The sequence below is a fragment of the Pseudomonas sp. AM8 genome, assembly GCF_036346475.1.
GTDB lineage: Bacteria > Pseudomonadota > Gammaproteobacteria > Pseudomonadales > Pseudomonadaceae > Aquipseudomonas > Aquipseudomonas marginalis.
In genome coordinates, this window is the sequence record NZ_JAOTNX010000007.1 from 228,828 (window position 1) to 286,498 (window position 57,671).

Here is a 57,671-nt window from a genome sequence, read left to right on the forward strand (position 1 = left end):
GATGGATGCCAATTGCCCCAGCTTCGGGCGGTTGATCAGGAACGTGCAATGGCCGAGCCAATGCTCGGGAATCGCCAGGCGTACCGCGTCATCGCCAGAGTCTTCGGTAATGAAGACTTCGCGGATGGCCGCTGTATTGAACAGATCGAAGCTCGCGAGCGTGCGCTTCAGCAAATCGAAGCGACCACAACTGGTCACGACGAGCGTTATATCGCTTTGAGCGGAGAATTGCATTCAAGCCTCGATAATATCATAAGGCCACCAAGCGCGGCCACCTGGCAGATATCAAACGCCTAGTTTCAAGCGCAGCGTTTCCAGCAAACTCAACGGTGCCCGGGGCCGCAGCGGCGGCTTCAGCGCCTCGACAATGCGCTGGCCGATGCGCGCAAAGCTGAACTGGCTGACCGCGAGGTCCTGCCCGTTGCGCGCAATCTCGGCCGCCAGTTGAGGATTGGATCGCAATGCAGCGAGTTTTTCCTGCAACTGGGGAATGTCTTTATAGAACACCACATTGACCATGTCCTTGAAGCCAAGGGCCTGGTTTTCCCCGGCTCCCTGGTCAAACGCCAGCAGCACACAACCACAGGCCATGGCTTCGAAGTTCTTGATCATATACTCGCCCATGCCCACGTCGGCACTGACGAAAAAACGAATCCGGTTGAGGGTTGCGCAGTATTCCTCACCGGATTTGGTGCGCGTAACCACCAAAGGTTCAACGCGGGCCAACTCATCGAGCAATGCCTTGCGACCACTGTAGGCCACGCTGTTGGTGCTGCCGACAAATGCCAGCTCAATGTCGCGCTCCAATCCCTGGGCCTGCAACAGCGCCTGATCGTAGCCCTTGGGCACGAACACCGCATCGAAGCCTTCGGCGCGCAGGCGCTCGGTCACCATATGCCCCGAACTGATGACCCGCACCCACGGCAAGCGACGGTAATGGGCACTGAACTTGCCCGTGTACTTGCAGGGAATGTAGTTCTGGTAGGCATCGTGTTCGAGGATCACCAGGTTCGGGATCGTACGGATAAAGCCGGCCTGGCGAATCTCCTGCTTGAACCGCAGGAAGAACACGATGCGGTCATAACGGCTCACGTCGACTTCACGCTTGAAGTAACCGCGCAGGTTGCGCTGCTCAGCACTGCTCAGCCAGCGGGTATCACACTCGCAGTGCTCGGCAATGCCTTCGTACAGGCGATCGAGAATCGCGCGCTGTTCTTTCTGTACCAGAAACAAAACTTTCATGACCTTCCCTTTCACAACTGCCGTCACAAACGCCAGAACAACTCATGCCGTCGTACGGCCTTGCGGAAAAACTCGTTCTCACCATAAGGCGACCGCGCCCGTCCCGCCAAGACCCGTTGCAGCCAGCGCCGCACACGACGCTTGAACGGCGGGGCGGGTTGCAGGTCATGCATCATGCCCAGCGCCATGGCCTTGTCGCGCTGCCGGGCCGGCGACAGCGACAGGCTGCACGGCCACAGTTCCAGCGCGTCATCGAACAGCGGCGGCAAGGCAATACCGGTGCCCGCGTCGCCCATGGGCCAGCGGTCGTTGTCATGCAGGTGGTTGGCGTAGCCGAGCACGGTGGTCGGCTGCCACTCCAAACCTTGCAAGGCTTCGATCACCGCTTGCTGCGCACAGATGTGGTCCGGATGAGGATCCAGGACCGGATGGGGCAAGACGATCACTTCAGGGCGTGCGGTCAGCAGCAACTGACGCAGATCGGCGAGCAGGTTTTGCCAGGTCGGCAGGCCATCGGCATCCGCCGGCAACGGGAAAGGATTGAATTGGCGGAACAGGCGGGTATCCGACAGGTCGGCCTCGCGCGAAGCGATCGGCTGATCAGGCGCAGCGCGCATCGCCGGCAGTTGCAGGCAGAAGTAACCCAGCTGCACGCAGTGCGCCTGTGGCACACCGGCCCAAAGCGGCACGGCAATGCTGTCCCAGGCGCGCAAACGCCCTTTGGTCCGCGCGGCCTCGACCGGATCCAGGCCCATGCGTTGATAGTGCTCGGCTTCGATTTCACCGGCGGTGAGGGTCACGATCCATGGCTTGTCGGCCTGGCTGTAAAGACCGAAGGCAGCCAATTCGGCATCGTCGGCATGAGGCGCGATAACCATGACCCGCTGCGCCGAATAATCCGGCGTACCCCAGGCCCACAGCCGAGGAGCGCCCTGCAGGCTGCAAAAGCGCCCGCGTAAACGCAACTCACCGGACATCAGGGCCGGCGCCCAGCCACTGAGGTTCAGGTAGCGAACGCCATTCACCCCGCGCTCGAAGGCCTGGCGGTCAGTGCTCTCTCCGCCCAGAATCTCAATGGCCGGATCCAGGAAACGTCCCAACCAACCACTCTTGACCTTGATAGCCAATACCAGGGTCGCCTCGGCTTGCAGCGGCGAATCCACCCGCAGCCGGTCACCGTCGAAGCGAACCCCGGCCACCTCGGCATCCGTCGAAAACCGGTATCGGTAGTCTTCGTTGGGCGCATAAAACAGATGGTCGGCAAACCATGCCTCGTGGGCGATCCAGGCCAGCACACCGAGCGCCAACGGCAGCCACCACGCCACCCAGATACCAATCACCACCAGCAGCAGCAAGCCGATCAGCAAGCCGACCCGTTTGTTGCGCCGATGGCGCTTGAGCAATTGCTGTTTGCGGCTCATACGGTCAGCACCGGCACAGGGTTGCACCAACGGTCCTTGTACTCGCGGTCGGCACGCCCGAAGGAGAAACGCAGCGGCTTGCCGACTTCACGTGCCTGTTCCCAGGCGCCCTGGGTATTGAGGAAGCTCAGGACACTCCCCGGGCTGAACGCCCGGGTTTCAGGGTCGACGCCACCGTTGACGTACTCCACGCTGATCCACTCCGGCGACTCGACCCGGTACACCAACTGGACCGCGATGGGCGCATCATTGAGGAAGATCACCGAACCGATCAGCCATTCGCGCAGCAGCTCGATCACCTCGGCCATGCGTTCGGCGCCGGTGGCGACAAAGCCCCAGCGGCGCAGGAACAGGTCGCAGTAGATCGCCGCCAGCTCCTCGCTGGAAAACTCGCTCACCGGTCGCACCACCCCACCGGCCTCTTCGAGCAAGCGCAGTTCGCGACGCTGGTTGTAGCGAAACTTCTTCGACAGTTCTTCCGGGGTGCGGGCCATGGCCAACTGTTCGGCCTGGGGCTTGAGGCCGCTGAAACGGCCTTCATTCAGGGCCGACAAATAGCGTGCACGGTGCCGCAAGGGCGCCTGGGCTGCAGGCGCGGCGGGCAGGATCAACTCGGCGTTGCCCAGGTCGAACAGGCCTTTTTTGCCGCGCTGCTTGAGCACATCCTTGGACAAGGCCAGGTCGCGCCCCCAGGTCGCGATGCAGGCTTGAAGCTCGCCGCCCTGCTCCCAGGCCAGGTAACGCACCGGGATGTCGGCCAGCCCGGCCAGACGTTCGATCACTTGTGGGTGGGTCGCGACACTGCCGCCAAAACGCTGCCAGGCATCGCTGTAGACCGGCGCATCGACGACGGACCAGCCACGCTCGCGCCAGCCTTGGAATCGATTGAGCATCAAGCCCCCGCGGTCAGTTCAATAACGTGTGGCAATTGCCAGAAGGTATCGCGTACCGCCTGATCCGAGAAACGCTCGCGCAGGCGCTCCAGCATCATTTCGGCGCACTGCCGTTGCTGGTGTTGATCCATTGCTGCCAGATGCCGCAGCCCCTGGGCAAGGTGTTCGGCATCGCCGAAGGGAAACAGGATACCCACGCCCTCGACCACCTCCTTCGCACCGCCACAGGCCGTGGCCAGCAACGGGACGCCGGCCGCCATGGCTTCCAGCAGCACCATGCCAAAGGGTTCATGGTCGGAGCTCAGGGCAAACACATCGAATGCCCGGAAGTACCGACGCGCATCCGGCACCTGGCCGAGGAACAGCACCTTGTCGGCAATGCCCAGCTCCCGTGCGAGGGCCTTGAGGTCCCGCTCCAGGCGCCCGCTGCCGAGGATCGCCAGGCGGCTTTCGGCCGGCAAGTGCGCCAGCGCCTGGGCAAAGCCCTTGAGCAGTGTGGCCTGGTCCTTGTCCGGGTGCAGGCGGCCGACATTGCCGACCACCCATTCGTCCGGCGACAACCCCAACGCGTCGCGCGCCTCATGTGCAGGCACCTGTGTGGCCTGCAAGGCGTCGACGTCGATGCGGTTGTACAACGTCTGGATGCGTGCCGCCGGCCAGGTCGGCAGGCAACGGCGCATATCGTCACGCACCGCGTCGGAAACCCCCAGCAGGCTCAGGCGCTTGCGGAAGATCCCGGCAAACAGCCTGCGACTGCGACGCTGGTAATCCCCAAAGGCGTGATGCACGCCAATCACCGGCAGCCGTGTGCCGAGCAAGGCGATGTAGATCGGCTTGAAACGGTGCGCGATACAAAAACTGAAGTTGCGCGACGCGGCGATCTTGCGCAGTTCACGAATGGCACCCAGCTTCAGGCCACGAATGGCCTTGGAGCTGAATTCCATGAACAACACTTCATCGGACGCACAACCGGCGGCCACGTGCGGGTCGGCGACCCCGGTGAGAAACACCGTGGTCACCTTGTAGCCGGAGCCTGCGAACAAACTGGCGTACTGCCGCGCGCAGTCCAGGAATGGCCCGTCATAGCCATGGCAGAACTGCAGGACGTGGCGTTCAGCCGAGCGCGTCATAAGGGTCCACGCCGTCCTTGACGACCAGGATGTCTTCCATGATCAGGTACTGCAGGTCAGAGCCGAAGAACATGTTCAGCGCGTCGGTCGGCGAGCAGATCATCGCTTCGCCACGACGGTTGAGCGAGGTGTTCAGGGACACGCCGTTGCCGGTCAGTACTTCCAGCTCTTTCATCATGTCGTAGTAGCGCGGGTTGTATTCGCGCTTGAGCACCTGGGCGCGGGAGGTGCCGTCTTCATGCACCACTTCCGGCACGCGGGTCTTCCACTCTTCCGACACTTCAAAGGTGAAGGTCATGAACGGCGCCGGGTGATCGACCTTGATCATCTGCGGGGCCACGGTGTCGAGCATCGACGGGCAGAAAGGCCTCCAGCGCTCGCGGAACTTGATCTGGTGGTTGATACGGTCGGCCACGCCGGTCGCACTTGGGCAACCGATGATCGAACGACCGCCCAAGGCACGCGGGCCAAACTCCATGCGGCCCTGGAACCAGGCCACCGGGTTGCCGTCGACCATGATCCTGGCAATGCGCTTGGGCATGTTCTCGATCTTGCGCCAGTTCGGCTTGCTCTCGTGCTTGGCGCAGGCGGCGATCACGTCTTCGTTGCTGTAGGACGGGCCGAGGTAGACGTGTTCCATCTTCTCCACCGGTACACCACGGGCGTGGGACACGTAGGCGGCGGCACCGACGGCGGTGCCGGCATCGCCGGACGCCGGCTGCACGAACAGCTCTTTCACGTCGTCACGGGCAATGATCTTCTGGTTCAGCTTGACGTTCAGCGCGCAGCCGCCGGCGAAGGCCAGCTTGCCGGTGTCCTTGAGGATATCGCCCAGGTAATGGTCGATCATCTGCAAGGCCAGCTTTTCAAACAGCGCCTGCATGCTGGCGGCGTAGTGAATGTACGGCTCGTCGGCGATGTCGCCTTCGCGCTTGGGGCCCAGCCACTCGATCAGTTTCGGCGAGAAGTAGAAGCCCTTGCCCTTCTCTTTATAACGGCGCAGGCCAATGACGTTGGCGTAGTCGGTGTTGATCATCAGCTCGCCGTTTTCAAACGAGGCCAGGCGCGAGAAGTCGTACTTGCTGGCATCGCCGTACGGCGCCATGCCCATGACCTTGAACTCGCCGTCGAGCATCTCGAAACCGAGGAACTCGGTGATCGCGCCGTACAGGCCGCCGAGGGAGTCCGGATCGTAGAATTCCTTGATCTTGTGGATCTTGCCGTTTTCGCCGTAGCCGAAGAACGTGGTGGCGTACTCACCCTTGCCGTCGATGCCGAGGATCGCGGTCTTCTCCTGGAAGCCGGAGCAGTGGTAGGCGCTGGACGCGTGGGCCAGGTGGTGTTCAACCGGTTCGATCTTGATTTTCTTCGGGTCGAAGCCCAGTTGCTCCAGGCACCAGACGATCTTGTTGCGATAGCGCTTGTAGCGACGGTTGCCCATCAGGATCGCGTCAAGTGCGCGGTCCGGGGCGTACCAGTAACGCTTGGCGTAGTGCCAGCGCGCCTCGCCGAACAGGCTGATCGGGGCGAACGGGATCGCCACCACATCAACGTCGGAAGGCTTGATGCCGGCCTGTTCCAGGCAAAACTTCGCCGACTCGTAGGGCATGCGGTTCTTTGCATGTTTGTCGCGTACGAAGCGCTCTTCTTCGGCGGCCGCGATCAGCTTGCCGTCGATATACAAGGCTGCGGAAGGATCATGGCTAAGGGCGCCGGACAGGCCAAGAATCGTCAATGCCACAGGGGTCTAGCCTCTTTTAGTCTGCATGCAGGCGGGTTGCGCCTGAAAAAAGTGTGCTTCCCGCCTGGGCAGGAAACAGCTAAAGGGCGGGATTATAGCTCAAAAGCAGTGGGAAGCTGTTAGCGGCAAGAGTCGCCTGCACCATCGCCATGTGTGCAGTGCGAGCGCGCTGATGGGTCGCGTAGCCGAATTCCTGAATGATAAAAATCTTCCCAGTCACTAAACTCGCGCCCTTTTGCGCGTTTACACCCTAAGCGCCACGGATTCCGGCTGACTCATGACCCCTCTCGCTCGCTTCAACCTGTTGCTGCCCGGCCTGCTCGCCCTGTGCGGCGTCGCCCAGGCTGATGACCCCGCGCTGATCCTCGACCCCAGCGTCGTCACCGGCTCGCGCAGCGCCAGCCCGACCTTCGACCTGCCCTACTCGGTGGGCGGCATCAGTCGCGAGCAGATCAGCGACGGCCAATTGGGCATCAACGCCTCCGAAGCCCTGGCCCGCGTGCCCGGCCTGGTGGTGCAGAACCGCCAGAACTATGCCCAGGACCTGCAGATTTCCTCTCGCGGCTTCGGCGCCCGCTCGGCCTTCGGTGTGCGCGGCATCAAGCTGATCGCCGACGGCATCCCCGCCAGCACCCCGGATGGCCAGGGCCAGGCCGCCACGTTCAACCTCGACACCGCCGAGCGTATCGAAGTGCTGCGCGGCCCGGCCGCCACCCTGTATGGCAGCAATGCTGGCGGCGTGATCCAGATGTTTTCCCGCGATGGCGAAGGCCCGCCACGCATCGGCGCCGAAACCCTGGTGGGCAGCGACGGCCTGAACAAGAACCACCTGAGCGCCGAAGGCGCGGCAAACGGCGCAGGCTTTGTACTCGACGCCTCGCGCATGGATACCAACGGCTACCGCGACCACAGCAGCGCCCGTCGCGACCAGACCTTCGCCAAGCTCAATGTCCAACCGGATGACGACAGCAAGCTGGCGCTGATCTACAGCAGCCTGGAGCAGAACGGTACCCAGGATCCACTGGGGCAAACCTGGGACGCCTACAAGGCCGACCCGCGTTCGGTGAGCAGCAATGCGCTGACGTACAACACACGCAAAAGTATCGATCATCAGCAATTGGGCATGAATTATGAACGGTACTTCGGCGATGCGACGCTGCAGGTGAACGGGTATACCGGGCGGCGTAGTGTGGTTCAGTATCTGTCGATCCCGGACAGGTTCGGCAGTGGCGCCGCCAATCCGGCTAACGCTCGCGGCGGTGTGGTAGCTTTCGACCGCAAGTTCTATGGCGGCTCCCTCCATTGGTTGCAACCTATCACCAGCGCACCCGGCGAGCTGACCCTGATCACCGGCCTCGACTACGACCGCAGCCAGGATGATCGCCAAGGTTACTCCAACACCGTCAATGGGGTGCATGGTGTCAAAGGGGCCTTGGGCCGCGATGAAATCGATACCGCCACCAGCCTCGACCCGTTCGTGCAAGCCAACTGGCTGCTGGGTGACTGGACCCTGCAAGCCGGCCTGCGCCACAGCACCATGGAAATGGACGTAGACGATCACTTCCTCAGCGACGGCAACGACAGCGGCAGCAAGACCTACCAGAAGAACACGCCGTCGATCAGCGTCATGTACGCCTTCACACCTGACTTGCACGGTTATGTAAGCGCGGGCAAAGGTTTCGAAACCCCAACCCAGGCCGAGTCCGCGTATTCCAGCACGGCGAACGGCTTCAACTTTGCGCTCAAGCCATCGGTCAGCCAACAGTATGAAGTTGGCCTGAAAGCTCGCATTGGCCAGGACACCCGCGTGAATGCGGCCCTCTTTCAGATCACCACCGAGGACGAACTGGTAGTGCAGCAATCCAGCGGAGGGCGCACCACTTACCAAAACGCCGGCCGCACCCTGCGTCGCGGCTTCGAACTGGGCATCGAAAGCCAACTCGCCGAACACTGGAGCACTAACCTCGCCTACACGCGCCTGCAAGCCACCTATGACAGCGACTTCACCAGCGGCACAACTGCCGTCGACAAAGGCAACTACCTCCCCGGAGTGCCGCAAACCACGCTGTTCGCCGAGCTGAACTGGAAACCCCGGGACTGGGTCAGTACCGCAGTCGAAGGCCTGTACCGCAGCAAGGTCTACGTCGAAGACACCAACAGCCAACACGCCGCGCCGGGCTACAGCGTGTTCAACTGGCGCGCACGGTTCGAGCAGAAGGTCGAACACTGGACCTTCCACCAGACCCTGCGCCTGGATAACCTGCTGGACCGCCAGTACGTCGGTTCGGTGATCGTCGGCGACGGCAATGGCCGCTACTACGAAGCGGCGCCTGGGCGCTCCTGGTATGCCGGGGCGGGTGCCGAGTATCAATTCTGAACGCACCACACCTTCAATGTGGGAGGCCCCGCGCTGTCGCGCAGCAAACCGGAACCCCTGTGGCGAGCGGGCTTGCCCCGCGTCGGGCTGCGCAGCAGCCCCAAAACCGGGCGCAGAGGAGTACCTGATACCCCGCATTCGTCTTCATCAGGGGGCGCTTCGCACCCGACGCGGGACAAGCCCGCTCACCACCGGAATGCGGTCGCCTGAAATTGTTTATGCCCTAAGGGGAGTTTGCTCATGCCCCCAAGCGTCGGATGGAGTCCAGCTTTGGGGTGCAACACTAGACGCGCTCCAGCATCCGCCGACTGGCGAAACTGAAGCTCAGCACGATAAAGATCAGCACCCCGGTCGCCACCTGCTGCCAGTAGAAATTCCAGCCGATCAGCAGCAGCCCGTTGGCGATCACGTTGATAAACAACACGCCCAGCAGGGTCCCCGGAACATTCGCCCGTCCCTGTCGACTCAAGGTGGTGCCGATAAACACCGCGCCAATCGCATTGAGCAAAAACGCGTTACCGGACAGCGGCACATAGGCGCTGACTGTCGAGCTGAGCAACACGCCGGCCACCCCACAGGCCAGGGCGGTTGCCAGGGCCACGATGGTGACGATGCGCCGCACCGATAACCCCGAGTAATACGCCAGCAGCGGCTGGGTGCCCTGGGCCAGCAACTCACGGCCCAGGCGTCCGCGCGCCAGGGCCAGGCCGTAGAACAGCGCCAGCCCCACTACCACCAGCAGCGGTGTCAGCCCCATGAGTTCAGGCTTCAAGCCTTGGCTGATATAGATCGGCTGGCCGCCGTCCGAGAGCAGTTGCTGGGCGCTGGTGCCGATAAACAACGTGCCAAGGGTGGCCAGGAACGGACTGATGCGCAGCCCGGCAATCAGGCCGGCATTGACCAGCCCCACCAGCAGCGCCGCCGCCAGCGCGCCCGTGGCCGCCACCGCCCAGCCATGGCCGCCATTGAGCAGCACCACAAAGCTGAAACTGGCAAAGTCCAGCGCCGTGCCCACCGACAGGTCGATGCCACCGGCCGCCACCGCGTAGGTCATGCCGATGGCGACAATCGCCAGCAGCACGAAGTTGTTCAGCACCAGGCTTTGCAGGTTGCCAGCACTGAGGAAGCCCGGCGCTTGCAGCGCAAACACCACGACAATCAGGGTGAACACCAGTGGCAATGTCAGCGGCAATACTGCGCGTGCGTTCATGCCGTCGCCCCTTGGTTCACTGCACTGGAGGCTGCGACGACCAGCAGGATCAACACGCCCTGCACACCATTGACCCAGAAGCTGGAGAGGTTAAGCAGTTGAAAGCCATTGATCAGAAAACCGATCAACAGCGCTGCCAGCAAAGTCCCCGGAATGCTCGCCACCAACCGGCGGGAAAACACCACACCGAGAAAGGCGATCGCCACCACCGACAGCAGCATGTCGCCGGAACCGGTGGTGCTGCCGCTGAAGAACGCCGCCGAACACAGCGCAGCCACCGCGGCACATAGACCGGACAGCAGATAGCTCGACAACACGTAGACGGGCACTCCAATGCCCGCCGCTTCGGCCGCCTGGGGGTATTCGCCCACCGCATGCAGGCGCAGCCCATAGGCCGAGTGCTGAATCAGCAGCGTCAGCACGCCCGCCGTCACCAGCAGCACCCAGGCCAGGGCCGGTACGCCCAACCAGGCGCCGCCACTGAGCAGGTCCAACAGCGGCGAGTCCGTGGAGACCACCGTGTTCTCCGTCAGCACCAACTCCAGCCCGGCCAGTACATTCATGCTCGCCAGGGTCGCCAGCAACGGCGGCAAACGCAGCACCACCACGGCCAGCCCATTCAGCAAGCCGACCGCCAAACCGCAGCCCAGGGTCAGCAGCAACGTCAACCCGAGATCCAGGCCGGCATTATTGAGGCGGCTGAATACCGCCGCGCACAAGCCCAGGTTGGCCGCCAGCGACAGGTCCAGCCCTCCAGCCACCACGTTCGAACCGCCGCCGATAATCACGCAGGTGAGCCCGAAGGCCAGCACGCCGAGAATCGCCGACTGACTGAACACGTTGACCAGATTACCCACCGACAGAAAATTCGGCGCAGCCACGGCAAACCCCATCAGGATCGCCATAAAAACCCCCACCGACCCACGGCGCAGCACCAGCACCCATAACCGCTGCGATAACCCAGGCGTCGCCGCTTCAAGCATGTTCCACCTCTCGAGCGCTTAAAGCCGCCGCAACCACGGCCCCCGTCGCACAGGCCAGCAACTGATCGCTGTCCGCCTCCCCGGCACGGAATTCACCGGCGATCTCACCCCGATGCAGCACCAGGATTCGGTCACTGATCCCCAACAACTCCGGCAAATCCGACGACAACACCAGCACCGCCGCGCCCTCTTCCACCAAGCGTCCGATCAAGCGATATATCTCTACTTTGGCACCCACATCCACGCCCACACAGGGCTCATCCAACAGGTACACCGCCGAGCGGCGGCTCAGCCATTTCCCCAGGGCGACCTTCTGCTGGTTGCCACCACTGAGCTGGCTGACCGCCACTTGGGGCCCAGGCGCCTTGATCGCCAATTCGTCGATCAGCCGCAGGCTTTCCGCCTGCTCCTTGCGGCGGCTCAACAAGCCCCAGCGGCTGAACCGCCCGAGCCCCGCCAGCGTCAGGTTTTCCAGCACCGAAAGCACTGGCGAAATCCCCTGGCTGCGCCGCTCTTCCGGCACCAGCGCAATGCCCTCGGCAATCGCCTGGGCCGGCGAACGCAGGCGCAGCAAACGCCCGTCCAGATGCACACTGCCGCTGTCGGCGCGCTCGACACCAAAAAGTGTCTTGAACAACTCCTTGGCTCCCGAGCCGACCAGCCCGGTCAGGCCGACGATTTCTCCGCGCCGCACGTCCAGATCGATCTGCCGATAGCGCCGCGCCAGGCTCAACCCGCGTACCTGCAACAGCGGCGCTCCCAGTGCGACCTTGGCCTTGGGGTACATCTCCTGCACCTCGCGATTGACCATCAGCCGCGCAATCTCGGCGCTGGACGTATGCCGGGGCTGCACCACCGCCACGTCCCGACCATTGCGCAGCACCGTGACTTCATCGCACAGACTGTCGATTTCCTGCAGGTAATGGGAGATGTACAGGATGGATAAACCCTGGTCGCGCAGGCGCTTGACGATGCGCAGCAACTGGTCGACCTCGCGCTTGACCAACGCCACGCTGGGCTCGTCGAACACCAGGATCTTCGGCTGGCGAATCAACGCCCGGGTGATTTGCAGCACCTGGCGTTCGGCGCTGTTCAGCTCGCTCACCAGCGCACCTGCGGGCAATTGCAGATCAAAATATTCCGCCAGCAAGCGCTCGGCTTCACGTTGCTGCCGACGTCGATCCACAAAGGGCCCGCGCCGCAATTCATGCCCGAAAAACAGCGCCTCGCCCACGGTAAAACTGGCGGGCAACAGACGCTCCTGATGGATGAACTGCACGCCCAGCGCATCCACCTGACGCGGTGACAAGGCGGCGTACGACTGGCCATCGATACTCACCTGCCCCGCGTCCGCCTTGTGGATGCCGGCCAGGATCTTGATCAAGGTCGACTTGCCCGCACCGTTCTCCCCCACCAGGCCGTGGATGCTGCCGCGTTCGACTTTAAGGCTTGCGTCATCCAGCGCCAGGGTGGCGCCAAAGCGTTTATGCAAGTGTTGCAGGACCAATGCCGGCATCAGTCACCCCGCAGTTGCTGAACCTGGTCCAGGTTGGCCGCGGTGGTCAGCAGCGTGGCCACATGGGTTTCCTTGGGCAGGTCTCGTTGCCCGGCAAGGTAGCGCGCCACGTTCTGCACAGCGGTCTTGCCGATCAACGCCGGTTGCTGCGCCACCACCGCCCCCACCGGCGAATTTGCCTGGCCGAGCAGCGCCAGCACTTCCGGCGTACCGTCGACGCCGTAAGTCTTGATCTCGGTGCGCCTGGCATCGATCAGCGCCTTGCTCGCGCCCAACTGCGGAATGTCCCACGCCGACCAGATCGCCGAGACGCTGCCCGCCGGGTACTTGTTGAGCAGCGCCGAGACTTGGGAATAAGCATCCTGCACGGTGTTGGGGATCACGTCGCGAAGTTCCGGCTGGATGATTTCCAGCTGGGGGTAATCCTTGAGCGCCAGCTTCAACTGGTCATAACGGATCGCACACACCGGCACGCCGTAGAAACCGTTGAACACCAGGATCTTGCCTTTGCCGCCGGCGTCCTTGATCAATTGTTCGGCCAACGCCTTGCCGGTGGCGACGTTGTCGGAGGTGGTGTTGTTGAGGCTGTACTGGGACGGTGCATCGATGGTGAACAGCGGGATGCCGGCCTTGCTGATGCGCTTGAGCCAGGGGTCGATCACGCTGAGGGTGCCGAGGGTCTGGATCACGGCGTCGGGTTTCTGGGTGACCACCGTTTGCAGCTGGGTCACCAGGTTCTTGTCGTTACGCCCGGCATCGAGGGTGATCGGCGTGCCGCCCAGGCGCTTGATTTCATCGACCTGGGCCTGGAACGCCTTGATATCGAAATAGTGACTGGTGCCGGTCATGCTCACGGCAATGCGCTTGCCGGCCAGGGACGGCACGGCCTCATCGCCCTCGGCAGCCTGGACACTGACGACATGGCCCAGCAACAGCGCGGCGCCAAGGCAGATCAAACGGGAAAGCGAGGAAAGGCTGGAAGGCATACAGGGCTCCGCTGCGACCGGTGAAAGGGTTCACCAGGAGGCATTGCAGAGCCCGTGCCAGGATTTTTATTACGTAAAATCAATGGGATAACGTTTTCACATGAAGGCGGACTGTCGTTCTGAGGCAACAACTGCCTGATAACTGTTGCTCAGGCAACAGTTCTTAATCGTTCACCCTGGGAGGAAACGATCAGGTCGATTGCTTCGGCAAACGCTGATCGATCAGCTGATACAACGCACTACTCTCAGGCCAATTCCGCATAAACCGCGCACGGTCCCTGGCATACGCCGGGGCGAAGCTGGCGGCAGAGCTGTGTTGGCACATCGCGTCGAGGTCGATCAGCGACCAGCGATCCTTATCCCAGAACAGGTTATGGCCCTTGAAGTCGCCATGGCTGATGCGCTCGCGAATCAGCTCGGCGAACAACTGGTCCAGCGCCAACAGTTCGTTTTCCGGCGCGTCACCGTGTTCGATATAGGGCGCGAACCGCTCGATGATGTCCGGGCCCGGCAGGTATTCGGTGACCAGGTAAGCGCGGCTGCGCAGCCAGAAAAAACGCTTTTCCAGGACGGCCAGCGGCTTGGGCGTGGCGATGCCGAGGAAGGCCAGGCGATTGCCTTCGCGCCAGGAATGCCAGGCGCGGCTCGGGCGCCAGAAGCGCTTGAGCCAATGGGCAACGCCCTTGATGTTGTAGCGCTTGATCACCAAGGGCCGGCCGGCTACGTCGACCTTGGCCACGCTGGCCGCACCACCGGTCTTGTACAGGTGGCCCTGGTCGAGCAACGCATCCGCCTGCTCCAGCACCGGCAGCATCGCCGGTTCTTCCTCGCGACGGATCGCGCGCAAGGCAAAGGCGCCACGCACCACGCTGAACAGCGTGCAGTCGCGGCCCACCTTGTTCAACAAGTCCTTCAGGCGCCAGGCGCTGACCTTGCGCACCTGTTTTTCCAGGGCTTGCAGGGGCAAGGCGTGCTCGCCGTTGCCCAGTAGGTAGTACACCAGCAGTTCTTCGGTAAACGGCTCGAGGTTTTTCGGCAACTGGGCAAAAAACACCCCGAGGTTTTCCAGCACGCGGTTACGCGACAGTGGCTTGCCGGCCTCTTCGACGCGAATACCGGCGCCATCGATCAGGTACAGCTTGCCGTCCTGACGCAGCAGGTTGTCCAGGTGCAGGTCTTCCTGCCACAGGCCCTTGGCATGCATCTGCCCGATCGCACCCAGCGCCTCGGCCAGCACGGCGGTTTGCTCGTCGGCCAGTGGCGGTAGCGCTTCAACGGCGTGCCAGGCATCGGCCAGGCTCTCGGCACCTTCGATAAACTCGAACAGCAGCCAGCCGCCCTCGCCGTCCTGCAAGCCATCGGCGAGCAACAGCGGGGTGGTCAGGCCTTGCTCGGCCAGCAGGCGTACGCCGCTGAGTTCACGCTGGAAATGCCGCGCGGCCTTGCCGCCCACCAATAACTTGGCCAGCACCGGACGCCCGCGCCATACCGCCGCGCCCACGTAACGATCGCCCGGCAACACCCGCAACAGGCTCAACAGTTGCAGTTGCCCCGGGCCGGCGGCATCCGCCAGGTCGACAGTGAGGGGCAGGCTCGGCCTGCGGCCGGCGTTTTTCAACTCGGACAGGCGCATCAACGGTTCTCCTTGTGGCTACGCCGCTTCGTCAGGCGTTGCAGCCAGGTGGTGACGAGTGCGCTGCCTTCCGGCTGATCGAGGTAAGCCGCCAGCAGTTGACGCACCTGGGCGTCGGACCACTGTGGCGCACGGCGCAACAAAGGTTCCAGGTCCTTGACCCGGTCACGCCAGCCGAACAGCAGCGGGCGGGTTTTCTCCAGGTCGATCAACTGCGCGGCGTAGCCGTCACCAGTAGCCTGCAGGAAAATATGCTTGGGGTAGAAACAGCCATGCACCTGGCCGACGCTGTGCAACCGGCGCGCCAGTTGACCGCAGGCCAGCAGGATCGCGCAGTGCTGGGCATCGCTGAGTTGCGCCCATTGTTCCAGCAATGAATCCAGGTCATTCCAACCGTCCAGGGCACGGGTCAGCAGCATCGCGCGGTGCTCACCGGCGACTTTGCGCTCGCCGTAGAACGCCGCCTGCAGCGCCGGGATCCCGAGCTTGCGGTAACGGCTGATGTTGCGGAACTCGCGGGAAAAACTCGGCTCGCCCAAGGGCCGGTGCAAGCTGCGCGTGAGGTAGTTGCTCTGGCGCTTGAGGTAATAGCCGTGGCCGTCGAGCTCCAGGCGAAACACGCTGCTCCAGCCGCCACGGCTGGTGTTCGGCTCGTCCACCGCGTCCAGTTGCCGGGCCCACAGGGCGTCGAAGGTCGCAAGGCCGTGGCGCTCCAGCAGGGCGCGATCTTCAGCCGCCAGGAAATCACTCATTCACGTCCCTCGAAAAACTTCACTACGTGGCGAATCCGCCGTTTGTCCGACTCACTCAGGTGCCGACACCCACGGTACTGCATGTAGAAGCGCAGGCGCTGAGTGGCCGACAAGTGATACTTGGCCACCTTGTCCAGGCAGGCCAGGTCCTTGGTGATGCGGTACTTGAGCCAGAAACCGCGCCAGAAATCGCCGTTGGGGCAATCGATCAGGTACAGGGTGGCCTGATCGTCGATCAGCAGGTTGCGCCACTTCAAGTCGTTATGGGTAAAGCGATGATCGTGCATGGTGCGCGTGTATTCGGCGAGCTGGCGGCTGACCGCGTTGACCCACTTGGGGTCGCGCAGGCGCGCATCCTTACGTTCGGCCAGGACCGAGAGGTCTTCGGTCCTCGGCAACTCGCGGGTGATCATTGCGCCACGATCATAGGCCAGGCCGCTGCGCTCAAGGCCCCAGGCGACCACATCGGCGGTGGGAATGCCCCACTTGGCGAAGCGCTTGAGGTTCTGCCATTCGGACTTGACCCGCGGCTTGCCCAGGTAACGCCGCAGGCCCTTGCCGGCACCGGTATAGCGCTTGACGTAGTAGTTGACCCCACCACGCTCCACCCGGATCACTTCCGACAGCGGGTCGCGGGTCAGCCGCTCGCCTTGCAGGGCAAATACCGCTTCGAGGCTTCCAAAATCATCCGCCAGGGCGGCGTAGGCAGGCTCCAGGTTCCAACCCGCCATCAGATCGCATCCCCATAACGTTGCTTGCGCGCGTAGAGCTTGTCGGCCTTGCGCTGCATCAGGCTCAGGGACGCCGATTGCTCGGCCAGGATCTGACGCAGCGGCTGGCGGAAGTAGCCCTTGAGGAAGCGCAATTTATCGCGCCGGGTCAGGCCGATGTCCAACGCCGAGTAATACAGCGCGGAGAGGTCCTTGTCGCGCCAGCGCAGCGGCAGATGGGCGCGCATTTGCGCCCGGTGCAGGTCGATCACCGAGAGCTTGATGTTGCGTGCGTCGATCGGCTTGGACGTGTCCAGCAGGAAGTGGCACAGGTAGCAGTCGCGGTGATTCACGCCGCCACGGTGCATGTCGCCAACCATGCGCGCCAACTCGGCCGTGAGCGCATGGCGCAACGCGGGCGCGGGCGGCTCGGCGACCCAGTTGACGCTCAGGTCTTCAAGGCTGATGGTCGGCGCCAACTCTTCGGTGATGATGAACGAGTGCTGGTCCGCCGGGTTGCTGCCTTTTTCGCCGAAGGCCACGCCGGTCATGGTCGGCACACCGAGTTCCTGCAAGCGGTGAATGGCATCCCATTCCAGGCCGGCGCCGAGCACCGGCAGCTTGGCGGTGATCAGGTTCTTGAAGATTTCCGCCCAGCCGATGCCGCGGTGGATTTTGACGAAATACGGGCGGCCATCCACCTCGGTGCGCAGCGTGCGTCGCGCCGCCAGTTCACGGAATACCTGGCCTTGCAGTTGCTCGACTTCGGCAAAGGCATCACGCCCGGCCCATAACGTCTTGAACGGTTCGGCAAGAATCAATTTCATCGTTTTGGCTCCGCCAGAATCACATCCGCAGCGTGCTGCGGCATGCTGTAGAGGTCGGCCGTCTCGGCGAAGGCCAACCCATTGCGGCCCCAGGCCGCGCGCTGTGCAGAATCGGTCAACATCTGCGTCAGGTACTGGTTCAACTGAGCCTGTTCAAACGGCTCGTCCAGCACCAGGCCGCTGTCGGCTTCGGCGATGTAATGGGCATAACCACACACCGCCGAGACCAGCACCGGCAACCCGGCCACCAGGGCTTCGAGCAACACGGTGCCGGTGTTTTCGTTGTACGCCGGGTGGATCAGCAGGTCGGCGCCCAGCAGGAAACGCGGAATATCGCTGCGCCCCTTGAGGAACTGCACGTTATCGCCCAGCCCGAGGGTGGCGCTTTGCAGTTGGAATACCTTGGGGTCGTCCTGGCCGATGACAAACAGGCGCGTGCGTTTTTTCAGCTCAGCGGGCAACGCCGCCACGGCCTTGAGGCTGCGGTCGACGCCCTTGGTCTTGAAGCCGGAACCGATCTGCACCAGCAGCAGGTCGTCATCGCCCAGGTTGAACTCCTTGCGGAAGCCTTCACGAATCTCGGCCGCATTCGGCGGCGCGCGGCGGTCCTGGGCAATGCCCGGTGGCAGCAGGTGGAAACGCTCCAGCGGCGTGTCGTAATGCTTGATGAACAGCGGCTGCTGCACTTCGGAAATCATCAAGACTTCGGTCTTGGCGTCCTTGGCAAACACCGCGCGCTCGTACTCGGCAAAGTGGCGATAGCGGCCAAAACTGCGGTACAGCGAATGGCGCAGGTTTTGTGCCTTGTCTTCGAAGCAGCCGTCGGCAGCGTAGTACACGTCCAGGCCGGGCATCTTGTTGAAGCCGATCAGGCGGTCCACCGGGCGCTTGGCCAGGTCGGCCTGCATCCAGGCGCTGAGCTTCTCGTTGCGCCGATGGTTGAAGAACGCCTTGACCGGCGCCACCAGCACTTCGAAGCCGGGCGGGATGTCACCTTCCCAGATCAGCGTGTAGACACGAATCTGATGACCGCGCTGCTGGCACTCCAGGGCGATGCGCATGAAGTCGCGCTGCAGGCCGCCGAAGGGGAAATATTTGTACAGAACAAAAGCCAGTTGCATCAGTGCAGCTCCTCAGCCAATAACAACGTGCTCAGCCGGGTTGCCACACGCTCAGGGTTCAGGCGCGTGAAACACAGGGGCGACTCGCGCTTGATGTCGAACCGACGCTGGTCGTCGGCCGTCGGTTGATAGGTACATTGTTTTTGCAGGCACGGCGCACAGGCAAAGTCGCTGGCCAGGTGAACCTGGCCCTTGCCGTACGCGCCGGTCAGGCCGGGGTTGGTGGGGCCGAACAGGGAAATGGTCGGCACATCCAGCGCCGCCGCCAAATGCCCCAGCCCGGTGTCCACCGCCACACAGGCGCGGGCGCCGGCCAATACCCGGGCCACGCCGGCCAGGTTCAGCTTGGGCAGCACTTCGGCGTTGTTCAGGCCTTGGGCCAGGCGCTCCGCACGGGCCTTTTCGGCGGCGTTGCCCCAGGGCAACTTCACGTCCACGCCCAGGCGGCCCATACGTTCAGCCAACTCGCGCCAGTAGGCCTCGGGCCAATGCTTGGTGTCCCAGGTAGTACCGTGCAGCAGCAGGACGAAGGGCTTTTTCGGCGGCAGGCCGAGCAGTTTTTCGGTGCTGAGGCCGTAGTCGCCCAGGCCTTTGGGCAAGTCATAGCCGAGGGCCACGGCGAACAGTTGGCGCAAACGCTCCACCGCATGCTGCCCACGGGCCACGGCCAGGCGCCGCGAGTAGAAGCGCGCCGCAATCGGCTCACGGGCCGAGTGTTTGTCGAATCCGGCCACCGGAGCGCGCACGTAGCGGGTCAGCCAGGCGCTTTTGAACAGGCCCTGGGCATCGATCACCAGATCGTACTTGGTCGACTGGACTTGCTGCTTGAAGCGCCGCCACTCGCCGCTCTTGAAGGTTTGCCAGAGGTTCTTGCGCCAGCGGCGGATCGCCACCGGGATGACCTTGTCCACCGCCGGGTGCCAGGTGGGGATTTCAGCAAAGCCTTCTTCCACCACCCAGTCGAAGCGAATGCCGGGGATCGCCCGTGCCGCGTCAGTCAGTGCCGGCAAGGCATGGATCACGTCGCCCAGGGATGAGGTCTTGATTACCAGTACCCGCAACTCAGTGAACCTCGACCACGTCGCCCTGCAATCGCTGCAAGGCATCGGTTACCGGCTGCGGCAGCAATTGGCGCAGGCAGTTGTAATGGCCGAAGCGGCAGGTGCGATCAAAGCACGGGCTGCACTCCAGCCCCAGACGCACCACTTCGACCTGGTCGGCCAGCGGCGGGGTAAAGCCCGGCGAGGTGGAGCCGTACACCGCCACCAACGGGCGGTTCAGCGCAGCGGCCACATGCATCAGGCCGGAGTCGTTGGACACCACGGCGTCAGCACAGGAGAGCAAGTCGATGGCCTCGGCCAGGGACGTGTCGCCACTGAGGTTGACGGCCTCTTCGCGCAGGCCCGGGATCAGGCGCTGGCGAATGTCTTCACCCACCGAGTGATCGTTTTTCGAACCGAACAACCACACCTGCCAGCCTTCGCGAATCTTCATCTCGGCGACTTTGGCGTAGTGGTCCGACGGCCAGCGCTTGGACTCGCCAAACTCCGCACCGGGGCACAGGGCCAACACCGGACGATCCAGGACCAGGCCGAACTTGGCGAGTGCCGCATCGCGGGTGACCGGGTCGATCTGCAGGCTGGGCCGCGGGTACGGCTTGGGCAACTCGACGCCCGGCGCATAGGCCAGGGCCATGAAGCGTTCGATCATCAGCGGGTAACGCGCCTTGTCCAGCGTGCGTACATCATTAAGCAGCACATAACGAAACTCGCCGCGCCAGCCGGTGCGCTTGGGGATACCGGCAAAATACGGCACCAGCGCCGACTTCAGCGAGTTGGGCAGCAGGATCGCCTGGTCGTACTGGCCCGCCAGGGATTTGCCGATGCGGCGGCGGGTCGCCAGTTCCAGGGCACCGTGGCCGAGCGGAAAGCTCAAGGCCTTGCGCACTTCGGGCATGCGCTCGAGGATCGGCCGGCTCCACTCGGGGGCAAGCACGTCGATCTGGCAGTCCGGGTAGCGCATACGCAGGCTCTGGAACAGAGTCTGCGCCATCACCATGTCACCGACCCAACTGGGCCCAACGATCAGAATATTCATGTAGTTTCCACAAACGATGCGGGGAGGCTTATGCCTCCCCGCCCTAATAGTGTTTCAACCCAACCCCAGCGCCTGCCAGATTCGCATCACCTGGCGCCGTTCGTCAGCGAACTGATCACCGGGTACCGTACCGGCCTCGTTCTGCAAGGCCTGGCGATGCGCGGCGGAACGGTAGGCCTTATACACCTCGCGCAGCAGATGGGCATCGGCGGCGGGCATCAAACCCACCTGCTCCAGGCCTTCCAGAATGCGGATATTGTCGGTATAGCGCAGCAACGATGGATGTTGCGCAGACCACGCCAAAGCCGCGTATTGCACCATAAATTCAATATCGACGATACCTCCGGCGTCCTGCTTGAGGTCGAACAGCACCGTGGCGTCGAAGGCATTGGCGCCGGTGCCGGCCGCCGTGGCCTTGGTACCCAGGTTGTCACGCATCTTGGCGCGCATCTCGCTGACCTCCTGGCGCAACTTCGCCAAGTCGCGCTCACGCCCCAGCACCTTAGCCCGTACCCGCTCGAATGCCTGGCCCACATCCTGGCTGCCTACCAGCACCCGCGCGCGGATCAGGGCCTGATGTTCCCAGGTCCATGCTTCATTTTGTTGATAGCGGTCAAACGCCCCGAGGGAACTGACCAGCAACCCGGATGCGCCGGATGGGCGCAGGCGCATGTCCACTTCATACAACTGGCCGGAGTTGGTCTGGGTGGTCAGCAGATGGATGATCCGCTGGCCCAGGCGCGTGAAGAACTGCGCGCCGTCGATCGGCTTGGCGCCGTCGGTCTCGGCCTGCGGGTCGCCATCGTGGATAAACACCAGGTCCAGGTCCGAACCATGCCCCAGTTCGATGCCGCCGACTTTCCCATAACCGACAATGATGAACCCAGGATCGCACAAGGTGCCGTCCAAACGCTGCGGCGAGCCGTGGCGGGCCACCGTCTGGCGCCAGGCCAGGGCCAGCACTTGTTCGAGGATGGCTTCGGCGAGCCAGGTCAGGTAGTCGCTGACTTTCATCAACGGCAGGCTGCCGGCGATTTCCGAAGCGGCCACGCGCAGGCGGTGGGCCAGCTTGAAGTGCCGCAGGGCTTCCATCTGCTGTTCAAGATCATCCTCGGGGATGCGCGTAAGGCGCTCGCGCAACTCGGCGGCAAGTTCCGGCGCCAGCGGTGGCTTGAACAGGCGGCCTTCGTTGAGCAACTCATCCAGCAGCAGCGGGAAGCGCGTGATCTGCTCGGCGATCCACGGGCTGGCGGCGCACAGGGTCAGCAGGCGGCGCAGGGCGTCGGGATTTTCCGTCAGCAGCACCAGATAGGCGGAACGCCGGGCGACGGCCTCCACCAGCGGCAGTACACGCTCCAGCACCAGGTCCGGGTTGGCGTGCTCGACGGCCTGGGCCAGCAAGCGCGGGATAAAGGCATCCAGGCGTTCACGCCCCAGGCGCTGCATGGCCCGCAGTTGCGGGCTGTTGCGCAGGCTGGCCAAGGCTTTAAGGGCCTTGGTGGCGTCGGTGAAGCCGCCTTCAGCCAATTGACGGCAGGCGGCCTCTTCATCCTGGGACTCTTCCCACAGCGGCAGCCATTCTCCGCCCACGACCAACTCGCTTTCCGCCCCTTCTTCTTCATCAGGATCCGCAATCACCTGGCGGAAGTGCCAGTCCACACGGCCACGCCAATGCATCAGGCGCTCATGAAAGGCCGCCCAGTCGGCAAACCCGAGCATAAAGGCAATGCGCGCTTGGTCTTCAGGGCTGTCCGGAAGCATTTGGGTCTGGCGGTCGGCAATCGCCTGGATCGCATGTTCGGTGTAACGCAGGAATTCATAGCCATTACGCAACTCGGCGATCACCGCCGGCGGCAGGTAGCCCTGGCCTTCCAGGGTGCCGAGCACCTTGAGCAGCGGCCGCTGCTGCAGGCTGAGGTCGCGGCCGCCATGGATCAGCTGGAACGCCTGGGCGATAAATTCCACTTCGCGGATGCCGCCCGAGCCCAGCTTGATATTGTCGGCCATGCCTTTGCGCCGGACTTCCTGCTGGATCAGCTGCTTCATGGTGCGCAGCGCCTCGATGGCGGAAAAGTCCAGGTAACGGCGGTACACGAACGGCCGCAGCATATCGAGCAGCTGCGCACCGGCCATTTGGTCACCGGCGACCACGCGCGCCTTGATCATGGCATAGCGTTCCCAGTCGCGACCCTGGTCCTGGTAGTACTGCTCCAGCGCGTTGAAGCTGAGCACCAGGGCGCCGGCCGAACCGTAGGGACGCAGGCGCATGTCGACACGGAACACAAAGCCGTCGACGGTCATCGGGTCGAGGGCCTTGATCAATTTTTGACCAAGACGAATAAAGAACTCCTGGTTATCCAGGGAGCGCTTCACGCCCACGGTTTCGCCGCCCTCGGGGTAGGCGAAGATCAGGTCTATATCCGACGACAGGTTCAGCTCCACCGCACCGAGCTTGCCCATGCCGAGGATGACCATATGCTGCGGCTCGCCGCTGCGCCGCCCGGTCGGTGTGCCGAACTGCACGCAGTGGCGCTGGTACAGCCATTGGTAGGCCTGGTCGATGCTGGCGTCGGCCATGTCGGAGAGGTCACGACAGGTTTGCACCAGGTCGGCCTGACGGGTCAGGTCGCGCCAGATGATGCGCACTTGCTGGCGCGTACGCTGACGACGCAGTACGCGGCCCAGCTCATCTTCTGTTTCGGCCTGTTGCACGGCACCGGCAATCTGCCCGCACAGCTCGCCCGGCGCAAAGCCGCGGTCCAGCTCGCCCCAGGCCGCCAGCTCGAGCAACATCAAAGGGTCACGAACACTCTGTTCAATGACGAAATCACTGGCGGCGCACACCCGGGCGAAGTCGGCCCACCGTTGCGGCGTCCACGAAGAAAGGCCATGATCGTCGTCCAGCGCGGCCACGGCGTCACGAAATGACTGCTCGGCCCGCTGGGCCTTTGGCAACAGAATGGCCGGCAGTTCGGCCAGCGTTGGAAGGCTCATGGTCTATCCTTGGTCGGCGTGTAAATGGCCTGCTGCTGTGAAGGCAAGCACCGCGCTCGATGAAGGACTGTCGAACAAAGGTGATAAATAGCTGAAAATATGTAATTTTTGGCAGGCAACATTAAACTTCTACCTTTTCTTGTTCGCAAAAGATCAACAATAACGATTATGCTCACCAGCCAGACCGAGCAATCCGCTCGGTCTTGTGTAGTTTTACTACTCGTATATACATTCGAAAGGCTGAAATGGCCGACGATTTGTAGTAAAACTACAGGACGCCGAAGCAACCTTCGGCCATCCAAGAATTTATGTCGTCTGCCCACAAGGCCAGTCGCAAACTTCAGGCAACCGATTCTGGTAGCCTTTCCGCCCTGGAGCAAGCCATGCAAGACCTCGATCCCGTCGAAACCCAGGAATGGCTGGACGCCCTGGAATCGGTTCTCGACAAAGAAGGCGAAGACCGTGCTCACTACCTGATGACCCGTATGGGCGAACTCGCGACCCGCAGCGGCTCGCAACTGCCCTACGCCATCACCACGCCATACCGCAACACCATCCCCGTTACCCACGAAGCACGCATGCCTGGCGACCTGTTCATGGAACGCCGCATTCGCTCGCTGGTACGTTGGAACGCCATGGCGATGGTAATGCGCACGAACTTGAAAGATTCTGACCTGGGCGGTCACATCTCCAGCTTCGCTTCCAGCGCAACCCTGTATGACATCGGCTTCAACTACTTCTTCCAGGCCCCGACCGAAGAACACGGCGGCGACCTGATCTACTTCCAGGGCCACACCTCGCCAGGCGTCTACGCCCGTGCGTTCATGGAAGGTCGCATCAGCGAAGAGCAAATGAACAACTTCCGCCAGGAAGTCGACGGCCAAGGCCTGTCGTCCTACCCGCACCCTTGGCTGATGCCTGATTTCTGGCAGTTCCCGACGGTATCCATGGGCCTGGGCCCGATCCAGGCGATCTACCAGGCACGCTTCATGAAGTACCTGGAAGCCCGTGGCTTCATCCCGGAAGGCAAGCAGAAAGTCTGGTGCTTCCTGGGCGACGGCGAGTGCGACGAGCCGGAATCCCTGGGTGCCATCTCCCTGGCCGGCCGCGAGAAGCTGGACAACCTGATCTTCGTCATCAACTGCAACCTGCAGCGCCTCGACGGCCCGGTTCGCGGCAACGGCAAGATCATCCAGGAACTCGAAGGCGTGTTCCGCGGTGCCCAGTGGAACGTGACCAAGGTCATCTGGGGCCGTTTCTGGGACCCACTGCTGGCCAAGGACGTCGACGGTATCCTGCAACGTCGCATGGACGAAGTCATCGACGGCGAGTACCAGAACTACAAGGCCAAAGACGGCGCGTTCGTGCGTGAACATTTCTTCAACACGCCTGAACTCAAGGCGATGGTTGCCGACCTGTCCGACGACGAGATCTGGAAACTCAACCGTGGCGGCCACGACCCGTACAAGGTCTATGCGGCGTACCACGAAGCGGTCAACCACAAAGAACAACCGACCGTCATCCTGGCCAAGACCATCAAGGGTTATGGCACCGGTGCCGGCGAAGCGAAAAACACTGCGCACAACACCAAGAAGGTTGATGTTGAAAGCCTGAAGCTGTTCCGCGACCGCTTCGACATCCCGGTCAAGGACGAAGAGCTGGAGAACCTGCCGTTCTTCAAGCCGGAGGCGAACAGCGCCGAAGCCCGCTACCTGAGCGAGCGTCGTACTGCACTGGGCGGTTTCGTGCCACAGCGCCGCGCCAAGAGCTTCAACATCCCGACACCACCGCTGGATACCCTCAAGGCAATCCTGGACGGCTCGGGCGACCGTGAAATCTCCACCACCATGGCCTTCGTGCGGATCCTCGCGCAGCTGGTCAAGGACAAGGAAATCGGCTCGCGTATCGTGCCGATCATCCCGGACGAAGCCCGTACCTTCGGTATGGAAGGCATGTTCCGCCAGTTGGGCATCTACTCCTCCGTCGGCCAGCTCTACGAGCCAGTCGATAAAGACCAGGTGATGTTCTACAAGGAAGACAAGAAGGGCCAGATCCTCGAAGAAGGCATCAACGAAGCGGGCGCCATGAGCTCCTTCATCGCTGCCGGTACTTCGTACTCCAGCCACAACCAGCCGATGCTGCCGTTCTACATCTTCTACTCGATGTTCGGTTTCCAGCGTATCGGCGACCTGGCTTGGGCAGCGGGCGACAGCCGTACCCGTGGTTTCCTGATCGGCGGTACCGCCGGCCGTACCACACTGAACGGCGAAGGCCTGCAACACGAAGACGGTCACAGCCACATCCTGGCTGCCACCATCCCGAACTGCCGCACCTTTGATCCAACCTACGGCTATGAGCTGGCGGTGATCATCCAGGACGGCATGAAGAAGATGACCGAAGAGCAGCAGGACGTTTTCTACTACATCACCGTGATGAACGAGTCCTACCAGCAGCCAGCCATGCCGGCCGGCGTGGAAGAAGGCATCATCAAGGGCATGTACCTGCTCGAGGAAGACACCAAGGAAGCGGCGCACCACGTGCAGCTGATGGGCTCCGGCACCATCCTGCGTGAAGTCCGTGAAGCGGCGAAGATCCTGCGTGAAGAGTTCAACGTCGGCGCCGACGTATGGAGCGTTACCAGCTTCAACGAACTGCGTCGCGACGGCCTGGCCGTAGAGCGCAACAACCGCCTGCACCCGGGCCAGAAGCCTGCGCAGAGCTATGTCGAAGAGTGCCTGGCCGGCCGTAAAGGTCCAGTCATTGCCTCCACCGACTACATGAAACTGTTTGCTGAACAAATTCGCCAGTGGGTCCCGTCCAAGGAATTCAAAGTCCTGGGCACCGACGGTTTCGGTCGCAGTGACAGCCGCAAGAAGCTGCGTCACTTCTTCGAAGTCGACCGTCACTTCGTGGTGTTGGCAGCCCTGGAAGCCTTGGCTGACCGCGGTGAGATCGAACCCAAGGTGGTAGCTGACGCTATCGTCAAGTTCGGGATCAACCCGGAAAAACGCAACCCACTGGACTGCTGAGGAGATTTTTTGTGAGCGAACTCATTCGCGTACCTGACATCGGCAGCGGTGAAGGTGAAGTAATCGAGCTGTTTGTGAAGGTCGGCGACACCGTCGAAGCCGACCAGAGCATCCTGACCCTGGAATCGGACAAGGCGAGCATGGAAATCCCTGCTCCCAAGGCCGGCGTGGTCAAGAGCCTGAAAGTGAAGCTGGGCGACCGCCTGAAAGAAGGCGACGAACTGCTGGAACTGGAAATCGAAGGTGCCGCTGATGCGGCCCCAGCGGCGGCACCTGCTGCCGCTGCTGCACCGGCGCCTGCCGCGGAAAAACCTGCCGCTGCTGCCGAGGCTCCTGCAGCCCCGGCTGCTGCTCCAGCCGCAGCGACTGTCCAGGACATTCATGTTCCGGACATCGGTTCGTCGGGCAAGGCCAAGATCATCGAGCTGCTGGTCAAGGTCGGCGACACCGTCGAAGCCGACCAGTCGCTGATCACCCTGGAGTCCGACAAGGCCTCCATGGAAATCCCATCGCCGGCTGCCGGCATCGTGGAAAGCATCGCGGTCAAGCTGGAAGACGAAGTCGGCACTGGCGACTTCATCCTCAAGCTGAAAGTACAAGGCGCTGCACCTGCTGCTGCTCCAGCACCGGCTGCTGCTCCGGCGGCCAAGGCTGAAGCCGCTCCGGCCGCTGCCGCCCCTGCGCCTGCTGCAAAAGCCGAAGCCGCTCCGGCCCCTGCGGCTGCCGCACCTGCGCCAAGCGGTGCCAAGGTTCACGCTGGCCCGGCGGTACGTCAACTGGCCCGTGAGTTCGGCGTCGAGCTGAACGCTGTGTCGGCCACTGGCCCACACGGTCGCGTGCTGAAGGAAGACGTGCAGGTCTACGTCAAAGCCATGATGCACAAAGCCAAGGAAGCTCCGGCTGCCGGCACTGCTACTGGCGGCGCGGGCATTCCACCGATCCCGGTGGTGGACTTCAGCCGCTTCGGCGAGACCGAAGAAGTGCCGATGACCCGCCTGATGCAAATCGGCGCGTCGAGCCTGCATCGCAGCTGGCTGAACATTCCGCACGTGACCCAGTTCGACCAGGCCGACATCACCGACCTGGAAGCTTTCCGCGTTGCGCAGAAAGCCGTGGCCGAGAAGGCCGGCGTGAAACTGACCGTGCTGCCGCTGCTGCTCAAGGCCTGTGCGCACCTGCTCAAGGAGCTGCCGGACTTCAACAGTTCGCTGGCGCCAAGCGGCAAGGCGATCATTCGCAAGAAGTACGTGCACATTGGTTTTGCCGTCGACACGCCGGATGGCCTGCTGGTACCGGTCATCAAGAACGTCGACCAGAAGAGCCTGCTGCAACTCGCGGCCGAAGCGGCTGCACTGGCTGCCAAGGCCCGTGACAAGAAGCTCACCGCAGACGACATGCAAGGCGCGTGCTTCACCATCTCCAGCCTCGGTCACATTGGCGGTACGGGCTTCACGCCAATCGTCAACGCGCCGGAAGTGGCGATCCTGGGTGTTTCCAAGGCCACCATCCAGCCAGTCTGGGACGGTAAAGCGTTCCAGCCGAAGCTGATGCTGCCACTGTCGTTGTCCTACGATCACCGTGTGATCAACGGCGCGGCTGCTGCACGCTTCACCCAGCGCCTGAGCCAGTTGCTGAACGACATCCGCACCATCCTGCTGTAAGCCACAGCGGCCTCCCTTTCATCGGGGAGGCCTGGTTGCAACGATTTCCGAGCGCCACGCTCGTACCTCAACCCCGTCAATTTGGCGGGGCTTTTTTTGCTTTTCTCTACAGACAAAACAGGGTTGTACACCTTCTGTCATCCTGACTGAAGAATTCCTCCGCCTGGCCGATAACCCCCTTATAGCACTTAGCCTTCATCCTCTCTTGTCAGCCCGCGCCGCATGATGCAACCTTGCCGCAGGCAACAGTAAAGAGGGCGTGAGCCCGGCGCCGTGCGCGTTATTTGAAGTGAGTTCCCCCCATGAAAAGCCAACCCGATGTCGCCCGTATGGCGGCCGAGGTAGTGACGCAGTTACCGGTGCCTTCGCGCCTCGGTATGCTGCGTTTCGAGCGGCTTAATGAGGCAAGCTGGGCCCTTCTGTACCTCGACCCTAACTGCGAGCGCCAATTCGGCCTGTCGGCGGTCGAGCTGTGTGCGCTGCTCGGCACCCCCTTCGCCAGCCTGATGGAGCCTCAGGCGCGCTATCAACTGCACGACACCATCCAACAGCAACTGAGCGACAGCCCTCACTATCTGGTGCGCTACACCCTGCACACCAACGATGGCCCCCTGAGCCTGCTGGAAATGGGCGAAGCCTACAAACAACACAATCGCCATCTGCTGCGCGGCTACCTGATGGTGGTCGACGGCCTGTTCAACGAAGTCTCCCTGCCCGCCCCGACGGAGGACCTGGAAAGCCAGAACAGCCGCCTGCAGATCGCCCTGGAGCTCAACCAGCGCGCCCAGCAGGAACAACTGCAGCACCTGGAGCGGGTGCGCGCCCAGCAGGAGCTGATCCTGTTGCTGGCCCGCCAGCGCTACACCGCCAACAATTCGCTGCAGGAAGCCGCAGAGCTGATCACCCGCAGCGCCTGTGACATCTACCAGATCGACTGCGCAAGCATCTGGAACCTCGAAGGCCAGCGCCTGGTACCGATCTCGGCCTACCACCGCGATGACCAGCAGCACCACCTGCCTGAGCCCATCGACGCCAGTTGCTTTCCGGATTACCTGGAAGCCCTGCACACCAGCCGGGCAATCGACGCAACCAACGCGATGCGCGACCCGCGCACCCGGGAAATGGTCGAAAACCTGCGCGCCAGGGACGTCCACGCCATGCTCGATGCGAGTATCCGCGTCGACGGACAGGTGGTGGGCGTATTGTGCCTGGAACAGGGAGGCAGCCCGCGTGCCTGGCAGGCCGATGAGATTGCCTTTGCCGGCGAACTGGCCGACCAGTTCGCGCAAGTGATCAACAACCACAACCGCCGTACCGCCACCAGCGCCCTGCACCTGTTCCAGCGTGCCGTGGAGCAAAGTGCCAATGCCTTTTTGCTGGTCAACTGCGACGGCGTGGTGGAGTACGTCAACCCAAGCTTTACCGCGATTACCCAATACAGCGCCGAAGAAGTCCACGGCCACCGCCTGGCCCAGCTGCCGGCCCTGGAAAACCTCAGCGAACTGCTGTTCGACGCACCGTCGAGCCTGGCCAAGAGCAACAGCTGGCAGGGCGAGTTCAAGAGCCGACGTAAAAACCTCGAACCCTACTGGGGCCAGCTGTCGATTTCCAAGGTGTATGGCGACAACCGTGAGCTGACCCACTACATCGGCATCTACGAAGACATCACCCAGAACAAGCTGGCCCAGCAGCGCATCGAACGCCTGGCCTACACCGATAACCTGACCAACCTGGGCAACCGTCCGGCATTTATCCGCAACCTTGATGAGCGCTTTGCCCGCGACAGCGACAGCCCGATCAGCCTGTTGCTGGTGGACATCGACAACTTCAAGCGCATCAACGACAGCCTCGGCCACCAGACCGGCGACAAGCTGCTGATCAGCCTGGCCCGCCGCCTGCGCAACAGCCTGAGTGCCGGAGGCAGCCTGGCGCGTTTTGCCAGTAACGAATTCGCGGTGCTGCTGGACGACACTGACCTGGAAAGCGGCCAACAGGTGGCCAGCCAACTGCTGGCGACCCTCGACAAACCGATGTTCGTCGACAACCAACTGATCAGCGTCACCGGCTCCGTGGGCCTGGCCTGTGCACCGCTGCATGGCCGTGACCCGCAGACCCTGATGCGCAACGCCGGCTTGGCCCTGCACAAGGCCAAGGCCAACGGCAAACACCAGGTACAGGTGTTCACCGAAGCCTTGAACGCCGAGGCCAGCTACAAGCTGTTCGTGGAGAACAACCTGCGTCGTGCCCTGACCCAGAACGAACTGGACGTGTTCTACCAGCCCAAGCTGTGCCTGCGCAGCGGCCGCTTGCTGGGCATGGAAGCGCTGCTGCGCTGGAACCATCCGGAAAAGGGCATGATCCGCCCCGATCAGTTCATCAGCGTCGCCGAAGAGACCGGTTTGATCATCCCGATCGGCAAATGGATCGCGCGCCAGGCCTGCCGCATGAGCAGGCAACTGAGCGCCGCTGGCATGGGCAATTTGCAGGTAGCAATCAACCTGTCGCCCAAACAGTTTTCCGACCCGGACCTGGTCGCCTCGATCGCCACGATCCTCAAGGAAGAACAGCTGCCGGCCAACCTGCTGGAACTGGAGCTGACCGAAGGCCTGCTGCTGGAAGCGACCGAAGACACACGCCTGCAACTGGACCAGCTCAAGAGCTTCGGCCTGACCCTGGCCATGGACGACTTCGGCACCGGTTACTCGTCGCTGAGCTACCTGAAAAAATTTCCCATCGACATCATCAAGATCGACCGCAGCTTTATCCACGAAATCCCGGACAACCAGGACGACATGGAAATCACCTCGGCCGTGATCGCCATGGCCCACAACCTCAAGCTCAAGGTAGTGGCCGAAGGCATCGAGACCCCCGAGCAACTGGCGTTCCTGCGTCGGCACCGTTGCGACGTTGGCCAGGGCTACCTGTTCGACCGGCCGATCCCCGGTGCAGAGCTGCTCGAGAAGCTTAGACGCTATCCGCGCGGGCCAATCGCCTGACAGCGCTGTAACACTCGGGCACACTGGCTGTCTGAAATTTACCGCTAACTCAACCTGACGAGAGGACTGCTCATGGTCTTGCGCTCGGAAATTCTGGTGAACAAAAACGTGCTGCCTACTCAAGAACAAGCGTTGCCTGGTCGTGAAACCCCGATGAACCTGCCGCAGACGCACTTCGTCAACGGCAACCCGCTGCTGGGCCCATTCGTCGACGACGTCGGCTTCGCGATCTTCGGCCTGGGTTGTTTCTGGGGCGCCGAGCGCAAGTTCTGGCAGCGCGATGGCGTGGTCAGCACCGTGGTCGGCTATGCCGGTGGTTTCACGCCTAACCCGACGTATGAAGAAGTCTGCTCGGGCCTGACCGGCCACAGCGAAGTGGTGCTGGTGGTGTATGACCAAGCCAAGGTGAACTACGAAGACCTGCTGAAGATGTTCTGGGAACTGCACAACCCGACCCAGGGCATGCGCCAGGGCAACGACATCGGCACCCAGTACCGCTCGGTGATCTATGCGACCACGCCTGAGCAACTGGCGGCGGCAAAGGCCAGTGCCGATGCCTATCAAGCAGAATTGACCAAGGCCGGCCTGGGCACCATCACCACCGAAATCGAAGAGGCGCCGACGGTGTACTTCGCCGAGGCGTATCACCAGCAGTACCTGGCGAAGAACCCGCAGGGCTACTGTGGGATCGGCGGTACCGGCGTGACTTGCCCGATCTGAAGATCGGAGCTGCAAGTTTCAAGCTGCAAGTGGTGTTTTCTGCTCTCACTTGCAGCTTGAAGCTTGAAGCTTGCAACTTACAACTACTCAGCTATGAGCCAATCCATCTGCCACCCACCCTGGGTCTGGCCAAGCTTCTTGGACAGCCACGGCAGCAGCTCACGCAACTCCTCTTCCAGGCCCCACGGCGGGTTGGCAATCGCCAGGCCCGAGCCGGTCAGGGTGTTGGGCGTGTCCAGCGGATGCACCAGCAATTCCACGCGTAGCAACTTCGGCGCACCGGTGCCGGCCAGGTCCTGGTAGAAGCGACGCAGCATGCGCTGGTCCTTCACCGGGTACCAGATCGCCGCGACGGTCTGGCGCATACGGCTGACGGCTTCCTTGAGGGCGGCGGCGCAGCGCTGCATTTCGTCGAGCTGTTCAAACGGCGGATCAATCAGCATCAACGCACGTTTTTCCGGCACCGGTAACAGGGCGCGCGGCACATGCCAGCCTTCGCCCAAATGAACCTTGACCCGACGATCGCCCTTCATGTTGTCCTTGAGCAACACGCCGTCTTCCGGGTGTTTTTCATTGAGCAGCACGCGGTCCTGGGGGCGCGTAAGGCGGCGCGCCAGCTCCGGCGAGCCCGGGTAGTAGCGCAACTGGCCATCGGGGTTCATCTCGTGCAGCACGCGCATGTAGTCGGCGGTCAACGGCGGTAGATCGTCGGCGCCCCACAAACGCGCGATACCTTCCAGGTACTCACCCGTGCGATTGGCCTGATCACCTTGCAGGTCGTACAGACCAATCCCGGCATGGGTGTCGAGGTAGGCGAACGGCTGCTCCTTGCGCGACATCAGGGCGATGAGGCGGGTCAAGGTCAGGTGTTTGAAGACATCGGCGTGGTTGCCGGCGTGAAAGGCGTGACGATAATTCATGGTTGCTCCTGCGCAGGGGGCGAAGTTTACCTTCTAAGGGCGCAAAGGTGCAGGGCCGCATGCCGGGCGGTGCTTATGCCGCAAAGGCAGGCAGCCCGTTGAAAAAAATCTAAATGCCGACGGCAAGGCGGATTTATTGTGGCCTTCCACCACTCCAGGGAGGTCAATAACAACCATGAAAGACGCCACCATCGCGCTGCACCACGGTTTCAAGTCGGACCCGACCACCAAGGCCGTCGCCGTGCCGATCTACCAGAACGTCGCCTTCGAATTCGATAACGCCCAACACGGCGCCGACCTGTTCAACCTGGACGTACCCGGCAATATCTACACGCGCATCATGAACCCCACCAACGATGTGCTGGAGCAGCGCATCGCCGCCCTTGAAGGCGGTATCGCAGCGCTGGCAGTCTCGGCCGGCAGCGCGGCGATCCACTACGCAATCCAGACCTTGACCCGTGCGGGTGACAATATCGTCACCACTCCGCAGCTTTATGGTGGCACCTACACCCTCTTCGCCCACCTGCTGCCGAGCTTTGGCGTGGAGGTGCGTTTCGCCCGGGACGATTCCGCTGCAGCCATCGCCGAACTGATCGATGACAACACCAAGCTGGTGTACTGCGAAAGTATCGGCAACCCCGCGGGCAATATCATCGACATCGAAGCCCTGGCCGACGTTGCCCATGCCCGTGGCGTGCCGCTGGTGGTGGACAACACCGTGGCCACGCCGATCCTGTGCAAGCCGATCCAGTTCGGCGCCGACATCGTGGTGCACTCGGTGACCAAATACGTCGGCGGCCATGGCAACTCCCTGGGCGGTGTAATTGTCGACAGTGGCACGTTCCCGTGGACGAAATACGCGGATAAATTCCCCGGCCTCAACCAGCCCGAGCCGGCCTATCACGGCGTGGTCTATACCGAAAAATTCGGCCCCGCCGCCTTCATCGCCCGTGCTCGTACCGTGCCACTGCGCAACACCGGTGCAGCGTTGGCGCCGATGAATGCCTTCCTGTTGCTTCAAGGTCTGGAAACACTGGCATTGCGCATGGAGCGCCACACCGAAAACGCCCTGAAAATCGCGCAATTCCTGCAAGGCCATGCCCAGGTGGAATGGGTCAGCTACGCCGGCCTGCCGGACCACCCGCACCACGCATTGGCGCAGAAATACATGCAGGGCAAACCGTCGGCGATCCTGTCCTTCGGCTTGAAGGGCGGCTTTGATGCCGGTGTGCGCTTCTACGACGCCCTGCAAATCTTCAAGCGCTTGGTCAACATCGGCGACGCCAAGTCCCTGGCCTGCCACCCGGCTTCCACCACTCACCGACAGATGAACGAGCAGGAACAGGCCAAGGCCGGCGTAAAACCGGAAATGATTCGCCTGTCGGTGGGTATCGAAGCGGTCGAAGACCTGATCGACGACCTGCAACAGGCGCTGGCCTCAACTCAACTCTGAGTCCAGGTAGCCCGCCAGCGCTTCAGCGCTGATGTCCGTACTGCGCGCGAAGTAGGCGACCTTGTGCTGCAAGGTCGCCGGTGTGAACGCGGCATACAGGTCGGGACGCTGCTCTTCAAGCCACTGCAGCAGGTTGTCGATCAGGGTCTGTGGCGACTGCGCGGCCAAGTGTTCCAATAACGATTCAGGCACTCGCCACCAAGGGCTGGCTTTGGCCGCCGTTACCGACGCCGTCGCAACGCCCAGCGACTGGCCATTGATCAGATACCGCTGGAACACCGGCAACACCGCGCCGATTTCATCGCCCAGCTTCTGCACGATCGGCAGGAACTGAGCGCCATCCCAGAAGCGCAGGAACACACTCCGCTCATCGGGAAGCACTATCTTGGTCAGGCTTTGCAGGTGAGCAACGACGACTTCCAGCGGACTGGACGATACCGCCAGCCAACCCCAGTCCGAGGCTTCAGTGGTTGCGATCCAATCGAGGAAGGCACTGTCGGGCTCGACAACCCCTGCGTAGGGCATCACCTCATCCCACCCGGCATAGGCCGTACCTGCCCAGAGCGCTTGAGGCAACATCCCGCCGGTCGAGACTTGCCACGCAGCCAGCGGCTTCGCGTCGCTGGCACTGCTCAGTACCACGTAAAGCCGCTCATTGGGGAGTAGAGGGCATTGTGCCAGCCAGTCATCGGGGCTCAAGGGTTGGGACATCAGGATAAATTCCTTTTAAGGTTGAATGGAATGGGAGAGCGCACTGCCCGTCACTGCAGCGTTGGCACTCTTCACAAAACGGCGCGCTCCGTTTCAGGCTGGCGACCTGTATCCGGCTCAGCGGTGCAGGTATAACCGCCAGCAACGCCGCTTTCACCCCAGGCATCAATGGCGAAGCCGCCGGAGCAGGCGCGCCTCCCAGCTGAATCGGCGCGCTGCTGAAGATCCCGTCTGCCGACAGCGTAATCGACTGCCCACCGGCCTGAATTGTCACGCTTGCGCCCGCCTCTATAACGACGCTCTGCCCGGCGCCAATCTGGATGGCCCGCCCGGCCCGCATCTGCTGCGAACCACCGACCACCAGATGATCGTCCTGCTTGAGTTCGGTCAAACGATTGCCATGGGTGATGCGCTGCTCTTCGCCATGCAGTTCATGGTACGACTCACCGCCCACCCTGATGCGGCATTGATTGTCGATCTGCACCTGCTGGTCGTGCAGCACATGTTGGGTCCAGTCCCGCTGGGCGCGCAGGTAGATCTCCTCGGCGCCCTTGCGGTCTTCGATGCGCAGTTCGTTGTAGCCACCGCCACCGGGGCTGCTTTGGCTACGGAAGATGCTGCGGGTCTTGTCTGCCGGCAGGTCGAGGGGAACCGGCGTCGCCGCGTTGGGCAGGCAGCCCATCACCAGCGGCATGTCCATATCTCCATTGACGAACCCCACCAGCACTTCCATGCCCACGCGCGGGATAAGCACCGAACCATAGCGGTCATGGGCCCAACCGCTGGCCACCCGCAGCCAGCAACTGGAATGATCGTTATGCTCGCCAACGCGATCCCAGGCCAGTTGCACCTTGACCCGGCCGTATTCGTCGCAATGGATTTCACTGTCGACGGGGCCGGTGACCACGGCGTTCTGGTAACCCGACAAAGTCGGCCTCGAGTGCTCAGGTGAGGGCGGACGGAAGATCACGTCCCACGGAGTCGCCACACATTCATTGCGATACCCCTGAAGAAAATCTCCACCGCCAACCTCGGTGACAGCCTCCTCCAGAACCTGGGGCTGCCTGCCTTCGTGGGTAACTTGCGTCACCAGCCACACGTCATTCCATTCGTCCCGCGGATGCCCAGTCAACTTGAGGAACCGGCCGCTGCTCAATGCAGGGTCATCGCCGCTGGCACGAGCTATTCGATAGTCGCTACGGTGCCGCTCCAGGCCACGTTGCGCGAGGTATTTGCCGTGGGGGCGATCGGAAAAATGACCGGGGTAGGCCTGCGCCTCAAACCGTGGAAGCTGTTCGCCGACCACGCCACTCTCCAGCACCAGGCTCGGCTTGAGAAAGTCGTAGTCACGCAGGTTGACCGCGGTGGTGCGGGTTTCCAACCGCAGCGCAAAGCGCTTGATGGCCGGCGTATCCGCCACCATCCCGGAGCCCGGCATGTAGGGCGTAGGCTGATCGGGCGGGGCGAAAACGGTCTGGTCATCGCCAAACACCAGCAGGTGTCCTTCGGGCGAATGCTGGAAGTGATAGTGAATCCCCTGTTCGGCACACAGGCGCTGAATGAAGGCCAGGTCGCTCTCGCCAAACTGCACGCAATACTCGCGCTCGGGATAGGCGCCACTGAGGTGAAATTCGAATTGGTCCGCATGGAGCCGCTGCTCCGCCAGCACCTGCGCAATGATCTGCGGCACCGTCTTGTGCTGGAAGATCCGCTGGTGACTGCTGTGCGCGAGATAGGCCAACTGCGGCACAAGGCTGATCTGGTAACGCGTCAGCCGCCGCCCGGAATCGCCCTGCGCGACCCGATAAACCAGGCCATGGATACCACGGCCGTGAGCGTCGAAACCCAGGTATGCCGGGCGATGCAGCAGGCTTTCCAGGTCCAGGTCGGGCTGTTCGCTGACCAGTTCAAGATCAAAACGATACGGCTGGCTGATGGCTTCGCGACCCCGGAACTCAAACACCTTGAGTTCACTCGACACACCGTCAAGAGTCAGGGTAAAGGCACTTTGATTGGCAGGAGCGAACATCCGGTGTTTCTCTGCGAGGGGTAGGCGGGAGATTCTGCACCACTGCCTCACCCTGCCGGGCACAGCCCAAATAAATCAGTAAAACCCTACATGTGTACGTAGGAGTCCTACTCAGTCCAGCTCGAATCGCACGCAAAAAAAGACCCGCCATCCGTAGGACGCGGGCCTTCTTTTAATTCATCGAGCGCTCAGCGCCCGGCAAATCACTTGTTGAGGTTGTAGTCTTTTTCCGCCGCATCAAAGCGCTCGACCATACCGGCTGTCGGTGCGCCCAGCTTGCTCACGACGTAGATCGCCAGGCTGGCGAAGATGAAGCCTGGGATGATTTCGTACAGACCCAGCAGTTCGAAGTGCTTCCACACGATCACGGTGATCGCGCCGACCAGGATCCCGGCCAGTGCGCCGTTGCGGGTCATGTTTTTCCAGATCACCGAGATCAGCACCACAGGGCCGAACGCAGCACCGAAACCGGCCCAGGCGTAGCTCACCAGCCCCAGGACGCGGTTGTTCGGGTTGGCGGCCATGGCGATGGCGATCAAGGCCACCAGCAGTACCATCAAGCGGCCGACCCACACCAGTTCAAGCTGGGAAGCGCTTTTGCGCAGGAAGGTCTTGTAGAAGTCTTCGGTCAGGGCGCTGGAGCACACCAGCAACTGGCAGCTCAGGGTGCTCATGACCGCAGCCAGGATGGCCGACAGCAGCACGCCCGCGATCCATGGGTTGAACAGCAACTTGGCCAGTTCGATAAACACGCGCTCGTGGTTCTCGTTGACCGGGCCCGCCACTTCCGGGTGCGCCGAGAAGTAGGCGATGCCGAAGAAGCCCACGGCCACGGTGCCGCCCAGGCACAGGATCATCCAGGTCATGGAGATGCGACGCGCGTTGGCGATCGACTTCACCGAATCCGCCGCCATAAAGCGCGCGAGGATGTGTGGTTGGCCGAAGTAACCCAGGCCCCAGCCCATCAGCGAGATGATGCCGATGAAGGTGGTGTTTTTCAGCATGTTGAAGTTGTCGGGGTTCTTGGCTTCGATGGCCAGGAAGGTGGTGTCGACGCCACCGGTGGCCAGCAGCACGATGATCGGCGTAAGGATCAGCGCGAAAATCATCAGTGTGGCTTGTACGGTGTCGGTCCAGCTGACAGCCAGGAAACCACCCACGAAGGTGTAGGCAATCGTCGCCGCAGCACCGGCCCACAGCGCGGTCTCGTAGGACATGCCGAAGGTGCTTTCGAACAGGCGGGCACCGGCCACGATGCCGGACGCGCAGTAGATGGTGAAGAACACCAGGATCACGACCGCAGAGATGATCCGCAGCAGGCCGCTTTTATCTTCGAAACGGCTGGAGAAGTAGTCCGGCAGGGTCAGGGCGTCGCCGTTGTGCTCGGTCTGTACCCGCAGGCGACCGGCCACGAACAGCCAGTTGAGGTAGGCACCGACGATCAGGCCGATGGCGATCCAGCTTTCCGACAGGCCGGACATGTAGATCGCGCCCGGCAAACCCATCAACAACCAGCCGCTCATGTCGGAAGCACCGGCGGACAAGGCTGTCACCACGCTACCGAGGCTGCGACCGCCCAGGATGTAATCGGAAAGGTTGTTGGTGGAGCGATAGGCCATCAGGCCGATCAGCACCATTGCTGCGATGTAGATCACGAATGTGATCAGGGTTGGATTACTTACGCTCATATGAGTGACGCCCTGGCTTTGTTTTTATGTAGCGGCGGTCTGTCAGACGGCCACCCACTGGTCAGTGAGTAAACGTACCTGCGTGCCGCGCATTTATGACTGACGTTTCCCCAGGAAAGCCGCCAGCCGATGAACCAAACCCTAAAGTCGGTTGCACCTTGGGCGCGAATGCTATTCAACAAAGTAAATAAGGTGCAACCAGTTTCTTGGGAATAAGTTGCACCCAGGTGTAAAACACAAAAAACACTGGTTTTTTGCTCCTTTTCGGAGCAAGAACAGCCGATCTCAGAAGCAAACGCACCAAGCCGAAGCAGATTCCGTCGACGGCCGATTTTTTCCGATCATGCGTCGAAAAATTCATCAACAAAATGGGTTGCACCCGGTTGCACCTATCCCTGAGCAAAGCTAATCTTGCCGCCAGCTGATGCCACTCGGTAGTGGCACCCATGAGGATAAGAAAATGGCTACGACCACCCTTGGGGTCAAACTCGACGACCCGACCCGCGAACGCCTCAAGGCGGCCGCGACCTCCATTGATCGCACGCCGCACTGGCTGATCAAGCAGGCGATTTTCAATTACCTGGAGAAACTCGAGGGTGGTGCAACCCTGACCGAGCTCAACGGCTTGAGCAGCAAGGACGCTGACGACGCAGGCGAAGTCCAGAGCGACCACGCCCACCAGTGCTTCCTTGAGTTCGCCGAGAGCATCCTGCCGCAATCCGTACTGCGCGCTTCGATCACCGCCGCTTACCGTCGCCCCGAGCCGGAAGTGGTGCCGATGCTGATCGAACAGGCCCGCCTGCCGGTGCAAATGGCCGAAGCCACCAACAAGCTCGCCGCTTCGATTGCGGAAAAACTGCGCAATCAGAAGAGTGCCGGCGGCCGTGCCGGGATTGTTCAGGGCCTGCTGCAGGAATTCTCGCTGTCGTCCCAAGAAGGCGTAGCCCTGATGTGCCTGGCCGAAGCACTGCTGCGGATCCCGGACAAAGGCACCCGCGACGCGCTGATCCGCGACAAGATCAGCACCGGCAACTGGCATCCGCACCTGGGCAACAGCCCGTCGCTGTTCGTCAACGCCGCCACCTGGGGCCTGCTGCTGACCGGCAAGCTGGTCGCCACCCATAACGAAGCCGGCCTCACCTCATCCCTGAGCCGCATCATCGGCAAGAGCGGCGAGCCGATGATCCGCAAGGGCGTCGACATGGCCATGCGCCTGATGGGCGAGCAGTTCGTGACCGGCGAAACCATCGCCGAAGCCCTGGCCAACGCGAGCAAATTCGAAGCCAAGGGTTTCCGCTATTCCTACGACATGCTTGGTGAAGCCGCCCTCACCGAACACGACGCGCAGAAATACCTGGCCTCGTACGAACAAGCCATTCACTCCATCGGCAAAGCCTCCCACGGCCGTGGGATTTATGAAGGCCCGGGCATCTCCATCAAGCTGTCGGCCCTGCACCCGCGTTACAGCCGTGCGCAGTACGAGCGCGTGATGGATGAGCTGTACCCGCGCCTGCTGTCCCTGACCCTGCTGGCCAAGCAATACGATATCGGCCTGAACATCGACGCCGAAGAAGCCGACCGCCTGGAGCTGTCGCTGGATCTGCTCGAGCGCCTGTGCTTCGAACCGCAACTGACCGGCTGGAACGGCATTGGCTTCGTGATCCAGGCCTACCAGAAGCGTTGCCCGTATGTGATCGACTACGTCATCGACCTGGCACGCCGCAGCCGCCATCGCCTGATGATCCGCCTGGTAAAAGGCGCGTACTGGGACAGCGAGATCAAACGCGCCCAGGTCGAAGGCCTGGAAGGCTATCCGGTGTATACCCGCAAGGTGTACACCGATGTTTCCTACATTGCCTGTGCACGCAAGCTGCTGTCGGTACCGGAAGTCATCTACCCGCAGTTCGCTACGCACAACGCCCATACCTTGTCGGCGATTTACCATATCGCCGGTCAGAACTATTACCCCGGCCAGTACGAGTTCCAATGCCTGCACGGCATGGGTGAACCGTTGTACGAGCAGGTAGTAGGCAAGGTTTCCGAAGGCAAGCTGAACCGTCCGTGCCGCGTGTACGCACCGGTCGGCACTCACGAAACACTGCTGGCCTACCTGGTGCGTCGTCTGCTGGAAAACGGCGCCAACACCTCGTTCGTCAACCGTATCGCCGACCAGTCCATCTCGATCCAGGAGCTGGTGGCCGATCCAGTGGCCAGCATCGAGCAGATGGCGACGCTGGAAGGCGGCTTCGGCCTGCCGCACCCGCGTATCCCGCTGCCCCGTGACCTGTACGGCAGCGACCGTGCCAACTCGGCCGGTATCGACCTGGCCAACGAACACCGCCTGGCATCGCTGTCCTGCGCCCTGCTGGCCACTGCCCACAACAACTGGAAGGCCGCGCCGATGCTCGGTTGCGCCGCCAGCGATCAAGCGGCGGCACCGGTATTGAATCCGTCCGACCTGCGTGACGTGGTCGGTCACGTGCAAGAAGCCACCGTCGAAGACGTCGACAACGCGATCCAGTGCGCCATCAGCGCCGGCCCGATCTGGCAGGCCACCCCGCCCGCCGAACGCGCCGCGATCCTGGAACGTGCCGCCGACCTGATGGAAGGCGAGATCCAGCCGCTGATGGGCCTGCTGGCCCGCGAAGCCGGCAAGACCTTCGCCAACGCCATCGCCGAAGTGCGTGAGGCCGTGGACTTCCTGCGCTACTACGCGGTACAGGCTCGCAACGACTTCACCAATGACGCCCACCGCCCATTGGGCCCAGTGGTGTGCATCAGCCCGTGGAACTTCCCGCTGGCGATTTTCAGTGGGCAAGTGGCTGCCGCACTGGCCGCCGGTAACCCGGTCTTGGCCAAGCCAGCCGAACAAACCCCGCTGGTGGCTGCACAAGCCGTGCGCATCCTGCTCGAAGCCGGTATTCCCCAAGGCGTACTGCAATTGCTGCCGGGCCAGGGTGAAAGCGTCGGTGCGCGCCTGGTGGGTGATGATCGCGTCAAGGGCGTGATGTTCACCGGTTCCACCGAAGTCGCGCGCCTGCTGCAACGCAATGTCGCCGGGCGCCTGGATGCCCAGGGCCGTCCGATCCCGCTGATCGCCGAGACCGGCGGCCAGAACGCGATGATCGTCGATTCCTCGGCGCTCACCGAGCAGGTGGTCATCGACGTGGTGTCCTCGGCCTTCGACAGCGCCGGTCAACGTTGCTCGGCCCTGCGCGTGTTGTGCCTGCAGGAAGATTCGGCAGACCGCGTGATCGAAATGCTCAAGGGCGCCATGGCTGAATGCCGCCTGGGCAACCCGGAACGCCTGTCGGTGGACATCGGCCCGGTGATCGACGCCGAAGCCAAGGCCGGCATCGAGAAACACATCCAGGCCATGCGCGACAAAGGCCGCAATGTGTACCAGGTGGCGATTGCCGACGGTGAAGAAATCAAGCGCGGCACCTTCGTGATGCCCACCCTGATCGAGCTGGAAAGCTTCGACGAACTGCAACGGGAGATCTTCGGCCCGGTGCTGCACGTGGTGCGCTACAAGCGCAAGGAGATCGACCAGCTTATCGGCCAGATCAACGCGTCCGGCTATGGCCTGACCCTGGGCGTACACACCCGTATCGACGAGACCATCGCCAAGGTGATCGACAACGTCAATGCCGGTAACGTCTATGTAAACCGCAACATCGTCGGTGCCGTGGTCGGCGTGCAGCCGTTCGGCGGCGAAGGCCTGTCGGGCACAGGCCCGAAAGCCGGTGGTCCGCTGTACCTGTACCGCTTGCTGTCAACCCGTCCTACCGATGCGATCGAGCAATCCTTCGTACGTGGCGACAAGCTGGCGGCACCGGACGTACGTCTGCGCGATGCCATGAGCCAACCGCTGACCGCCCTGAAAACCTGGGCCGACACCAATAAGTTCAGCGAGCTGAGCGCGCTGTGCAGCCAGTTCGCCGCGCAATCCCAAAGCGGTATCACCCGTCAATTGGCCGGCCCGACCGGCGAGCGCAACAGCTACGCCATCCTGCCTCGCGAGCACGTACTGTGCCTGGCGGACGTGGAAGGCGATCTGTTGACTCAACTGGCGGCGGTATTGGCGGTCGGCGGTTCGGCGGTATGGCCGGAAACCGACTTGACCAAGGCCGTGTTCCCACGGTTGTCGAAGGAGATTCAGGCGAAAATCAAGCGCGTGGCCGACTGGAGCAAGGACGAGGTGGTGTTTGACGCCGTCCTGCACCACGGCGATTCCGACCAACTGCGTGGGGTGTGCCAGCAAGTGGCGCAGCGTGGCGGGGCGATTGTCGGGGTACATGGTTTGTCTCAGGGCGAGACCACGATTGCCTTGGAGCGCCTGGTGATCGAACGTGCGTTGAGCGTTAACACCGCTGCTGCCGGCGGTAATGCCAGCCTGATGACCATCGGCTAACTGAATGTGGGAGGGGGCTTGCCCTCTCCCACATTTGATCGCATTTCAATTCCCCTCCCCGCGTTCTGCCTCTTCATCACCCAGATCAATCTTGCTATCCAGTCTTTATTCGCGCACTTAGACTCAGGCCAATTCCCCAAAGGTAATCCGCCATGTCCGAGACGCTGCTCAGTTCCCGCAATCTGGCTTTCGAGCTGTACGAAGTCCTCGATGCCGAGGGCCTGACCCAGCGCGAGCGGTTTGCCGAGCACAACCGCGAAACCTTCGATGCGGCCATCAGCACGGCCCGCAACATTGCCGAGAAGTACTTCGCGCCACACAACCGCAAGAACGACGAGAACGAACCGCGTTTTGAGGACGGCAAGGCGATTCTGATTCCGGAAGTGAAACCGGCGGTGGATGCGTTCCTTGAAGCCGGCTTCCTCAATGCGGCCCGCAGCTTCGAAGCCGGTGGCATGCAGTTGCCGACCCTGCTGTCCCAGGCCTGCTTCGCTCACTTCCAATCCGCCAACGCGGCCTCGACGTCCTACCCGTTCCTGACCATGGGCGCCGCCAACCTGATCGAAAGCTTCGGCACCGAGGAGCAAAAACAGCGCTTCCTGCAACCAATGATCGAAGGCCGTTTCTTCGGCACCATGGCCCTGACCGAGCCCCACGCCGGCTCATCGCTGTCGGATATTCGTACCCGCGCCGAGCCCGCGGCTGACGGCAGCTATCGCCTCAAAGGTAACAAGATCTTCATCTCCGGCGGCGACCACCCGCTGTCGGAAAACATCGTGCACATGGTGCTGGCCAAGCTGCCGGACGCGCCCGCCGGGGTGAAGGGCATTTCGCTGTTTATCGTGCCCAAATTCCTGGTCAACGACGACGGCAGCCTCGGCGCGCGCAACGACGTGCTGCTGGCCGGGCTGTTTCATAAGATGGGCTGGCGTGGCACCACGTCCACGGCACTGAATTTCGGCGATAACGGCAACTGCGTCGGCTATCTGGTGGGTAAACCGCACCAAGGCCTGAGCTGCATGTTCCAGATGATGAACGAGGCGCGCATCGGTGTCGGCATGGGCGCGGTGATGCTCGGTTACGCCGGTTATCTCTATTCGCTGGAATACGCCCGCGAACGCCCGCAAGGCCGCTTGCCCGACAGCAAGGACCCAGGCACCGCGCCGGTCTCGATCATCCAGCACGCCGATATCAAGCGCATGCTGCTGACGCAAAAAGCCTACGTCGAAGGTGCCTTTGACCTGGGCCTGTACGCCGCGCGGCTGTTCGATGACACCACCACACTGGAGACCGAGGCCGAACGCAAACAGGCCCATGAACTGCTGGACCTGCTCACCCCCATCGTCAAATCCTGGCCCTCGGAGTTCTGCCTCAAGGCCAACGAACTGGCGATCCAGATCCTCGGCGGCCATGGTTATACCCGCGAATACCCGGTGGAGCAGTACTACCGCGACAACCGTCTGAACCCGATCCACGAGGGCACCCATGGCATCCAGTCCCTGGACCTGCTGGGGCGCAAGCTGGCGCAGAACGGCGGCGCGGGCCTGAAGCAACTGATCCGGCTGATCGCCGACACGGGCGCGCGGGCACAGGAATATCCAGGCCTGACGGCATTGAGAGAGCCGCTGGAGCACCTGGTCAGCCGCCTGCAAAGCGTGACCATCGGCCTGCTGACGGATCTCGCCCAGGGCAAGGTCAACAGCAGCCTGGCGAACTCGGCGCTGTACCTGAAGGTATTCGGGCATACGGTGATTGGCTGGCGCTGGCTGGAACAGGCGATTCGCGCCGAAGAAGGGCTGGCCAAGGGCAATGTGGCCGATGTCGCCTTCTATCAAGGCAAGCTCCAGGCCGCCCGGTACTTCCTGACTTGGGAGATTCCGGGCTGCCATCATGAACTGGTGATTCTGGAGGCACGGGATGATACGTGCCTGGGGATGCAGGATGAGTGGTTCTAGGGCTGGATCGCCTTGGAAATCACCTCGACCGTGGCGCTGACTTGCTCTTGGTAACGGTCGAGTTCCTGCTGGTGAGCCTGCTGCATTTCGATCTGCTCGGCGCACAGGTTCAGCGCCGCCAGCACCAGTAGCTTGTCACCGATCAGGGTCGGGTACTTTTTCTTGGTGGTGGCCAGGGAGGCCTTGAGCATGGTCACGGCGTGCATCAGGGTTTTATCTTCCCCCGCCGGGGCCTTGATCGAGTAATCCTCTCCGAGAATCGAAACGACCTTTATCCCTTCATTCATGCGCTGACAGGGCCTGCGCTCACGCGCTCAACCAGCGCCTGGATACGTGCTGCGGTGGCGCCGTGCTTTTCTTCCTGCTCCATCAGGTTCAGTTGCAGGCTGTCGTTCTCATCCTTGGCGCGAGCCAGTTCGGCCTTGAGGGATTCGTTGCTGCCCAGTAGCTCCTGATTCTGCTGTACCAGGTCGCTGACCAGTTGTTCCAGTTGGCTGAGGGATGCTTCTAACATTTTGATTTCTCGGGCTTTTTCAAAGGGCGGTGACGATAAAGAAAATTCACCTCGGATGCCAGGGTTATCCCGGGCGCGCAGCCCGTTTTTTAAGGGCCGGACCACGCTTTCGAGCCTTAGTGACTGCATTTCCCCCATCTGGTTCCTGAATCCGCGCAACCCCTCGTCAGATGCGACAAAAACGCACAGCCCCCTTTAGACTTTAGTCGTATGCCCGATAGAGAGGCACACCCCGTCTCATGACCGCACGGATTGCGCCTCTCCCAGGATTTCCGCATGTCGCTTCGTAATATGAATATCGCTCCGAGGGCCTTCCTCGGCTTCGCGTTTATTGGCGCGTTGATGTTGTTTCTAGGCGTGTTCGCCCTGAACCAGATGAGCAAGATCCGTGGCGCCACTGAAGACATTACCTTGTCCAGCGTGCCAAGCATCCGCGCCCTGGACGAGTTCACCCAACTGACCCTGCGCCTGCGCGTGCTGTCTTACCGCTTGCTGACCAACCGCGAGCCGGATGTGCAGCAAAAGACCCTGGAAGCCTTCGAACTGCGCAACCAGCAGATCCGCACCACCCAGGGCGTCTACGAGAAACTGATTGAAAGCAGCGAAGAACGTAGCACCTACAACGAATATGTAAGCCTGCTGGGCCAGTACCATCAGATTGAAGAGCGCATGAAGAGCCTGTCACGGGCCAACCAGATGGATGAGCTGCGCAGCCTGCTTAACACCGAATTGCTGAGCAACTCCGAGCAGGTCAACGCCGTGCTGACGCGCCTGCTGGACCTCAATAACAAGATGGCCCTGGCCACCAATCAGGAGGCCGAAGACCAATACAACACGGCCTTCAACCTGGTCGTGGGCCTGCTGGTGATCGCCACGCTGCTGACCCTGCTGTTTGCCTGGCTGCTGACCCGCAGCATCACCCTGCCGATTTCACAGGCACTGGAAGCGGCGGAAGAAGTCGCCGAAGGCAACCTGACACGGCCGATCAAAGTCGACGGCAACGATGAGGCCGGGCGCCTGCTCGCCGCCATGGCCAAGATGCAGGACAAACTGCGCGACACCCTGCAACGCATCGCCGGCTCCGCCACCCAACTGGCTTCCGCCGCCGAGGAACTGAACGCCGTCACCGACGAAAGTGCCCGTGGCCTGACCCGGCAAAACAACGAAATAGAGCAAGCCGCCACCGCCGTCAACGAGATGACCAGCGCCGTTGAAGAAGTCGCACGCAATGCGGTGAGCACCTCGGAAGCCTCGCGCAACGCCACCACGTCTGCTGGCGACGGCCGCGACCTGGTGCAGGAAACCGTCAGCGCCATCGAGCGCATGAGCGGCGATGTGCAAGCAACCGCCACCCTGATCGGCGAACTGGCCAATGAGTCGCGCGATATCGGCAAAGTGCTGGACGTGATTCGCGGCCTGGCCGACCAGACCAATTTGCTTGCCCTGAACGCGGCGATTGAAGCCGCGCGCGCCGGTGAAGCCGGTCGCGGGTTCGCGGTGGTCGCCGATGAAGTGCGGGCCCTGGCCCATCGTACCCAGCAGTCCACCAGCGAGATCGAGCGGATGATCGGCAGTATCCAGGCCGGCACCGAGCACGCGGTGGACTCGATGCGCAACAGCACCGAGCGGGCGGAGTCGACGCTGAACATCGCCAAAGGCGCAGGGATGTCGCTGGACACCATCAACACGGCGATTGTCGAGATCAACGAGCGCAACCTGGTGATCGCCAGCGCTGCGGAAGAACAGGCGCAGGTGGCGCGGGAAGTGGACCGCAACCTGGTGAACATTCGTGATCTGTCGGTGCAATCCGCTACGGGCGCCAGCCAGACCAGCGCCGCGAGCAGCGAATTGTCACGCCTGGCGGTAGACCTGAACGGGATGGTAGGCCGCTTCCGCCTCTAACGCCCTGCACTGGCTGAAATGTGGGAGGGGGCTTGCCCTAATGCCGGTCAGTTAAGGCTTTTTGTAGGAGCGAGCTTGCTCGCGAAAAACGCCCAGGCAACGCGTTCATTCTCGATAAGCGCGGTGGCCCTGAGTTCTTCGCGAGCAAGCTCGCTCCTACAGTGAATCACTTTCGCTTAACTGAACGGCATTAGGGCTTGCCCCTCCCAAATTTAGTTATGCGTGAATCAGAAAAAGCTTTTTGACAGCACCGCAATTCAACAGGTTAGAATCCCTGGCACGCAGACTGCATGGTCAGTTTGCGTCCCGTCTTATTTGCCCATGGAGTACTGCCTTTGAATGCGACGACCATCAACAGCCTGTTCTTGATCGGCGCGTTGCTGGTGAGTGCGAGCATTCTGGTGAGTTCTCTTTCCTCGCGCCTGGGTATCCCGATCCTGGTGATCATCCTGGCCGTGGGCATGGTGGCCGGCGTCGATGGCGGCGGCATCATTTTCGACAATTACCCGACTGCCTACCTGGTGGGCAACCTCGCGCTGGCAGTGATCCTGCTCGACGGCGGCTTGCGTACACGGGTGGCGAGTTTCCGCGTGGCACTCTGGCCGGCATTGTCCCTGGCCACGGTGGGGGTGTTGATTACCACCGGCCTCACCGGCATGGCGGCGGCCTGGCTGTTTGACCTGAATATTATCCAGGGCCTGCTGATCGGTGCGATTGTCGGCTCGACCGACGCCGCAGCGGTGTTCTCGCTGCTGGGCGGCAAGGGCCTGAACGAACGGGTGACCGCCAGCCTCGAGATCGAATCCGGCAGTAACGACCCCATGGCGGTGTTCCTCACCGTCACCCTGATCGACATGCTCGCCAGCGGCCAGACCGGCCTGCACTGGAGCCTGCTGACCCACCTGGTGCGCGAGTTCGGCATCGGTGGCATCGTCGGCCTCGGCGGCGGCTGGCTGATGCTGCAAATGGTCAACCGCATCAACCTGGCCACCGGCCTGTACCCGATCCTGGTGATCGCCGGCGGCCTGTTCGTGTTCGCCCTGACCAACGCCTTCCATGGCAGCGGCTTCCTCGCCGTGTACCTGTGCGGCCTGGTGATCGGCAATCGCCCGGTGCGTAGCCGCCATGGCATTTTGCATATGCTCGACGGCATGGCCTGGCTCGCGCAGATCGGTATGTTCCTGGTGCTGGGCCTGCTGGTCACGCCCCATGATTTGCTGCCGATTGCCCTGCCGGCCCTGGGCCTGGCGCTGTGGATGATCCTGTTTGCGCGGCCGCTGTCGGTGATGGTCGGCCTGCTGCCGTTCAAAGCCTTCCATGGCCGTGAAAAGGCTTTTATCGCCTGGGTCGGCCTGCGCGGCGCGGTGCCGATCATCCTGGCGGTGTTCCCGTTGATGGCCGGCCTGCCCCATGCGCAGCTGTACTTCAACCTGGCGTTCTTTATCGTGCTGGTGTCGCTGCTGGTACAGGGCACCAGCCTGCCGTGGGTGGCCAAGCTGCTCAAAGTGACCGTTCCGCCGGACCCGGCGCCGATCTCCCGCGCAGCCCTGGAAGTGCACGTCACCAGCGAGTGGGAGCTGTTCGTCTACCGCCTGGGCGCAGAAAAATGGTGCATCGGCGCGGCCCTGCGCGAGCTGAAAATGCCCGAAGGCACGCGCATCGCGGCCCTGTTCCGTGGCCAGCAACTGCTCCATCCGTCGGGTAGTACGGTGCTGGAAGTCGGCGATCTGCTCTGTGTGATCGGCCATGAACACAACCTGCCGGCCCTGGGCAAACTGTTCAGCCAGGCACCGCAACGCGGCCTCGATTTGCGCTTCTTCGGCGACTTCGTCCTCGAAGGCGACGCCCAGCTGGGCGCGGTTTCAGCGCTGTATGGCCTCAAGCTCGAAGGGATCGACCCGGACATGCCGCTGAGCCGCTTCATCACCCAGAAAGTCGGCGGCGCGCCGGTAGTGGGCGACCAGGTGGAGTGGAACAACACCATCTGGACCGTCGCGGTCATGGACGGGAACAAGATTGGCAAAGTCGGCGTCAGATTCCCCGAAGGAAGTCGCCCGGGCCCCGGACTCTTCCTCTAAACTGCGGGGCGACAGCACGCCCCCGATTCTTCACCTTGCTCGATCGGTCTCTATGCCAACCCTGCGCACTTTTCTCGCCACTGCCCTCCTGGGCCTGACCCTTTGTGTCGGCAGCGTCTACGCCGCCGACCCGCCCAGCGCCGACGCCATCCAGCAAACCCTGGACAAGCTGCCTGATCGCAAACTGCCCGACGCCGACATGAAGGCGCTGCAGTCGATCCTGCAACAGACCCTGACCTACCTGGGCAACAAGCAGGATTACGAGCAGCGCCTGGTCGACCTCAAGCGCCAGCTGGAAGACGCGCCGCGCCAGACCAGCGAGAACCAGCGCGAACTGACCCGGCTCAAGGCCACCAAGGTCATTCCGGTAGCCCAACGCTACGCCACCCTGCCGGTGCCGCAGCTTGAGCAATTGCTGGTGCAGCGCAGCACCCAGCAAGGCGACCTGCAAAAGGAACTGGCCGACGCCAACAGCCTGACCATCGCCGCCCAGACCCGTCCCGAGCGCGCCCAGACCGAAATCAGCAGCAGCCAGACGCGCATCCAGCAGATCAATGCCACCCTCAAGGCCGGCAAGGACAATGGCAAAGCCCTCAGCAGCGACCAGCGCAACCAACTGAATGCCGAACTGGCCTCCCTGAATGCCCTGATCCCCCTGCGTCGCCAGGAACTGGCCGGCAATAGCCAGCTGCAGGACCTGGGCAACAGCCAGCACGACTTGATCCAGGAAAAAACCGCGCGCCTGGAACAAGAGATCCAGGACCTGCAAACCCTGATCAACCAGAAACGCCTGGCCCAGTCCCAGCAGACCGTCACCCAACAGTCCATCGAAGCGCAAAAGGCCGGCGGCAGCAGCCTGCTGGCCACGGAAAGCGCGGCCAACCTGAAGCTGTCCGACTACCTGCTCAAGAGTACCGACCGCCTCAACGACCTGACCCAGAAGAACCTGCAGACCAAGCAACAGCTGGACACCGTGACCCAGAGCGATTCGGCCCTGGACGAGCAGATCAATGTGCTCAAGGGCAGCCTGCTCCTCTCGAAGATTCTGTATAAGCAGAAACAAGCGTTGCCCCGCCTGACGGTGGACCGCGACCTGGCGGACGATATCGCCAACATTCGCCTGTACCAGTTCGAGGTCAACCAACAGCGCGAGCTGATCAGCTCCCCCAGCACCTATGTGGATAACCTGCTGGCCAACCAGCCGCCGGCCGACGTCACCCCGCAACTGCGGCGCACCCTGCTGGAACTGGCGATCACCCGCAGCGACTTGCTGGAGCGCCTGAGCCGCGAGCTGAGCGCGCTGCTCAACGAATCCATCACCCTGCAACTGAACCAGAAACAACTGCTCAGCACCGCCACCACCCTGCGCGCGACGCTCGATGAACAGATGTTCTGGATCCCCAGCAACAAGCCGCTGGACACCGAGTGGCTGGAAACCGTGCCGGCGCACCTGAGCAAGCAGGTCACCACCCTGCCCTGGGCCTCCAGCGTCAGCGAGCTGTACGACGGCCTGACCCAGCGTCCGCTGCTGTTTTTGCCGTTGCTGCTGTTGATCGGTGCCCTGTTGTGGCGCCGCAACGCGTTGTACGCGCGCCTGAAAAGAGTCCACCTGGACATCGGCCACTTCAAACGCGACAGCCAATGGCACACGCCCCAGGCGATCCTGGTAAATATCCTGTTGGCGATGCCGGTAGCACTGGGCCTGGCGCTGTGCGGCTACGCGCTGCAGATCGACGCACGTGGGCAGAACGCCAACCTGGGTGCAGCGCTGTTGCAGATCGCCCAGGCATGGCTGGTGTTCTACACCGCCTACCGCATCCTGGCGCCGGGCGGCGTGGCCGAGTTGCACTTCCGCTGGGAAAAGCCCCAGGTCGAATTCCTCCAGGGCTGGGTACGCAAGCTCGGGCTGGTGGTGCTGGCCCTGGTGGCCGTGGTGGCGATTGCCGAGCATCAACCGGCGGCGCTGGCCGACGACGTGCTGGGCATTGGTGTGGTCCTGACCTGCTACGCCCTGATGGCCTGGCTGCTGGGACGCCTGCTGCTGCACAGCCCGACCCACGAAAAAGCCTCGCTGTTCCGCAAAGCCGTGGGCCTGCTGTTTACCGCCCTGCCTGTCGCGCTGTTCATTGCCGTGTGCTTTGGCTACTACTACACCGCACTCAAGCTCAGCGACCGGCTGATCAACACCCTGTACCTGCTGATGTTCTGGCTGGTCATCGAAGCCACCTTCGTCCGCGGCCTGGGCGTTGCCGCCCGACGCCTGGCCTATTCCCGCGCCCTGGCCAAACGCCAGGCCGCCAAGGAAGCCGGCGAAGGCGAAGCGGTGATCGAAGAGCCGACCCTGGATATCGAACAGGTCAACGAACAATCGATGCGCCTGATCCGCCTGGCGCTGCTCGGCGGCTTTATCGCGGCGCTGTACTGGGTATGGTCGGACCTGATCTCGGTATTTTCCTACCTGGACAACGTCACCCTGTACGAATACACCAGCGGCACCGGTGCCAATATCAGCATGGTGCCGATCAGCATCGGCGACCTGCTCGGCGCGCTGATCATCATCGGCATCACCTTCGCCCTGGCGCGCAACCTGCCCGGCCTGCTGGAAGTGCTGGTGCTGTCCAAGCTGGACCTGGCCCAGGGCAGTGCCTACGCCACGACCACCTTGCTGTCCTACATCATTGCCGGCGTGGGCTTTGTCTCGACCCTGTCCACCCTCGGCGTGAGCTGGGACAAGTTGCAATGGCTGGTGGCCGCGCTGTCGGTGGGGTTGGGCTTCGGCATGCAGGAGATCTTCGCCAACTTTATCTCCGGCATCATGATCCTGTTCGAGCGCCCGGTGCGCATCGGCGACACCATCACCATCGGCAACCTGTCGGGCACGGTGAGCAAGATCCGCATCCGCGCCACCACCATCACCGACTTCGACCGCAAGGACATCATTGTCCCGAACAAGACGTTCATTACCGGGCAACTGATCAACTGGTCGCTGACCGACACCATCACCCGTGTGACCCTCAAGCTGGGCGTTGACTACGGCTCCGACCTGGACCTGGTGAAGGAATTGTTGCTCAAGGCTGCGCGAGAAAACCCAAGGGTGTTGAAGGAACCGGAACCCCATGTGTACTTCCTCAACTTCGGCGAAAGCACCCTCGACCACGAACTGCGCATGCACGTGCGCGACCTCGGCGACCGCAACCCGGTGATCGACGAAGTGAACCGCTTTATCAACCGCGAGTTCAAGAACCACCACATCAACATCTCGTTCCGGCAGATGGAGGTGTACCTGAAAAACCTCCACGGCCAGGAGTACAAGCTGGTGCCGGTGGAAGACGAGAAGAGAACCATCGTCGGACCGGCCGACGCGCAAGATGTGCCGGAGCCGCCGGACGGCAAAGTGGCGGATGCACCCGAGCCACCGCCCAGCAAACTCGACTAAACGCCCTATCCCCAGCAGAATGCTCGGACATTCTGCTGGAGATGGCCGGTGAAAGCCCTCGACGAACTGACCTTCGACAACCGCTTCGCACGCCTGGGCGACGCGTTCTCAACCCACGTATTGCCCGAGCCCCTCGACGAACCGCGCCTGGTGGTGGCAAGCAATGCCGCCATGGCCCTGCTCGACCTCGACCCGACAGTGGCCGAAACACCGGTGTTTGCCGAGCTGTTCAGCGGCCACAAGTTGTGGGCCGAGGCCGAGCCGCGGGCGATGGTCTACTCCGGGCACCAGTTCGGCGGCTACACCCCGCAGTTGGGCGATGGCCGCGGGTTGCTGCTCGGCGAGGTGTACAACGAGGCCGGCGAACATTGGGACCTGCACCTCAAGGGTGCCGGGATGACGCCCTACTCGCGCATGGGCGATGGCCGCGCGGTGCTGCGCTCGTCGATTAGGGAGTTCCTGGCCTCCGAAGCGCTGCATGCACTGGGCATCCCCAGCAGCCGCGCGTTATGCGTGATCGGCTCCAGCACCCCGGTCTGGCGTGAGAAGCAGGAACGTGGGGCGATGGTGCTGCGCCTGGCGCCGAGCCATATCCGCTTCGGGCATTTCGAATATTTCTACTACACCAAGAAACCAGAGCAGCAGGCGGAACTGGCCGAGCACGTGCTTTCACTGCACTACCCCGAGTGCAAGGAACAGCCTGAACCTTACCTCGCGACGTTCCGCGAAATCGTCGAACGCAATGCCGAGATGATCGCCAAATGGCAGGCCTATGGCTTCTGCCACGGCGTGATGAACACCGACAACATGTCGATCCTGGGCATCACCTTCGACTTCGGGCCGTTTGCGTTTCTCGACGACTTTGACGCGCACTTCATCTGCAACCATTCGGACCATGAAGGACGTTACTCCTTCAGCAACCAGGTGCCCATCGGCCAGTGGAATCTCAGCGCGCTGGCCCAGGCGCTCACGCCGTTTATCAGCGTCGATGCCTTGAAAGAAGCCCTTGGCCTGTACCTGCCGCTGTACCAGGCTCACTACCTGGACCTGATGCGCCGTCGACTGGGGCTGACCACCGCCGAAGACGACGACCAGAAGCTGGTGGAGCGGTTGCTGAAGCTGATGCAGAACAGCGGCGTGGATTACACCTTGTTCTTCCGGCGACTTGGGGATGAATCGGCAGCGATGGCGGTGGCGAAGCTGCGCGATGATTTTGTCGACCTCGCCGGGTTTGATGCCTGGGCAGAACTGTACAAGGCTCGTGTTGAGCGGGACGGGAATTACAACGAGAAACAACGCCGTGAGCGGATGCACGCAGTGAACCCGCTGTACATCCTGCGCAACTACCTCGCACAGAACGCTATCGCTGCCGCCGAATCAGGCGACTACAGCGAAGTGCAGCGACTGCACGAGGTGCTTTCCAAGCCGTTCGAGGAGCAGGCGGGGATGGAACAGTACGCGCAACGACCGCCGGATTGGGGCAAGCATTTGGAGATCAGTTGTTCGTCGTGATACACGCCATGCTAGCGATTAGATGAACAGGTCGACCGGCACCTTGAAAAAATCCGCCAGCCAACGAATCTGTCGCACGTTCAGCTGGCGTTTTCCACTGAGGATCTCCGAGACCACCGATTGAGCACCCACACCCGGCAAATCACTCTGAGTCAGGCCATGCTCCTGCATCATTGATCTCAATACGTCGACACCGCTCGCCTCAGGCATTGGCCAATGCTCCAGGTCATAAGCCTCGACCCAGTCACCGATGATATCGACCACGCCCATCAACGGATGGGCTTCGTCCTCCCCTACGATATCCAGCAATTCGTCGAGCGCCTCCACCAGCACATCGTAGTCAGCCTCGGTTTTCGGCTTGCGCAACAGCGGTGATACGAATTGCCAGTGCTCGGCGACTTGCTCGATCAATACACTCATTTTCCAGTCACTCCTTCCATTTACCCTTGTCGTATTCCCGATGGTCCAGCACATGTCGAATATAGAGCCGCTGCATTCGGTAGCGCACAATCGCGATGAGTCGTAGTTTGTTACCACCGATGTTGAAGACGTGTAACGCCCCCACTTTATCCACGGTAGGAAAAATCGATTTCAACGCCGCGAAGTCCTCAGGATTGAGGACTTTGGCTTTCCGATACCACTCATCCAAAGCACTGGCTGAATGAGGCCACTTCAACTTGGCATTTCGGATTTGTTTCGCACTGATTACGCGCATGCAACATCCCTATCGCATATTGCTATGAAGGTTAAACCCGAACGCCGACTATCGCAATTTGCTATGGCGTCGAACGGACCGGCGGTGCTATTTCGAACAAGCACTTCCAGCCTAGATAGGCATGCGTCAATCGACATTCGCGAATCTGTTAGCACATGCGTCGTCGCCCCCGAGCTTGATAAAGCTGATACCCGACTCCAGATAGGATGCATTGGCCACATCCACGGAGCCCACCATGTCCGACCCTCTCGTTATCCCCTGCCCCCATTGCAACGGCCTCAACCGCATCCCCGGAGAGCGGCTGGGAGATACGCCCAAGTGCGGGCGCTGCAAGCAACCGGTTCTACTGAGCAAGCCTTTCGAGCTGAAGCAAGGCGATTACGCCAGCCAGATCAAGGGCGACCTGCCGCTGCTGGTGGACGTGTGGGCCGACTGGTGTGGGCCATGCAAGTCGTTTGCGCCGGTGTTTGAACAGGCGGCCGGGCAGCTGGAAGGCAAGTGCAGGCTGGCCAAGCTGGACAGCGAGGCCAATCAGCAGCTGTCGGCGCAGTTGGGGATTCGTTCGATCCCCAGTCTGATTCTGTTCAAGAACGGCCGCGAAGTGGCGCGCCAGAGCGGGGCGTTTCCGTTGCCGCAGCTGATGAGCTGGTTGCGTAGCCAGGGGGTGTAACCGGACCTGGAGAACAATGCTGGACAGTGTGGGAGGGGGTTTGTCCCCTCCCACAGAGGTTTTGTGTCGCCAGCAAAATCAGGCGTTTTCCAGCAGGTTATGCAGCTCCACAAATTGCAGTGTGAGCTTGTGCCGTGGATCCAGGTGGATCAGCGGCTTGTTCTCCTGGTGCGACTCGCGCATGCGCACCGAGCTGGCCAGGTATACCGGCAACACCGGCAAGCCCTCGGCAATCAACTCATCGAGTATCTGCTGCGGCAAACTCGCCCGTGCCTGGAACTGGTTGACCACGATACCTTCCACTTCGAGGCCTTCGTTGTGGTCTTCCTTCAATTCTTCGATTTCAGCCAGCAGGCCATACAGGGCTTGGCGCGAGAAGCTGTCGCAATCGAAGGGGATCAATACACGATCAGCGGCAATCAGCGCAGAAACCGCATAAAAGTTCAGTGCTGGCGGGGTATCCAGGTAGATCCGGTCGTAATCTTCGCTCAGTTCATCGAGCAGCTTTCGCAGCTTGTTGATCTTGTGCTTGGCCTCAAGCTTGGGCTGCAGGTCCGCGAGTTCGGCGGTGGCGGTGATGACGTGCAGATTATCGAAGGGGGTTTCGTAGATATCGACCTTGTTCTTCTTCGAAAACGGCCCGGAAGACAGGGTTTGCTTGAAAAAGTCCGCTATCCCCATGGGGATGTCGTCGCCAGTCAGCCCGGTCAGGTATTGGGTTGAATTGGCCTGTGCATCGAGGTCCACCAACAGGGTTCGATAGCCTTCGCTGGCGCTGACCGCCGCCAGGTTGCAGGCGATGCTCGACTTGCCAACACCGCCTTTTTGATTGAACACCACGCGCCGCATGGAAAAACCTCCGTGTATCAATGAATGTCCGAGTGTAGAGGGCAAAAGCGCCTGTTAGCTACCTCGTTCATCGATGCATTGCTGCATTGCATCGGGTCTGTCATAGGTCACGTACAAATGAAAAGGAAGTGTCCGACGATCCAAGTTACCCCTCATTGAAGGACAATCTGTAAACCTTCCCGTCTTATTTGTAATCGGCCTTGCACAATTCTTTACCAAAGTTTGCTAGAACCCCGCAGCACCGGGATAATGCGCGCCACTCGGCGATTGCTCCTTGTCCCGGTATTCGGGGCCAAAAGCCGCACATGGAAGCCCGCAGGGGCGGGATAACTTCTCAGTGATCAACTTCAACATCGCCCAATGGCGCGCCTGGGCCCCCGGCTTGGAAAGCGCGGACGACTGGCACGCCTGGTGCCAGGCCCCGGTGTTGCTGCCTGCCAGCGCTGCCTCGCCCGACGTGTCGTTCCTGCCGGCCATGCAGCGCCGCCGCCTGAGCCGCCTGGCGCGCATGGCGTTCAGCGTAGGCTGGCCCCTGGCCGACGGCCTGCAAGACTTGCCGCTGGTGTTTATTTCCCGGCATGGCGAAACCCCGCGCACCCTCGACATCCTCAGCGACCTGGCCAACGACCAGCCGCTGTCGCCGACCCAATTCAGCCTGTCGGTGCACAACGCGGTGATTGGCCTGTGGTCGATCCTGCGCAATGAAACCAGCGAAATGACAGCCCTCGCCGCCGCCGGCGATGGCCTGGAGCACGGCATGCTCGAAGCCGCGGCCCTGCTCAACGA

The 57,671-nt window shown here is 61.9% G+C and carries 41 protein-coding genes and 1 pseudogene (2 of these 42 cut by a window edge); 15 read left to right on the forward strand and 27 right to left on the reverse strand.

Annotation, left to right across the window (positions count from 1 at the left end):
• The 6 genes in view from V3W40_RS18485 to V3W40_RS18510 are tightly spaced (at most 51 nt apart) and all read right to left on the reverse strand, a layout consistent with a single transcriptional unit that may run on beyond the window.
• Positions 1 to 234, reverse strand: partial view of a hypothetical protein gene (locus tag V3W40_RS18485; RefSeq protein WP_027604939.1) — the start only. The gene continues 531 nt to the left of window position 1, outside the view; 234 of the gene's 765 nt are visible here — the first part of the coding sequence; it begins with the start codon at positions 232 to 234; its stop codon lies off the left edge, out of view.
• 51 nt (positions 235 to 285) lie between these two features.
• Positions 286 to 1,242 carry a glycosyltransferase family protein gene (locus tag V3W40_RS18490; RefSeq protein ID WP_065925656.1) on the reverse strand — a complete coding sequence of 319 codons (957 nt, stop codon included), beginning with the start codon at positions 1,240 to 1,242 and terminating at the stop codon, positions 286 to 288.
• A 23-nt stretch (positions 1,243 to 1,265) separates the two neighbouring features.
• Complete coding sequence (locus V3W40_RS18495; RefSeq protein ID WP_330215457.1) at positions 1,266 to 2,663, reverse strand: PIG-L deacetylase family protein; 1,398 nt, start codon at positions 2,661 to 2,663, stop codon at positions 1,266 to 1,268.
• Positions 2,660 to 3,556 (reverse strand): GNAT family N-acetyltransferase, encoded by an 897-nt coding sequence (locus tag V3W40_RS18500; RefSeq protein ID WP_065925658.1) that lies wholly within the window; start codon positions 3,554 to 3,556, stop codon positions 2,660 to 2,662. The genes V3W40_RS18495 and V3W40_RS18500 overlap by 4 nt, the downstream gene beginning before the upstream one ends.
• Positions 3,556 to 4,686 carry a glycosyltransferase gene (locus V3W40_RS18505; protein WP_330215458.1) on the reverse strand — a complete coding sequence of 377 codons (1,131 nt, stop codon included), beginning with the start codon at positions 4,684 to 4,686 and terminating at the stop codon, positions 3,556 to 3,558. Before V3W40_RS18505 ends, V3W40_RS18500 begins: the two co-directional genes overlap by 1 nt.
• The gene (locus tag V3W40_RS18510; protein WP_330215459.1) at positions 4,670 to 6,427 is read right to left on the reverse strand and encodes a carbamoyltransferase family protein; all 1,758 of its coding nucleotides are present in this window, start codon (positions 6,425 to 6,427) and stop codon (positions 4,670 to 4,672) included. Before V3W40_RS18510 ends, V3W40_RS18505 begins: the two co-directional genes overlap by 17 nt.
• Positions 6,428 to 6,704: 277 nt before the next feature.
• On the opposite strand from V3W40_RS18510, the gene V3W40_RS18515 reads away from it, so the two are divergent.
• Positions 6,705 to 8,804, forward strand: coding sequence for a TonB-dependent receptor family protein (locus V3W40_RS18515; protein ID WP_074848548.1), 2,100 nt, complete (start codon positions 6,705 to 6,707; stop codon positions 8,802 to 8,804).
• A 283-nt stretch (positions 8,805 to 9,087) separates the two neighbouring features.
• On the opposite strand, the gene V3W40_RS18520 is transcribed toward V3W40_RS18515, so the two are convergent.
• The 12 genes from V3W40_RS18520 to glnE all read right to left on the reverse strand — a co-directional run bounded on the left by V3W40_RS18520 (position 9,088) and on the right by glnE (position 23,633).
• Positions 9,088 to 10,014, reverse strand: a complete 927-nt coding sequence (locus V3W40_RS18520) for an ABC transporter permease (protein ID WP_330215460.1) — start codon at positions 10,012 to 10,014, stop codon at positions 9,088 to 9,090.
• Entirely contained in the window at positions 10,011 to 10,997 is a 987-nt protein-coding gene (locus tag V3W40_RS18525) for an ABC transporter permease (RefSeq protein ID WP_323145869.1), read from the reverse strand. The genes V3W40_RS18520 and V3W40_RS18525 overlap by 4 nt, the downstream gene beginning before the upstream one ends.
• On the reverse strand, positions 10,990 to 12,513 hold the full coding sequence (locus tag V3W40_RS18530; RefSeq protein ID WP_330215461.1) for a sugar ABC transporter ATP-binding protein: 1,524 nt from the start codon (positions 12,511 to 12,513) through the stop codon (positions 10,990 to 10,992). The genes V3W40_RS18525 and V3W40_RS18530 overlap by 8 nt, the downstream gene beginning before the upstream one ends.
• Positions 12,513 to 13,499, reverse strand: coding sequence for a sugar ABC transporter substrate-binding protein (locus tag V3W40_RS18535; RefSeq protein WP_330215462.1), 987 nt, complete (start codon positions 13,497 to 13,499; stop codon positions 12,513 to 12,515). The genes V3W40_RS18530 and V3W40_RS18535 overlap by 1 nt, the downstream gene beginning before the upstream one ends.
• Positions 13,500 to 13,689: 190 nt before the next feature.
• Positions 13,690 to 15,132: a lipopolysaccharide kinase InaA family protein gene (locus V3W40_RS18540; RefSeq protein ID WP_330215463.1), complete on the reverse strand. Its 1,443-nt coding sequence runs from the start codon at positions 15,130 to 15,132 to the stop codon at positions 13,690 to 13,692.
• Positions 15,132 to 15,884: a lipopolysaccharide kinase InaA family protein gene (locus tag V3W40_RS18545; protein ID WP_065925666.1), complete on the reverse strand. Its 753-nt coding sequence runs from the start codon at positions 15,882 to 15,884 to the stop codon at positions 15,132 to 15,134. The genes V3W40_RS18540 and V3W40_RS18545 overlap by 1 nt, the downstream gene beginning before the upstream one ends.
• Complete coding sequence (locus tag V3W40_RS18550; protein ID WP_027604952.1) at positions 15,881 to 16,615, reverse strand: lipopolysaccharide kinase InaA family protein; 735 nt, start codon at positions 16,613 to 16,615, stop codon at positions 15,881 to 15,883. Before V3W40_RS18550 ends, V3W40_RS18545 begins: the two co-directional genes overlap by 4 nt.
• A complete protein-coding gene (gene rfaP / locus V3W40_RS18555) occupies positions 16,615 to 17,421 on the reverse strand; it encodes a lipopolysaccharide core heptose(I) kinase RfaP (protein WP_330215464.1) in 807 nt (268 codons plus the stop codon). The genes V3W40_RS18550 and rfaP overlap by 1 nt, the downstream gene beginning before the upstream one ends.
• Positions 17,418 to 18,542 (reverse strand): glycosyltransferase family 4 protein, encoded by a 1,125-nt coding sequence (locus V3W40_RS18560; RefSeq protein ID WP_330215465.1) that lies wholly within the window; start codon positions 18,540 to 18,542, stop codon positions 17,418 to 17,420. Before V3W40_RS18560 ends, rfaP begins: the two co-directional genes overlap by 4 nt.
• Positions 18,542 to 19,603 carry a lipopolysaccharide heptosyltransferase I gene (waaC, locus tag V3W40_RS18565; protein ID WP_330215466.1) on the reverse strand — a complete coding sequence of 354 codons (1,062 nt, stop codon included), beginning with the start codon at positions 19,601 to 19,603 and terminating at the stop codon, positions 18,542 to 18,544. Before waaC ends, V3W40_RS18560 begins: the two co-directional genes overlap by 1 nt.
• 1 nt (position 19,604) lies before the next feature.
• Positions 19,605 to 20,639, reverse strand: a complete 1,035-nt coding sequence (gene waaF / locus V3W40_RS18570; RefSeq protein ID WP_065946630.1) for a lipopolysaccharide heptosyltransferase II — start codon at positions 20,637 to 20,639, stop codon at positions 19,605 to 19,607.
• Between the two features lie 54 nt (positions 20,640 to 20,693).
• Positions 20,694 to 23,633 (reverse strand): bifunctional [glutamate--ammonia ligase]-adenylyl-L-tyrosine phosphorylase/[glutamate--ammonia-ligase] adenylyltransferase, encoded by a 2,940-nt coding sequence (glnE, locus tag V3W40_RS18575; RefSeq protein ID WP_065925671.1) that lies wholly within the window; start codon positions 23,631 to 23,633, stop codon positions 20,694 to 20,696.
• Between the two features lie 383 nt (positions 23,634 to 24,016).
• Here glnE and aceE point away from each other — a divergent pair, with 383 nt between their 5' ends.
• The 4 genes from aceE (at position 24,017) to msrA (ending at position 32,039) form a co-directional block, all read left to right on the forward strand.
• Positions 24,017 to 26,662 (forward strand): pyruvate dehydrogenase (acetyl-transferring), homodimeric type, encoded by a 2,646-nt coding sequence (gene aceE, locus V3W40_RS18580; protein ID WP_065940828.1) that lies wholly within the window; start codon positions 24,017 to 24,019, stop codon positions 26,660 to 26,662.
• A gap of 11 nt (positions 26,663 to 26,673) precedes the next feature.
• A complete protein-coding gene (gene aceF, locus V3W40_RS18585) occupies positions 26,674 to 28,323 on the forward strand; it encodes a dihydrolipoyllysine-residue acetyltransferase (protein ID WP_330215467.1) in 1,650 nt (549 codons plus the stop codon).
• A gap of 302 nt (positions 28,324 to 28,625) precedes the next feature.
• Positions 28,626 to 31,319, forward strand: coding sequence for a putative bifunctional diguanylate cyclase/phosphodiesterase (locus V3W40_RS18590; RefSeq protein ID WP_065925674.1), 2,694 nt, complete (start codon positions 28,626 to 28,628; stop codon positions 31,317 to 31,319).
• A gap of 72 nt (positions 31,320 to 31,391) precedes the next feature.
• Positions 31,392 to 32,039 (forward strand): peptide-methionine (S)-S-oxide reductase MsrA, encoded by a 648-nt coding sequence (gene msrA, locus V3W40_RS18595; RefSeq protein WP_065925675.1) that lies wholly within the window; start codon positions 31,392 to 31,394, stop codon positions 32,037 to 32,039.
• An 83-nt stretch (positions 32,040 to 32,122) separates the two neighbouring features.
• On the opposite strand, the gene V3W40_RS18600 is transcribed toward msrA, so the two are convergent.
• On the reverse strand, positions 32,123 to 32,959 hold the full coding sequence (locus tag V3W40_RS18600; RefSeq protein WP_115486438.1) for a 23S rRNA (adenine(2030)-N(6))-methyltransferase RlmJ: 837 nt from the start codon (positions 32,957 to 32,959) through the stop codon (positions 32,123 to 32,125).
• A gap of 175 nt (positions 32,960 to 33,134) precedes the next feature.
• On the opposite strand from V3W40_RS18600, the gene V3W40_RS18605 reads away from it, so the two are divergent.
• On the forward strand, positions 33,135 to 34,412 hold the full coding sequence (locus V3W40_RS18605) for an O-acetylhomoserine aminocarboxypropyltransferase/cysteine synthase family protein (protein WP_330215468.1): 1,278 nt from the start codon (positions 33,135 to 33,137) through the stop codon (positions 34,410 to 34,412).
• Here V3W40_RS18605 and V3W40_RS18610 read toward each other — a convergent pair.
• The 3 genes from V3W40_RS18610 to putP all read right to left on the reverse strand — a co-directional run bounded on the left by V3W40_RS18610 (position 34,398) and on the right by putP (position 38,840).
• A complete protein-coding gene (locus tag V3W40_RS18610; RefSeq protein WP_330215469.1) occupies positions 34,398 to 35,123 on the reverse strand; it encodes a DUF4123 domain-containing protein in 726 nt (241 codons plus the stop codon). The genes V3W40_RS18605 and V3W40_RS18610 overlap by 15 nt on opposite strands.
• A complete protein-coding gene (locus V3W40_RS18615) occupies positions 35,098 to 37,152 on the reverse strand; it encodes a type VI secretion system Vgr family protein (protein WP_330215470.1) in 2,055 nt (684 codons plus the stop codon). The genes V3W40_RS18610 and V3W40_RS18615 overlap by 26 nt, the downstream gene beginning before the upstream one ends.
• A gap of 203 nt (positions 37,153 to 37,355) precedes the next feature.
• Positions 37,356 to 38,840: a sodium/proline symporter PutP gene (putP, locus tag V3W40_RS18620; RefSeq protein ID WP_330215471.1), complete on the reverse strand. Its 1,485-nt coding sequence runs from the start codon at positions 38,838 to 38,840 to the stop codon at positions 37,356 to 37,358.
• A 460-nt stretch (positions 38,841 to 39,300) separates the two neighbouring features.
• Between putP and putA the strand changes: the two genes are divergently transcribed.
• Positions 39,301 to 43,254: a trifunctional transcriptional regulator/proline dehydrogenase/L-glutamate gamma-semialdehyde dehydrogenase gene (putA, locus tag V3W40_RS18625; RefSeq protein WP_330215472.1), complete on the forward strand. Its 3,954-nt coding sequence runs from the start codon at positions 39,301 to 39,303 to the stop codon at positions 43,252 to 43,254.
• Between the two features lie 152 nt (positions 43,255 to 43,406).
• Entirely contained in the window at positions 43,407 to 45,209 is a 1,803-nt protein-coding gene (locus tag V3W40_RS18630; RefSeq protein WP_065925682.1) for an acyl-CoA dehydrogenase, read from the forward strand.
• Here V3W40_RS18630 and V3W40_RS18635 read toward each other — a convergent pair.
• Both V3W40_RS18635 and V3W40_RS18640 read right to left on the reverse strand, forming a co-directional pair.
• Positions 45,206 to 45,496, reverse strand: a complete 291-nt coding sequence (locus V3W40_RS18635; RefSeq protein ID WP_017526490.1) for a cell division protein ZapA — start codon at positions 45,494 to 45,496, stop codon at positions 45,206 to 45,208. The genes V3W40_RS18630 and V3W40_RS18635 overlap by 4 nt on opposite strands.
• Positions 45,493 to 45,723 carry a hypothetical protein gene (locus V3W40_RS18640; RefSeq protein WP_003187970.1) on the reverse strand — a complete coding sequence of 77 codons (231 nt, stop codon included), beginning with the start codon at positions 45,721 to 45,723 and terminating at the stop codon, positions 45,493 to 45,495. Before V3W40_RS18640 ends, V3W40_RS18635 begins: the two co-directional genes overlap by 4 nt.
• A 291-nt stretch (positions 45,724 to 46,014) precedes the next feature.
• On the opposite strand from V3W40_RS18640, the pseudogene V3W40_RS34750 reads away from it, so the two are divergent.
• The 5 genes and pseudogenes from V3W40_RS34750 to selO form a co-directional block, all read left to right on the forward strand.
• Positions 46,015 to 46,770 (forward strand): annotated as a pseudogene (locus V3W40_RS34750) (MCP four helix bundle domain-containing protein); the annotation flags it as partial.
• Positions 46,762 to 47,625 (forward strand): methyl-accepting chemotaxis protein, encoded by an 864-nt coding sequence (locus V3W40_RS34755; protein ID WP_370671258.1) that lies wholly within the window; start codon positions 46,762 to 46,764, stop codon positions 47,623 to 47,625. The pseudogene V3W40_RS34750 and the gene V3W40_RS34755, both read left to right, overlap by 9 nt.
• Positions 47,626 to 47,960: 335 nt before the next feature.
• Positions 47,961 to 49,703 (forward strand): potassium/proton antiporter, encoded by a 1,743-nt coding sequence (locus V3W40_RS18650; RefSeq protein ID WP_027604969.1) that lies wholly within the window; start codon positions 47,961 to 47,963, stop codon positions 49,701 to 49,703.
• Between the two features lie 52 nt (positions 49,704 to 49,755).
• Positions 49,756 to 53,139 carry a mechanosensitive channel MscK gene (gene mscK / locus V3W40_RS18655; protein ID WP_074848515.1) on the forward strand — a complete coding sequence of 1,128 codons (3,384 nt, stop codon included), beginning with the start codon at positions 49,756 to 49,758 and terminating at the stop codon, positions 53,137 to 53,139.
• 48 nt (positions 53,140 to 53,187) lie between these two features.
• Positions 53,188 to 54,651, forward strand: coding sequence for a protein adenylyltransferase SelO (gene selO, locus V3W40_RS18660; RefSeq protein ID WP_330215474.1), 1,464 nt, complete (start codon positions 53,188 to 53,190; stop codon positions 54,649 to 54,651).
• 18 nt (positions 54,652 to 54,669) lie between these two features.
• Here selO and V3W40_RS18665 read toward each other — a convergent pair whose 3' ends face one another.
• Positions 54,670 to 55,071 carry a helix-turn-helix domain-containing protein gene (locus V3W40_RS18665; RefSeq protein WP_074848511.1) on the reverse strand — a complete coding sequence of 134 codons (402 nt, stop codon included), beginning with the start codon at positions 55,069 to 55,071 and terminating at the stop codon, positions 54,670 to 54,672.
• A gap of 7 nt (positions 55,072 to 55,078) precedes the next feature.
• Positions 55,079 to 55,366: a type II toxin-antitoxin system HigB family toxin gene (locus V3W40_RS18670; protein WP_065925686.1), complete on the reverse strand. Its 288-nt coding sequence runs from the start codon at positions 55,364 to 55,366 to the stop codon at positions 55,079 to 55,081.
• 235 nt (positions 55,367 to 55,601) lie between these two features.
• Here V3W40_RS18670 and trxC point away from each other — a divergent pair, with 235 nt between their 5' ends.
• Positions 55,602 to 56,036, forward strand: coding sequence for a thioredoxin TrxC (gene trxC, locus V3W40_RS18675; RefSeq protein ID WP_065925687.1), 435 nt, complete (start codon positions 55,602 to 55,604; stop codon positions 56,034 to 56,036).
• 78 nt (positions 56,037 to 56,114) lie between these two features.
• On the opposite strand, the gene V3W40_RS18680 is transcribed toward trxC, so the two are convergent.
• Positions 56,115 to 56,885, reverse strand: a complete 771-nt coding sequence (locus V3W40_RS18680) for a ParA family protein (RefSeq protein WP_141605372.1) — start codon at positions 56,883 to 56,885, stop codon at positions 56,115 to 56,117.
• 337 nt (positions 56,886 to 57,222) lie between these two features.
• On the opposite strand from V3W40_RS18680, the gene V3W40_RS18685 reads away from it, so the two are divergent.
• On the forward strand, positions 57,223 to 57,671 hold the 5' portion of the coding sequence (locus V3W40_RS18685) for a beta-ketoacyl synthase chain length factor (protein WP_065925688.1). Its footprint extends 271 nt past the window's final position; the window shows 449 of its 720 coding nt (coding positions 1–449); the start codon lies at positions 57,223 to 57,225; its stop codon lies beyond the right edge, outside the window.

What these genes read in the sequence shown, in the direction of transcription:
- V3W40_RS18550 (WP_027604952.1), bottom strand. Translation starts at nt 16,615, where the DNA reads ATGGCGGGTTGGAACCTGGAGCCTGCCTACGCCGCCCTGGCGGATGAT.
- V3W40_RS18540 (WP_330215463.1), bottom strand. Translation starts at nt 15,132, where the DNA reads ATGCGCCTGTCCGAGTTGAAAAACGCCGGCCGCAGGCCGAGCCTGCCC.
- mscK (WP_074848515.1), top strand. Translation starts at nt 49,756, where the DNA reads ATGCCAACCCTGCGCACTTTTCTCGCCACTGCCCTCCTGGGCCTGACC.
- V3W40_RS18680 (WP_141605372.1), bottom strand. Translation starts at nt 56,885, where the DNA reads ATGCGGCGCGTGGTGTTCAATCAAAAAGGCGGTGTTGGCAAGTCGAGC.
- V3W40_RS18500 (WP_065925658.1), bottom strand. Translation starts at nt 3,556, where the DNA reads ATGCTCAATCGATTCCAAGGCTGGCGCGAGCGTGGCTGGTCCGTCGTC.
- V3W40_RS18600 (WP_115486438.1), bottom strand. Translation starts at nt 32,959, where the DNA reads ATGAATTATCGTCACGCCTTTCACGCCGGCAACCACGCCGATGTCTTC.
- V3W40_RS18665 (WP_074848511.1), bottom strand. Translation starts at nt 55,071, where the DNA reads ATGAGTGTATTGATCGAGCAAGTCGCCGAGCACTGGCAATTCGTATCA.
- V3W40_RS18520 (WP_330215460.1), bottom strand. Translation starts at nt 10,014, where the DNA reads ATGAACGCACGCGCAGTATTGCCGCTGACATTGCCACTGGTGTTCACC.
- V3W40_RS18630 (WP_065925682.1), top strand. Translation starts at nt 43,407, where the DNA reads ATGTCCGAGACGCTGCTCAGTTCCCGCAATCTGGCTTTCGAGCTGTAC.
- V3W40_RS18615 (WP_330215470.1), bottom strand. Translation starts at nt 37,152, where the DNA reads ATGTTCGCTCCTGCCAATCAAAGTGCCTTTACCCTGACTCTTGACGGT.
- putA (WP_330215472.1), top strand. Translation starts at nt 39,301, where the DNA reads ATGGCTACGACCACCCTTGGGGTCAAACTCGACGACCCGACCCGCGAA.
- V3W40_RS18635 (WP_017526490.1), bottom strand. Translation starts at nt 45,496, where the DNA reads ATGAATGAAGGGATAAAGGTCGTTTCGATTCTCGGAGAGGATTACTCG.
- V3W40_RS18530 (WP_330215461.1), bottom strand. Translation starts at nt 12,513, where the DNA reads ATGCCGGCATTGGTCCTGCAACACTTGCATAAACGCTTTGGCGCCACC.
- glnE (WP_065925671.1), bottom strand. Translation starts at nt 23,633, where the DNA reads ATGAGCCTTCCAACGCTGGCCGAACTGCCGGCCATTCTGTTGCCAAAG.
- V3W40_RS18590 (WP_065925674.1), top strand. Translation starts at nt 28,626, where the DNA reads ATGAAAAGCCAACCCGATGTCGCCCGTATGGCGGCCGAGGTAGTGACG.
- V3W40_RS18605 (WP_330215468.1), top strand. Translation starts at nt 33,135, where the DNA reads ATGAAAGACGCCACCATCGCGCTGCACCACGGTTTCAAGTCGGACCCG.
- putP (WP_330215471.1), bottom strand. Translation starts at nt 38,840, where the DNA reads ATGAGCGTAAGTAATCCAACCCTGATCACATTCGTGATCTACATCGCA.
- V3W40_RS18640 (WP_003187970.1), bottom strand. Translation starts at nt 45,723, where the DNA reads ATGTTAGAAGCATCCCTCAGCCAACTGGAACAACTGGTCAGCGACCTG.
- waaF (WP_065946630.1), bottom strand. Translation starts at nt 20,639, where the DNA reads ATGAATATTCTGATCGTTGGGCCCAGTTGGGTCGGTGACATGGTGATG.
- V3W40_RS34755 (WP_370671258.1), top strand. Translation starts at nt 46,762, where the DNA reads ATGCAGGACAAACTGCGCGACACCCTGCAACGCATCGCCGGCTCCGCC.
- V3W40_RS18535 (WP_330215462.1), bottom strand. Translation starts at nt 13,499, where the DNA reads ATGCCTTCCAGCCTTTCCTCGCTTTCCCGTTTGATCTGCCTTGGCGCC.
- V3W40_RS18495 (WP_330215457.1), bottom strand. Translation starts at nt 2,663, where the DNA reads ATGAGCCGCAAACAGCAATTGCTCAAGCGCCATCGGCGCAACAAACGG.
- V3W40_RS18525 (WP_323145869.1), bottom strand. Translation starts at nt 10,997, where the DNA reads ATGCTTGAAGCGGCGACGCCTGGGTTATCGCAGCGGTTATGGGTGCTG.
- V3W40_RS18610 (WP_330215469.1), bottom strand. Translation starts at nt 35,123, where the DNA reads ATGTCCCAACCCTTGAGCCCCGATGACTGGCTGGCACAATGCCCTCTA.
- msrA (WP_065925675.1), top strand. Translation starts at nt 31,392, where the DNA reads ATGGTCTTGCGCTCGGAAATTCTGGTGAACAAAAACGTGCTGCCTACT.
- rfaP (WP_330215464.1), bottom strand. Translation starts at nt 17,421, where the DNA reads ATGAAATTGATTCTTGCCGAACCGTTCAAGACGTTATGGGCCGGGCGT.
- V3W40_RS18505 (WP_330215458.1), bottom strand. Translation starts at nt 4,686, where the DNA reads ATGACGCGCTCGGCTGAACGCCACGTCCTGCAGTTCTGCCATGGCTAT.
- V3W40_RS18545 (WP_065925666.1), bottom strand. Translation starts at nt 15,884, where the DNA reads ATGAGTGATTTCCTGGCGGCTGAAGATCGCGCCCTGCTGGAGCGCCAC.
- V3W40_RS18515 (WP_074848548.1), top strand. Translation starts at nt 6,705, where the DNA reads ATGACCCCTCTCGCTCGCTTCAACCTGTTGCTGCCCGGCCTGCTCGCC.
- trxC (WP_065925687.1), top strand. Translation starts at nt 55,602, where the DNA reads ATGTCCGACCCTCTCGTTATCCCCTGCCCCCATTGCAACGGCCTCAAC.
- V3W40_RS18560 (WP_330215465.1), bottom strand. Translation starts at nt 18,542, where the DNA reads ATGCAACTGGCTTTTGTTCTGTACAAATATTTCCCCTTCGGCGGCCTG.
- V3W40_RS18490 (WP_065925656.1), bottom strand. Translation starts at nt 1,242, where the DNA reads ATGAAAGTTTTGTTTCTGGTACAGAAAGAACAGCGCGCGATTCTCGAT.
- V3W40_RS18670 (WP_065925686.1), bottom strand. Translation starts at nt 55,366, where the DNA reads ATGCGCGTAATCAGTGCGAAACAAATCCGAAATGCCAAGTTGAAGTGG.
- aceE (WP_065940828.1), top strand. Translation starts at nt 24,017, where the DNA reads ATGCAAGACCTCGATCCCGTCGAAACCCAGGAATGGCTGGACGCCCTG.